Here is a 57,452-nt window from a genome sequence, read left to right as displayed (position 1 = left end):
TGATCTGCTGTCCAACAAGGGATTCGCAGGGGTAATCAACTTCCCGCCGGCGGTCGTTGCCGAGGGTTCTCCCGCGTCCACCAGCGCGGAGAACCCGATCGAGATCGAGCGGCTGAAATGGTTTGCCGATTCCGGCATGCGACTGGCATTCATGGCTACGTCTGCCGAGGAAGTCGCGAACGCTGAGGCGCGCCTTCCCGGTCGGTTGGATGCGATCGTCCATATGCCTGCCGAGAAGTGGGAGTATCCTGTTTCGGAGCGGATCGAATTGCGGCAGGTCGTATCGAAGGAGGTATCTTCGGCGCTGCCTGTCTGGACTGTAGCGTCCGTTGGCAGCCCAACGGCTACTCCAATATCCGCAGGCTCTTGATCTTGTTGTAGAGCGTCTTGCGGGACATGCCCAATGCGGCGGCTGCCTTGCCCCTGTGGAGCTTGTTGCGCCGGAGCGCGTCTATGATCCACTCCCTCTCGGAGAGGCTTGTCATTTGCTTATGGGCTGGTCGAGTTCCCAGCACCGGCTGGACAAGATCGGCCGTTATTGGCGTTCCTGGCGGCAAAGTTGCCAGCTGCTCGACGGCGTGCCTGAGCTCCCGGACATTGCCTGGCCAGCGGTGACTGGCAAGCGCCAGAAAGGCAGAGTTTTCAATCGGCAGGGGTTTTGCCTCGGCGTCGCCCTTCGTTTCGACTGTAAAGTGGTGGATGAGTGCGGGCAGGTCTTCCAGCCTGTCCCGCAGGGGCGGCAGCTCGATCTCGAGACCAGTGAAGGCGGCCCGCAGACGGGGGGAGATGGGCAGCGTCTCCAGGTCCGCCCCAGCGGCAACCGTACAGGTCGCGATGACCTTCGCATCGGATCGCACAGCAGCGACGCCATTGACGGCGTCGAAGGTTCCCGTCTCCAGGAAGTCGGCCAGCTGTTCCTGCCCGTCGTCGGACAGTTCGTTCAGGTGAAGGATGATGATCGCGGTGTCCGATGCCATTTCAAGCAGCGAAATCCGTCGCTTGGTATCCTTCCCCGCTTCGAGACCGAACAACGCGACCGAGTTCTGATCTCCCGGTACCCTTCTGCATGGGAATGTAACCGCCTTGCGGTGTCTTTTAGCCCCGAACGAGTGGACGAGGGACGCCACCCGCCGTTTGCCGGTGCCTGGCTCACCGACGATCAGCACCGGATTGGTGCCGGACGCCAGCCGCTTGGCGCTTTCCAGCGCGTGGTTCATGGCGGCGGAGCGCGCGATAATGCCGTGCCTGTAGCCGTTCAGCTGCAGCTGGCGTTCCAGCAGGTCGACCTTTTCCCTGAGAACGTGGATCGTCTTGAAGCCGGACGTCATCTCGAGGACCGACATCTCAAGGGGAACACGGTCGAGCGAGGAGCCGCCGATGAATCCTTGGGTCCCGGTCTCGCGGCAGACGTCCATGAGTTCTTCCGGCCTGGTGATCGGACCACCGCCCAGCAGGCACACGACGTTGCGGTTGATCGCATGGACGGCGTGCGCGATGTCTCCGGTCCGTGCGGCCAGTTCGGCGAGCCCAATTGACGACGAGGAGACGGCGGTTTCTGCCGGGTTGAGGTTGAAGTTCATGCAGACCGCCTCGACGCCCGCCTCCACCATGCGCCGGGCTTCCGACTGAGTCCGGGTGTAGGCTATCGTCATCAGGCCGCGTTCGGCCGCCTTTACAAGCAGCTCCGTCTCGCGGCCGTAGCCGAGGCCGCAGTTCTCCAGAATTGCGCGCCTCATTGCGTCGAGATGGATCACCGATGGGAAGTTGGTGACCCCGGCGAACCCCCAACGCTTGAGGCGATCCAGAAACTGATCGAGGTCCAGCCTTGGGTCGAAGGTGCAAGCGCCGAAGAAAACTGGCAGCTTTGTGCTTCTCAGGATTTCCGAGCGGCCGAATCCGGCGACGAACGCATTGCTGTCACGAATGGGAAGCACCGATGCGGGAGACGAACCGCCCATGGCCCGGAAGCGTCCAGCATTGAGCGCGAGCACGAAGTCGGCGCCCGCCCGCTCGGCGGCGCGAGCGGTCATGCCCGAGCCGATGGCGGCGCCCAGCATGAAGGAGCGGCTGTTGCTGAGGAATTGCTTCAGGCCTGTTATGTTCGCTGCCCCGTGAGATCTGGCTCACTGTAGCACATCGAGCTTCCGGACGCCTCAGTTCCAGTTCTCCGGCGTTTCCAGCCGGGGCAGGGCCTTCCCGTCCTTGGTGAACACGTGACAGTCGGACGGGGAAGCTGCGAGGGTAATCTTTCCGCTTTTCCCGGCATGGAAGTGATCCGTGGGGGAGAGAGCGACGATGTTTTCGCCGAGCGCCGAGCCGTAAAGGTAGGTAGCGCTTCCGAGATGTTCGACGAAGTCCACATCGATGTCGATGATGAGCTCGCCAGGCGCACCCGTGGGAGCGACGAAGTCGTCAGGCCGAATGCCCAATGTGAGCGGCTCGCCCGAAGCCAGGGAATTCCCTTGGACCGGAAGCCATCGGGTGAGCCTCTCGTTGAGGGCGATCTCCACGTGTGCCTGATCCATCGACTTGAGTGTGCAGGGAAGGAAGTTCATGCGGGGCGACCCGATGAAGCCAGCGACGAACCTGGTCGCTGGGCGGTGATAGAGGTCATGCGGGCTTCCGACCTGCTCGACGCGTCCGTCTTTCAGCACGACGATCTTGTCCGCCATGGTCATTGCTTCGACCTGGTCGTGCGTGACGTAAATCATCGTATTGCCGAGCTGCCTGTGAAGCTTGGCGATCTGCACCCGCATCTGGACGCGCAATTCGGTGTCGAGGTTCGAAAGCGGTTCGTCGAACAGGAAGACCTTCGGCTCCCGCACGATCGCGCGCCCGATGGCAACACGCTGGCGCTGGCCACCCGAAAGCTGCTTCGGCTTGCGGTCGAGCAGGTGTTCGATCTGCAGCAAAGCGGCGGCCGCCTGAACCTTTGCCGCGATCTGGTCCTTGCGCATTTTCGCCATCCGCAGCGGGAAGGCCAGGTTGTCGCGAACGGTCAGGTGCGGGTAAAGCGCGTAGGACTGGAACACCATGCCGAGATTGCGGTCGGCGGCGTCGATCCGGTTCACGACCTTGTCGTCAATCTTCAGCGTGCCGCCCGAAATCTTCTCCAGGCCTCCGATCATGCGCAGCAGCGTCGACTTGCCGGATCCGGACGGGCCGACAAAGACGACAAACTCGCCGTGCGCGATGTCGAGGTCTATGCCGTGAAGGATGTCGAGATTCCCGTAGGCCTTTCTGATACCCTCGAGACGGACTTCAGCCATTTTAACCTCCCGATCCCCTGTTCGCCGCGTCAGGGCCCCAAGGGGATCTGCTTCAAACTGGATATCGTGAAGTCAGGCGGCAGAAGCGTCGCATCGTTCACGGGCGGAACGCCTGTCGTGACCAGGACCGCGCAGAGGCCGGCGCGCTTGCCCGCCTGGATGTCGGTCGGGATCTGATCCCCGATCATCAGGGTCGAAGACCTCTTAGTCCCGATCCTGGACAGCGCAGCCTCGATCATGTGTGTCTCGGGCTTGCCGACGATGATCGGCTTCACGCGCGCCGCGGCCGCGACAGCGGTCAGCATCGCCCCTGCGCCCGGCTCGAAACCGGTCGGGGTCGGCAGCAGGAGATCGGGGTTGGTGCCTATGAGGACGGCGCCCTTCAGAACGGCGTCAACGGCGATGCGCAGCTTCTCGTGGGTGATCTCCCGGTCGAGCCCCATCACGACGATGGCGGGTTCCCTGTCGGTGATCTCAAGGTCGGCATCGGTGATCGCCTTCCTCAACGAAGCGGCGCCGATCACATAGGTCCGCGTTCCTGCCGAATAGGTGCGCCGTATCAGTTCGGCGGCCGTGACCGCTGAGGTGACAACATTGTCCTCGCTGACGTCGAGCCCGAAACCGACGAGCTTCGAGACCACGTCCTGCGCGGTATGCGTGGAGTTGTTGGTGACGAAACAGAACGGAATGCCTTCCTTCTGCCAGGTCTTGAAGGCCTCCACCGCATCCGGTATCGCGATCTTGCCCCGGTAGATGACGCCGTCGAGATCGGAGACGATGCCCTTCAACTTGGGCCAAACGAGCGTGTTCGCCTGTTCAGCCATTCATCAACATCCCGCCGTTCACGTGCACGATCTGCCCGGTGATGTAGGCAGCCGCGGGGCTCGCGAGGAACACGGCGAGCCCCGCGACGTCTTCCGGGGTTCCCACGCGGCCTAGAGGTATGCGGCCGGCGTGACGCGCCTCGGTTTCCTCGCGCGGCCGTCCGTGCATCGGCGTGTCGATGATGCCGGGAGCGACGCCGTTGACGTTGATGCCGAGTGGCGCGCATTCGTAGGCCAGCAGCTTTGTGAGGTCGTGCACCACGGCCTTGGAGAAGCAATAGTCAGCGCCTCCCGCCTGATAATTGAACACCGCACCCTGGGAGGACAGTGAAGACCCGATGTTGATGATGCGGCCGCCAGTGTCCCGCATAAAACGTTCGACCACCAGCTTGGAGCAGAGCAGCACGGCGTCGGAATTGATCTTCATGGTGCGGTCGATCTTGGCCTGGTCGCCTGAAAGCAGCCGTTCGCCGGACTTGATCCCGGCGTTATTCACCAAGGCATCGAGCTTGCCGAAGCGCTCCGCGACGACCTCCATGACGCGTCGGATATCACTCTCGCTGGTGACGTCCATCGAAAGCGTCACCGCACGGTCACCGCCTTCGACCCCTTCAAGCGCCTTGGCCAGGGCGTCGCTATTGGCGTCAGTTGCCAACACGTTTGCGCCGGTCGAGAGGAACGCGCCAGTTATGGCCGCGCCTATTCCGCCGCCGGCGCCAGTCACGAGGATCGTGCTCCCGGACATGGAAAACAAGGGAGAGGTCATCGTATCTCCAACAAGGTTCTGTGGTTCAGGAATTCATCGACGGCTTCAGCGGTCGGCATCGAAGGCTGGGCGCCCCGCTTCGTCACGCATAGGGCTGCCACGGCCATGGCCTGACGGACGGCTTCGCGGACTGTCAGGCCGCGCGCCAGACCTGCGGCGAAGCCTCCGTTGAAAGCGTCTCCCGCGGCCGTGGTGTCGACGACGACAACGGGGAAGGAGGGCACGAGGAAGGACTGCTCGGCATCGGCGTAGAACGCTCCCCGCTCCCCCATGGTGATGACGGCGGCTTTCGGACCGAGTTCCAGGAGGGCGCTTGCCGCATCTGCGGCGCTTTCCGGGCCGACAACCTCGACGCCGGTGAGTTCGAAGGTTTCAGACGCGTTCGGCGTCACGAAGTCCACCTTCGACCACGCGTCGCGTGACAGGCCAGGCCTCACCGGAGCTGGATTGAAGATCAGCCGGAAGCCGAGCGAATCCTTGAGCGAAAATAGGCGCTCCAGGGCGGGAACGGGTAGGCCCATTTCGGCAACGACGATCGATCCCCGCTCTATGCGGTCCGCGACTTCGTCGATCACCTTCGACGTGACGTTGGCGTTCGCGCCGGGATCGATGACGATCATGTTGCCGCCGTCGTCGCCGACCATCACAAGAGCAGAGCCGGAGGCTTCGCCCTTGGCGATCTGTACGGCGTCGGTGATCACGCCGGCGTCAGTGAGCGAACGCAGCAGGATGCCACCAGACTCGTCGTCGCCGAGGCGGGTAAAGAACCTGGGCTTCAGTCCCAGTCTTGCCGCGGCCACCGCCTGGTTGGCTCCCTTGCCACCGGGATGTCTGACGAGCGAGCCGATCAGGCTTTCGCCCGGGGTCGGCAGACGCTCGACGTTGAAGCACAGGTCGAGGTTGGTCGTGCCGAAGAAGATGAGCGGCGTGGTGCTCATTTGACTGCTCCGAACGTCAAGCCGCGCTCGAGGTGCCGCTGGCCAACGACGATCAGGATCACCGGCACGATCATCGTCACGACCAATCCGGCCGCCATAACCGGATAGAATTGAACCCCAGGATTGAGCAGCTTCAGAAGAGCCACGGTGACCGGAGCTTTCGTCGAGCTCAGCATCAGGCCAAGAGCGAAGTTGTGCCAGGCCAGCAGGAAGACGAGCAGGGATGCTCCGATCAGGCCGGGCTTCAAGAGCGGCAACACGATGTGAAGGACGACCCGGAAAGGTTTCGCTCCATCGATCGCGGCGGCCTCCTCGATGTCCTTCGGGATGTCCTCGACGTACGAGCGGGTGAGCCAGACGATCATCGGCAGCGTCACCACCTGATAGACCCAGATCATGCCGAGATAGGTGTCGTAGAGGCCGATCGCCTGGAACAGGCTGAAGAGCGGGATCACGACGAGGAGGACCGGAGCGAAACGGAAGCCCAGGATGAAGAAAGCGATGTCTTCCTTGAGGGGGATGTCGCGGCGGGCGAGAACATACCCTGCTGGGACGCCTGCGATCAGGGAGACGACGACGGATCCGAGCGCGATGACCACGCTGTTGAGGATCGGGCTGAGGAAGTCGACCTTGATCGTTCCGTAGCTGGTGGCGCCTGCCTGGGCGGCGTCAAACAGCACGCGGAAATTATCGAGGGTCGGCGCGAAGATGAAGGACGGCGGCCAGGCCATCACCTCGTTCTGCTGCTTGAGCGCCATCATGACGATCCAAACAAGCGGGAAGGCCAGCACGGCGACGCAAAGCGCGACCAGCGCGTTGAGGACGAGACGAGTGGCCGGGGAGCGGGTGTAATCCATCGGATCCGAGCCTCAGTTTACCCTGTGGCGAAGTGCCTGCCATGCCTTGACGGTCACGAACGCGCCGATCAGGACGATGAGCCAGTTGACCACCATCAGCGCGGCGCCGCGGCCGAAAGTCAGGTTCTGGAAAGCGGTGATGTAGGCCTGCACGGAAAGCGCGGACGTCGCGTCGCCAGGACCTCCCTGGGTGGTCCCGAAGATGATGTCGAACTGGTTGAATGACTCGATAAGGCGGAAGACCGCGGCGATCAGGATGTAGGGTGCAACAAGCGGCAGCTCGATGTTGACGAACATCGCCCAGGCCTTCGCGCCGTTGATCCGCGCGGCCTCCCTTATGTCGTCGGTGATGCCCTGGAGCCCCGCGAAGATGATCAGCGTGAAGAACGGGGTGTAGGTCCAGACGTCAATCAGGATCACTGAAAATAGTGCGGTTCTCGGATCGGATATCCATGCGAACGGACCGAGGCCGACGAGCGAGAAAAGGTAATTCAGGATGCCGCTCTGAGGATTCATCATGGTCGTCCACATGAGGGCGACACTCATCGGTGGCAGCACGAGCGGAAGCAGGATGACCGGCCTCAGCCAACGCGCCAGCATCACGCCGGAGGCGAAAAGCTTGGCAATCGCCAGACCGAGGAGAGCCTGCAGCATCACAGCGCAGATCGCATAAGCGAGGGTGACCCGGATATTGTTCCAGAAGTCGACGGTTTTACCCAGCGCGATGTAGTTGGCGAAGCCGACGAAGTTCACATTGGGACGACCGAGGCGCAGGTCGGTGAAGGACTGGTACACTCCATAGAAGAAGAGAAGCAGGAACCCGAGCAGGATCAGGATTGCTGGAAGGATGACGACGAGGCTCAGCCAGTCGATCGACCGCTCGGGCGTGCCGGCATCGGCCTTTCGCTTGCCGGCCGCCGATTTGCCAGTATCGACGGCAACGGCAGCTTTCATGACTTCACAGGTCAAGTCAGGACTCCACTAGGATGAAGCGGGCGGCACAAGCCTGCCGCCCGCTTCATCATTACATGCCAGCGCGGATCTCTTCGGCCAGATCGTGGAGGGTGGACTCGACGTCGTCGCCGTTGACCATCTTCTGCATCGCGACCGCCCAGGCGTTCATCGCTTCACCGAAGCCGACACGTGGCGTAAACGCCAGCGCGGCCCGCTCCTGGACGGTCTTGAATGTCTCGACGAAGTTGTTGAACTCCGGCTTGGCGGCGTAGTCGAGCCAGCCCTTGTCGTTCCACGTCGAGGTACGCGGAGAGTTGACGAGGTGGCCCGCCACGGCGCCGTTGAGATCGACCTGCTTCGAGGTCGCCCACTGAATGAACAACCAGGCAGCCCCCTTCTTTTGCGAAGCGGCGTTCATGGCCAGCGACCAGATCCATATGTTGGATTCGAAGTTCTGCGCGTTCGGCGCACGCAGAGGTGGCGCGAAGGCGATCTTGCCCGAGGCGGGCTTACCGGTCACATCGTTCCAGAAACCGAACATATTCGCGTCGACCGCCATTGCCGTGCGACCGGAAGAAATTCCATCGACCACCTGATACCAGTTGTCGTTGGCAAAGGAAGGGGCCGCGCATTTCTTGATCATGTCCACGTAGTCTTTGTGGAAAGCGATCGATTCAGGCGAGTCCAGACCCGTGTCGAGCTTGCCGTCCTTCATGAAAAAATCCTTCACGCCATAAGACCGGGCGATCGATACGGGTGCGGTGTGGATGCTGCTCCAGAAGCGGACACCGCGGACGCCGAGAGGGGTGATCGAAGGATCAGCCCCCCTCAGCGTCTCGCAGGCCGCGGCCATCTCGGGAGGAGTGGTCGGAACTGCAATCTTGTACTTGTCGAGAATATCCTTGCGGTAGAAGAGCTGGATGTTCTCGAAGGCGTGCGGGATCGCCCACACATGGCCGCCTTCGCCCGGCGCTATCTGGCCGTCTTCCAGCTTCCAGGTGAGCGCAGAGCGCAGGCTGGGGAAGAAGTCGTTGTAGTCGTAGTCGGCATCCGTGAGCTTCGGATCATTCAGGTACTTGTCCAGGGGCTCAAGCGAGCCGCCGGGCGCGAGGTCCCATGCAGGCTGGATCCCGATCCCGACAACGTCCCATGCAGGCGATTTGGTGGTCAACTGGATCGTCAGCTTGCTCCAGTATGAGTCATCCGGATAGAGCTCCGGCGTGACCTTGATGCCGGTAAGCTTCTCGAACTCAGGCAATTGCGCCGCAACTGCATCCGCATAAGGATGAATGTCGTACGCCCAGGTAATGCTGGTGCCCTCGAACTGCCGCCAGTTGATGGCTTCGGCACTTGCTGAATTGGTAAGTGATGTCGTTGCGACGAAGACCGCGGAAGTCAGCAGCATACGCTTCGCGACACGGCGAGCGTCGGTAAAAAAGACAGCCAATGCAATGCCCATGTTATCCTCCCCAGGTGGTTAGGCGATATGTTCCCGGCACACTTCTCCATCCCGGATGTGCCGACTGCAGCGATAGCCCAAGTCTGGCGGCATCGTCGCGGAAGGAGTGGCTGACATGAGTAAAGTTGGGTAAGAACCCGCCGAAAAGATTTCCGTCACAGTCTCAGACGATAGCCGTGCGAGCGGACTTGTGTTCCAAGCTCGACTTGGTGGCGCAGCGTTTGCTTCGCCCGGGGTTGCTGTAGGGAATGGCTGCATGCTCGTCGGGATCTGCCTGCTGCTCGTCTTTCAGCTGATCGGCGAAATCGCTGCCTACTTCCTCAACGGAATTGTTCCCGGCCCAGTCCTTGGAATGGCTCTTATCCCCACGGTCTTTTTAATCTCGAGACGGCTCCGGGTCCTGAACAATGTCCGTGGTCGGGTTTCTTCCGTCTCCACAGTGATCCTGGCAAACCTGGGCATTGTGTTCGTGCCGGCGGGCGTCGGAATCGTGCAGCACGTTGACCTGATCCGGTCCCAGGGTGCTGCAATACTCGGGGTCGTGCTTGTATCGACACTGCTTACGCTGACGGCGACCGTTTTGGCGTTCGTCGTAGCGAAGCGCCTCGTCGCAGGTGGCGCCGATGGGTGAGGGACTGTGGGTCTACCTTGCCGCGTCGCCCCTTCTGTGGCTTACGGCAACCTTGGCGGTCTGGATCGCCGCTGTTGGCCTGTCGAAGCTGTCTCTCGGCAATCCGTTGCTGAACCCGACCTTGGTGTCGGTCAGCGCGATCGCTCTCGTCCTGCTCATCGCAAAGGTAGACTACCGCAGGTATTTCGACGGAGCCCAGTTCATACACTTCCTGCTGGGCCCTGCCACGGTCGCGTTGGGAATTCCGCTCTACGAGAGGCTCTCCCCGGTGAAAGCAAACCTCTTTCCGATATCCGTCGCACTTGTTGTCGGAAGCGCAACTGCGGTCGGCTCGACGGTGTTGCTCTGCCGCGCCTTCCGGCTTGCTGAACCGGTCACCGCATCGCTTGCGCCGAAGTCCACTACCGCCGCCATTGCAATGGCAGTTTCCTCTGGCCTCGGAGGAAATCCGTCCCTGACCGCCACTGTCGTCGTCCTCACCGGAATCTGCGGCGCCGTCATGGTAACGCCGCTCATGAATGCGATGCGCGTGAAGGATTTCAGCGCCAGAGGGTTCGCAGTAGGGCTCGCTTCTCACGGAATCGATACGGCAAGAGCCTACGCAGTGCACCCTCTCGCGGGACTGTTCTCGGGAATCGCAATGAGCCTGAATGCGATCCTTACCTCCTTGATCGTGCACGCCTTCTTGTGAGATTTGCCGCATCGAGAACCACAATGCAGAAGCTCAATGGAATCCTGTCTCCTTTGGGTCTGGCGAGCGAGCACTAGCGATTCAGCTGTGCTGTCAAAAGTCCAATAGTCTTTGGCTTCTGTTCACGAGCAGGACCATGTCGGCTGCGGTATAGAGTTCCAGAGCGAAGTAGATGTGCCGTTACTGGTTCAATATACGGACCGCGGTCGGAGAAGACTGGGAAGAAGCCGCAGCCGGCAGCGGGCATCAAGGTCCTCGTAGCTGATCAACTCGCCGCTCCGGGTACACGGCCGCCCACTGGAGGACGCACAGAAAGAAAGGGTTGGTGATGCTAATCCCACCCCGGCCCAGCCAAGGTTTGGAACCGCATCCGGGATACGATCCGGACTAAGGGTTCAGCTCGCCCTTGCTCAGCCGGACCTGTTGCCGCGCGAGCGCGAGGTGAGCGATAGACCTAAAAGTTGAAGGGGAGGGACTGGTTTTGCCTCTCCCCCGCGCTGGACGACTGTTCGCGCTGTATCATGGACTGGAAGCTCCGCGCCACCATGGCCACCAGCGACGACGCCGGCGTTATGCTGCGAGCCGTTTCTACCGGCATGGATTGATCTCGCGTAGTAATGGATCGCTCACAACATTCAGTGCGTAGTGCGGCTTCCAGCTAGCACGTTATTTAGCACTCCCCCGGGTCGACGAGGCCATTGCTTCGCGAGACCACCTCGTATCTGCCACCCTTTGCTACACCGATGTACATATTCATCTTGCAATGACGCTTACCGGGCACCATTTCGGCCGGCCCGCCCGGACCTTCCGCAATCTTGGCATGGTCCAGGGCGGCGGCCACCGCCTCTCGCTCAACCGTCCCAGCCTCTGTTACGGCGGCTTCCCAAAGCTTCAGTCCCCGATAAACCCCGGTGGCGGCGCTGCCTGCCGAGAACCGAAACTTGCCAGGAAACTGCTTCTCGTAAGCAGCCTGGATCCTGGCGCTGACCGGATCCTCGTCTGCCAATGACCTGTAGTAATCGAGGCTACTAGCAAGTCCTTCGATCTCGTCAGCCTGGTTCATCTCGAGATTGATTTCGTCATAATATGTGCAGCCAAGCCGACCGCCATTCTTGGTAAAGCCCGCTTGGTGAAGTTGTTTGAAGAGGGAGCCCACACCGGGCGGAACGATCGTGTTGAATACGACATCGATCTTGTTGGAGATGATGCGGCTTACGGTCGATGAGAAATCAACCTGGTCCATCGGATAGTATTCTTCGAAAACAACCTCGCCCCCGTTCTTTTCGACCAGCTTCCGCGCATATGCGTTGATCGTTTGTGGCCACACGTAGTTGGAACCCGGCATCGCGAACCGCTTGCCGCCATTCTGGATCAGCCACGGAATGAACTGATCGCAATTCTGAGCCGGTACCGGGCCGGTACAGAACAGATAGGGCGTGCATTCTTTGCCCTCATAGCCCTCCGGATAGATGTAAAGCGTCTTGCCACGTGAGATGATCACATCCTTGATGGCGTTGCGCATCGAGCTCGAGATGCCTCCGAGCACAATGTCGACCTTGTCTCGCTGAATTAGCTTGCGAACGTTGCCGACCGCGACTGCTTCATCTGAGGCCGTGTCCTCGATCAACAGCTCGATCGGGCGACCCAATAGGCCGCCGGCATCGTTGATCTCTTTAACGACCATGCGAGCGACGTTGGCGTCAGTGTTGCCGAGAAACCCTAGCGAACCTGTAAGATCAGTAGCGATACCAAGCTTGATCGGTCCTTCAGCAGCGTTAGCCCAGCCGGGACGGATCACCCAGCTGCCTGGTCCCGTCGCAATGGCTGCAGAGGCGAAGGCGAAGTTATGAAGGAATCGGCGTCGATTCATTTGTCGGCTATCGGCTGACATCAGCGGGTCCCCTATTCGTTCGTTGACGTTGATCACTGCTCATTGGCGGCAGCGGGTGAAAGCTACCCGCCATTCTTTTTGGTCAAACAGCTTTTGAACGTCGAGTTGGGTAAAGTTGAGCAATTTCACAGACTTGGCCTTTGCGCATACAAATGTCCGTCAAGGACAGAGCTCGCCGCGCTGTCTCCGAGATACGACCGCCTCTCGACAGCCGACTATCGGCTAGAAGGCAATTCAGAGGCTCCGTTGGAAGGCTTTGACAATTGCCACGAAAGATCAGATGGCACAGATCGCGCGCGCGGGATCCACGAAGCAGGTCCCTCGGCGAATGAAGGAGGAACTCGGGCCTCGACCACCTCGGCGGTCCGTCATGGACCCGCTCATCGACATGCTTGGAAGACGGTGGTGGCCTACGCCCTACTCAAAATCCCGCGCTCGCCCAAAAGGCGGAAAAGCAGAATCCGCTGCCGCCCCCGCTTCAGATCATCTCGGCGAACCTGCCTAAATAGCGCTAGACCGCTCTCCCCGCCACCAAACCTTGGGGGCGGAACTTGACGAAGATAATTGCGAGGACGAACACCAAAACATCGGCGATCACAGGTGCCATGACCCAAGGCAGCGCCGCGCTGAGCGTGCCGATCACGCTAGCTCCGGCAACGGGGCCCGCAAAGGATCCAACGCCGCCCACCATGACCGCGACAAACCCCTGGATAAGAAAGCGAATGCCAAGATCGGCGAACAGCGAGAACACAGGCACGATCAGGGCGCCCGCGAGCCCGGCCAACGCAGCTCCGAATGCAAACGTAACGCTGTAGACCACGCTGCTCGAGATACCGGATGCACGCGCTAAAGACGGGTTCTCCAGCGATGCGCGGATACGTAGACCGAAGGACGTGCACGCAAGCAGAGCGTAACTGCCTGCCATGACAAGTGCTGTGACAATGATGATTAAGCAGCGCCAGGTCGCAAAATGCAACGTACCGATATCAATCGAACCACCGATCGGCTCGGGTACCGAAAGGTAGAGTCCGCCGATAAGACCGCGGACGACTTCCCTTATAATTAGACCCAGCGCATAAGTTCCGAGCATGGCAACTATAGGTGCCGCGTAGAAACGCCGGACTACCAGCTTCTCCAGCACCAGCCCCAGCGCGCCGACGATGAACGGCGCGACTAACATACCGACAATGACCGGCAAACCGGTGCTATGCACGAGATAGGTGACGTATGCGCCAAGCAGGACAAACTCGCCCTGCGCGAAATTGAAAATGCCCATCATGCTTGCAATGATCCCGAGCCCGAGCACCACCAATACGACGATGGCGCCAAAGCTCAGGATCTCGAACAGGGCGACAATCAGCGTATCCATGTTGCTAACCTCGGAGTTTCTGCAGAGTTCAGGTTTAGGCGCCGTCCACTAGAACGACTTGGTTTCGTGTGGGCTAAGGCGCCAATCACTGGGGCGCCCACACCACTCCTGCTACGAAGTCAATCCGAAAAATTCCGCCGCGTTTTCGGAGAGTACCCGTGTCGCCAAGCGCTCCGCATGGCGCAAGTGCCAGTAACCGTCCGCAATCTTCTCATGCAGCACATCGCCAATCAGGTTTCGCGCGCTTTCTATGGCGGCATACGATTCCTCGACGTGCACGCAGTCTCCTCCGATCATCATTCGCGAGTGATCAGGCAAGACTTCGATGGCTTCGTGGAATGCCAGCTTGAAATGGGATGGACTCAGTAGAAAAGACCAACACAAATCGAGCCAGACATTCCGGTATACGAACGCCATGCCCAGCAAATCGCGGCTCCAGGGATATGCCAAATGCATAAGGAGGAATCGCGTACGAGGGTGACGTTCGATTAATCCCGCCATCCGCAATGGATGCGACCCCTTTAAGATCGCAGTCCCCAAGTGAGTCTGGACAGGCAAATCCAACTCACCTGCTAGTTGGCAGAACAGGTCTACGACGAAATCGCCAAACGCCTTGCGCTCTGCAGCAGAGGGTGAGAGCTGTCCCCAGGCCCGGCGAGCAAGCTCTTCATTGGGCTCGTCGAAATTTACGTCCCGGTCGTAGGCGAGTGCGTTCTTAAGTGCAACTTGATTTCGTCCACGACACCCGGCGACAAGCTCGCGAATGGCCGTACAATAGTCGTCGAAAGTCCTCACTTCCATGCCAAGCCGCGCGAGCATTGAATGAGCGGAATTTCCGTTGTGATCAAGCGATTCCGGGTGCCATCCAAAGGCGAACGCATTGAAGCGGAGCACCGCGGTGTAGCGATCGCCCAGCTGTGGGCGCAGGTCCGAAATCGGGTCAAGGAAAGAGTCCGTCACTATCCTCTTTATGCCCGCGCGTCTGATTACTTCACTTGGCCATTTCACGTCCTTGTGGTGAGCGCGTACCGCGGCATCTACCGCTTCCCAGTTTTCACGAGTGATACCGTGGTCGCCAACCTCGTAAAGGTGGGAAACGCCGCGGACCAGGTTGCGTACGAACGCGTTTGAGTAGCTTCGTTCCAAGTAAGGGGATAGAGCTTCCCAGGTCGTGGGTTGGACGGTATTCGATATAATGTCGCCGGTGGCCTTCGGCTCCGATGGAAGCACGTCGCTCGTCCAGGCCGCATAGCTCTGCCGAAACAGCCTCAAGAGATTGACGTCGCGGTCAAGTGTGATCTGAGGCATATGATGCTCATGAACGTCGACCACGTCGCATGTTTTAACAAACTCCCGCATTGAACCTGGCATTGCTCGAACTCTCCGCTAGTCGACTGGGAACTGCATCTTGGCGCTTGTTGAGTTATGGCCTCTAAGGCGCCAAATACGCCAACAGGCGCGGGTCATCGCGCAGGCCATGTGAAGGGCCCGAAATCGCGACACGCCCGCGGTCAAGAACATAGGCTTGGCTGGCGACCCGAAGCGCAAGGTCCAGATGCTGCTCCACTACGATTACCGCGATGTCTTTGGCGAGATCGATCAGGCGTTCCGTGATCTCCTCGACTACACCGATCCAAACGCCTTCCGTCGGCTCATCGAGCAGCAATACTCGCGGATTGGCCAGCAGAGCCCGTGCGATTGCCAGCATCTTACGCTCACCGCCAGAAAGTGTGCCAGCAGCCTGACCCAAGCGGTGGCCGAGCTTTGGAAAGGTGGTAAGAACGCGGTCGAGGGCCTCTTGGTCTCGGGTCGAAAGCATACCTACAGCTAGATTGTCGCGCACGGAGAGGCGCGCGAATACCGCGTGCTCTTGCGGCACGTAGCCAAGGCCGAGTCGGACACGCTGTTCGGTGGGAAGTGGCCCTAGCTCACGACTGTCGAGGCTGACGGCGCCCCCGCGCAACGGCAACTCCCCAATGATTGCCTTCATTAGCGTGGTTTTTCCGGCACCGTTGCGACCAAGCACGGCGGTGCCACCCCGCCGGGGTATTTGCATTCCCACGCCAAACAGAACCTGGCTGCCGCCATATCCAGCATCGAGGTCGGTGATATCGAGCAGATTGTCTTCAAGCACGGCGCAGATACACCTCTTGAACACGAGGATCGGCCTGGACCTCTTGAACCGTGCCAGAGCAGATGACATTGCCCTGATCGAGTACGGTGAGTCGGTCGCAAACATCCCGAATAAAATCGAGGTCGTGTTCGACAATGATGAGGGAGCATTTTTGCTTAATAGGCCGCAGCAAATCGCCGGTGACCCGGCGCTCCTCAAGGCTCATGCCCCCCGTAGGTTCGTCGAGCAGCAAGAGCTTGGGCTCGGCCGCAAGTGCCATGGCGATCTCAAGCCACTGTTGCTGGCCATGAGAGAGTGCCGACGCGGGCTGGTAAGCACGCGCCGCGAGGCGAAACTGCTCCAGCATGCCCATCACACGGTCGTGCAGAACACCACGACTGCGCGAAAAGATCAGGCCCACGAGTGACGATTTCGCCTGTAGAGCGAGCAAAATGTTGTCGTAAAGCGTGAGGGCGGGCAGGATACTAGTGATCTGGAACTTCAGGCTGAGGCCGGCGCGCGCACGCGCTGCGGGAGACGCATCAGTAATGTCAATCCCAGAGAACTTCACTCGACCTTTGGAGGGCGTCTCGGCGCCGGCCACACACTTCATTAGCGTGCTCTTGCCGGATCCGTTCGGTCCAATCAGACCATGGAACTCGCTTTGACCGACTGTGAGCGCCGCGCCATCCAACGCGACGAGCTTTCCGAAACTTTTTTGGATAGCGGTTGTCTCAAGCAGCACCACGGTTGCCTCGCTTTTTCGGTCGACCGAAGGTTCCGACGCGCTCGCGTTCGCTCGCCACGAAACTGATCAACCCAGCAGGTCGGAACATGATTACGAGCAGCAAGAGCACGCCGAGAACAACTGGCCAGATATCTTGGAAAGCATTCGACAGCCAATAGCTCAACGCCTCAATGACGAGAGTGCCGATCACAGCTCCAACAAGCGTGCCGGATCCGCCAAACAAAACATAAAGAACAACCTGGGTCGACATCACGACGCCCAGCATGTTCGTCCATACAAACCCCTCGTGGAACGCGTATAGGCTGCCAGCAACACCAGCGATCGCACCGCTAACCGCAAAGATGATCGCCTTAAGGTGCTGTGCACGATACCCAAAAAAGGCAATCCGCTGCTCATTTTCGCGCAACCCCGCGAGTGCGAGCCCAAACTGCGAGCGCAACATGAAGCGGCACAGGAGATAGACGACGACCAAAATGCCGAGCGCAAGGTAGTAGAAAGTGGGTCCTTCGTTCAGTTCGTAGGGGCCGATCGTCATCAACTGAATCGAAGGTATCCCATTCTGCCCACCCAGGTATTGCGATCCTCGAGCAAATCTATCGGCAGCGTAGGCGCCTGTCATGGTACCTAGCGAGACGAAAACCACGCTTGTTGGGTGACGTCCGAGCAACAGGAAGCCTGCGAGCAACAATGCAGCAACGAGGCCAACAACGAATCCGACGGGGAGAACGACAAATATCGATGCTACGTTTGCATCACGTGCGATCAGCGCAACGGCATAGCCGCCCATGCCGAAGAACAGCGACTGGCCTAAGCTTAGTATGCCTGCATAACCCCAGACTAAATCAAATGAAATGGCGAACAAGCATAGTATAAGTACGCGTGTAGCGTAGATGGTGATGTAATCAGGCAGAAGGAATGGTACAATGGCGCCAGCGATAAGCAAGGACGCTTCTATTTTTAACAATGCCGGACGGAGTCTGTCAGGTTCATCTGTTTCTGTCGTAGGCATGGGTGGGGCGTCAACCAGTCGAAGCATTTTTCGTTATCCCTCGAAGATGCCTTTGTCATTCAGCATTCCTTCGGGTCAACAAGGCCGTCGCTCCTCGCCGCAATTTGGTACTGGCCGTTTTTCGCTACACCGATGTACATATTCATCTTGCAATGGCGCTTACCGGGCACCATTTCGGCCGGCCCGCCCGGACCTTCCGCAATCTTGGCATGGTCCAAGGCGGCGGCCACCGCCTCTCGCTCAACCGTCCCAGCCTCTGTTACGGCGGCTTCCCAAAGCTTCAATCCCCGATAAACCCCGGTGGCGGCGCTGCCTGCCGAGAACCGAAACTTGCCAGGAAACTGCTTCTCGTAAGCAGCCTGGATCTTGGCGCTCACCGGATCCTCGTCTGTCAACGACTTATAGTAATCAAGGCTGCTGGCAAGGCCTTCGATCTCTTCAAACTGGTTCATATCAAGCAGGTTCTCGTCGTAGTATACACAGCCTACGCGGCCGCCGTTTTGGGAAAATCCAGCCTGGTAGAGCTGCTTGAAGAATGAGCCAACGCCGGGAGGGATGATCGTGTTGAATACTACATCCACTTTGTTAGATATGACACGACTGACCGTGGCGGAGAATTCCACCTGATCCGTCGGATAATATTCTTCGAAAATCACCTCTCCGCCGTTATCTTCGATAACCTTTCTGGCATAGGCATTGATTGTTTGAGGCCAGATATAATTGGAACCTGGTAGAGCAAAACGCTTACCGCCATTTTTGATCAGCCAGGGGATGAATTTGTCGCAATTTTGTGCCGGCACCGGGCCGGTGCAAAATAGGTATGGCGTACATTCTTTGCCTTCATAGGCCTGTGGGTAGATGTAGAGCGTCTTGCCACGTGAAATGATGACGTCTTTGATGGCATTGCGCATTGAGCTGGCAATGCCACCGACCACCATGTCGACGTTGTCTCGCTGAATCAGCTTGCGGACGTTGCCGACCGCCACCGACTCGTTCGAAGCCGTGTCTTCGATCAGAAGTTCGACAGGGCGTCCCAACAAGCCACCGGCGTCATTGATCTCTTTTACGAGCATGCGCGCTACATTCGCATCGGTATTGCCATTGAATGCAAGCGAACCCGTAAGGTCTGTGGCGACGCCAATCTTGATAGAACCTTCCGCCGCATTTGCCCAATCAGGACGGATTACCCAGCTGCCCGGTCCCGTCGCAATGGCCGTGGAGGCGAAAGCGAGGTTGTGAAGGAATCGGCGGCGATTCATTTGTCGGCTATCGGTTGACATCAGCAGATTCCCCTTGTTCGTTGACGTTGATCACTGCTTCATTGGCGGCAGTGGGTGTAAGCTACCCGTCATTTTTTTGTCTCAAACAGGCCTTTTGGGCGTCGGGTTGGGTAAAGCTGAGTAAGGTTGGAACCTCACGCCCCACGGATAGGTATTTGAGACTCGACGGAGGAAGAGCGTTCGTCGCCGGCGGCAAAGGCGTCGGTGAAGCGGGTCGGCCATCGCCCGGAGAAGGCGGTCGTGTTGATCGATGGCCGCGGCCGCACCCACGGAGCATGTCGCGCACGGCCTCACAAAGCCGAAGCGCCTTTGGGACTCACATTTATATTGAGAGCGACCACTCGGGTCCACCGAGGCCTCGTAGGCAAGTTTGGAGGGGCAGAATGGGTGTAAAAGTTCCCGTCGAGTCGATGGCCAAACAAAATCAGCCTCTCGGTTGCAGTCAGAAGAGGTGACATGACTCGTCACGTGCTTGCCGAAACCTACGCTCCATTCAGCGAGAGTGTTGACACCGCCGATCTGAAAGCTGCTCAACGTCTGCTTGCTAAACGTCAGGCCGGAGTTGCTCGGCGGCAACTGGTGGTCGCTCGCATAAGAGCGGACCATCGAAAGACCAGAGCCTGGATCTGGCGCGAAGGAGCATAGCGATGGCCAGTTTTTGAGCGTGCAGCCGTCGCGGAACCATACGGGACAATACGGGAAGAATGTCTGACCTGTGGCCACGAAAAAGATAATTAAATCAAAGTCTTGAGGTTGCCTTCCGGGCCTACCAAAATCTAAATGACGAAGGTCGATTCTTGGACCGCGAGGAAAAACGTTGGTCAACCTGCTTCGATCTTCTGAAAGCTCCCGAAAACAAGCAGCTTGCCTTTGCGCACGCTGTCGTCAAGCGGGTAGCCCTTCGCCAGATGCGCCGCAATCGCGCTGGCCAGCATGCATCCCGTTCCACGCATCGACGCAGCAAGACGCGGCGCGTCGAAGCGGACAGGCTGTTGATCACGTCGTAGCAGAATATCGATCGACCGAGGTCCCGATGCGTGACCGCCTTTGATGAGCAGGGCCTGCGCACCCGCGGCCAGCAATTGCCGGCCCTGCCTGATTGCGCCAACATCGTCGACGGCGCGCTCCGCGCTGGCAAGAAGCGCCAACTCGATGAGATTGGGCGTGACCAGGCGGCAAAGCGGCATCAGATCATGCATGACGCCAACGGCATCGGCCTCCAGCAGCGCCCGGCCTGACGTGGAGGCGAGCACCGGATCGAGTATCGCCGGAACCTGCGGGTATTCCCGCAGCACGGCCGAAACGGCAACAATGGTCTCGGCGGAAGCCAGCATGCCGATCTTGATGGCAGCGACCTCGTTGGCCTGGAGCGCGGCGCGCATCTGGTCGGCCACCAGGCTTGGTGGCGCATGATGGATTTCCGACACCGCATCGTGTGTCTGCACCGTCAGCGCGGTGACGGCAAGGCAACTGCGCACGCCGATGGAAGTGATCGTCTCGATATCGCGCGCTATGCCGGCACCCCCGCTGGAATCCGAACCGCCGACGGCAAGCACATGCGGTTCTCGCCTCAGCGCCATCGCTCCGTCTGTTCGATCCATTCCCGCGTGCGTGCTTCGGGGTCGGCATTCAACGTGATGTCGGTGACGACTGCCGCGCTGTCCGCGCCGGCCGCGAAAACGCCGTCGAGCCGCTCTGGGTTGAGGCCGCCAATGGCAACCAACGGGATTGGAGCGACCCGGCGCTTCCACTCGCCGATCCGCTCCAGCCCTTGCGGCGCCCATTTCATCTTCTTCAGGATGGTGGGGTAGACGGGGCCGAGCGCGATATAGTCGGGCTTGGCGGCCAAAGCCGTTTGCAGTTCAAGATGATCATGGGTGCTGAGCCCGAGCCTGATACCGGCTGCCCGTATCCGGGCAAGTTCGGCGGCCTGCAAATCCTCCTGGCCGAGATGGACGAAGTCGCAGCCTTCCTCGATTGCCAGTCGCCAGTGGTCGTTGACGATGAGCTGGCAGTCGTGCTGGACGCACAAAGCCTTCGCCTTGCGGATTTCTGCGCGCAGCCGAGCCTCGTCCATGGTCTTGATGCGAAGCTGAACCAGTTTGACGCCGAGCGGCACCAGCCGCTCGATCCAGGCGGCGCTGTCGACGATCAGGTAGAAGGGATCGAGCTTCATGAGAAGACCGCCCTGCCGAAGGTCGGCGTTGACGGCACGGCGACCTCGCGCGGCTCGAGCATCCCCGAGCGGAAGGCCTCATGGCCGGCTTCGACCGCCCTGCCGAATGCTCGCGCCATGCCGACCGGATCGGCTGCCTTGGCGACCGCCGTGTTCAACAGCACGGCGTCAAAGCCGAGTTCCATGACTGTGGCCGCATGCGATGGTCGCCCGAGGCCTGCATCCACGATCAGCGGAACGCCGGGGAAATGGGCGCGCATCGAGCGCAGCGCCGTCATGTTGACCGGCCCCAGCGCCGAACCGATCGGCGCGCACCACGGCATCAGAACCTTGCAGCCTGCCTCCAGAAGCCGCTCGGCGACGACGAGGTCGTCGGTGGTATAGGGGAATACCGAAAAGCCGTTCTCGCACAGGATGCGGGCGGCCTCGACCAAGCCGAACACGTCCGGCTGCAGCGTGTCGTGGTTGCCGATCACCTCGAGTTTGATCCAGGTCGTGCCGAACAATTCACGCGCCATGTTCGCGGTGGTAACGGCTTCCTTGACGGAGTGGCAGCCGGCGGTGTTGGGCAGGACTTTCGTGCCGAGCGCGCGGATCAGCGACCAGAATTTTTCGCCGGCCCGGCCGCCCGCCATCTCCCGTCGCAAGGACACGGTCACCACCGAGGTGCCCGAAGCCTTGACCGCATCGGCAAGGATGGCTGGCGAAGGATATTGCGCCGTGCCGAGAAGCAGGCGTGAGGGAAGCGTCGTCCCGAAAAGCTCCAACATCGCTAGCCTCCCTGCATCGGCGAGAGAATTTCGATCCGATCGCCGTCGTTCAACCGGAATTCCGCCCGATGGGCTTTGTGCACGAGGTCGCTGTTGACGGCCGTCGCCAGCCAATCGCCTTCATAGTCGAGCGCGGCGACCAGTTCCGCCAGCGTGGCGGCAGCAACCTCATGCGCTTCGCCGTTCACGATCAGTTTCATGGGTAGACTCCAATGGTTCGTCGTAACCGAAGGCCATTTCGGCCGCCCGGCGCGCCGTGGCGGGCGCCAGGAGAAAGCCATGCCGATAGAGGCCGTTGATCGCGATGGTGTCGCCGCTCGCTTCGACGCGCGGCAGGTTGTCTGGAAAGGCCGGACGAACGCCGACACCGGTTTCGATGATGCCCGCCTCGCCAAAGGCCGGATGGAGCGCGCAGGCAGCGCTGAGCAATTCCATCATCGAACGGACTGTGATCGGCCCCCCGGACTGGCTTTCGATCATCGTCGCGCCGAGCATGAAATGGTGGTCGGCGCGCGGCACGATGTAGAGCGGGAAGCGCGGGTGAAGCAGCCGGACCGGGCGCGACAGCGAGACATCGGGCGCCCTTAGGACCAGCATCTCGCCGCGCACGCCGCGCAGCCTGTCGTCGCCCGCCGCCATTCCCGTGCAGTCGATCCGGCGATCAAAACCGGGAGCCTGCCCGGCGCCGGCGCCGAAGCGGAATTCGACACCCATGGCTGTGAGCTTTTCATGCAGTGCCGCCATGGCTTGGCGCGGGTCGAGGTGGGCCTCGCCTGGGAAGAAAAGTCCACGGCGGAAGCGGCCGCCGAGGTCGGGCTCCAGATGCGCGATTTCGTCTTCATCGACATGCCGGTGACCCGACGTGCGGCTGGCGAAGCGGTCGAGCTCGCCCGCATCGCGCGGTGCGGCCACGAGCAGCGTTCCGGCCCGTGTCACCTGGCCGGGCGTTGCCACGTCCCACCAATCGGCAGCGTCGCGTCCGAGGTCCAGCACCGGCTGTTCGGCACTTTCAAGCTCGCACCAGGGCGCCAGCATGCCGCCGGCGAACCAGGACGCATTGCCGCCGACACAAGCTCTTGTCTCCGCAACGGTCACGGTCGCGCCGAGGGTGGCGAGCTCGAAGGCAGCGGTGAGGCCGGCGACGCCGGCCCCTTTGACCAGAACCTTCATGATGGCTCACGCGCCTGTGGCGTCAGCGGTGCGCCGGTCTCGCCGGCCGGCATATAGAGGTCGCCGCCCTCGCGGTATTTTGCCGCCATCGCCGCCATGCCTTCTTTCTGGGCCTCGGCCCGGATGTCGTGGGAAATGCGCATGGAGCAGAATTTCGGCCCGCACATGGAGCAGAAATGCGCCAGCTTGTGCGCTTCCTTGGGCAGGGTCTCGTCGTGGAACGAACGCGCCGTTTCGGGATCGAGCGACAGGTTGAACTGGTCCTCCCAGCGGAACTCGAAGCGCGCGCGGGAAAGGGCATCATCCCTGACTTTTGCCGCTGGGTGCCCCTTCGCCAGATCAGCGGCATGGGCGGCGATCTTATAGGTGATCACGCCGATCTTGACGTCATTGCGGTCGGGCAGGCCGAGATGTTCCTTCGGCGTGACGTAGCAGAGCATGGCCGTGCCGAACCAGCCGATCATCGCCGCGCCGATGCCCGAGGTGATGTGGTCATAACCCGGCGCGATGTCGGTCGTCAGTGGTCCCAGCGTATAGAACGGCGCCTCGCCGCAGACGGCGAGCTGCTTGTCCATGTTCTGCTTGATCTTGTGCATGGGAACATGGCCCGGCCCCTCGATCATCACCTGGCAGTCCTTCGCCCAGGCGATCTGCGTCAGCTCTCCAAGCGTTTCCAGCTCGGCGAACTGCGCCGCGTCGTTGGCGTCGGCGATCGAGCCCGGACGAAGGCCGTCACCGAGCGAGAAGGACACGTCATAGGCGCGGCAGATGTCGCAGATCTCGGCGAAATGCTCGTAAAGGAAGCTCTCCCGGTGGTGGTGCAGGCACCATTTGGCCATGATCGAGCCGCCGCGCGAGACGATGCCCGTGACCCGGTCAACGGTCAGCGGGATGTAGTGCAGCCGCACGCCGGCGTGAATGGTGAAATAGTCAACGCCCTGTTCGGCCTGTTCGATCAGCGTGTCGCGATACACCTCCCAGGTCAGGTCCTCGGCGATGCCGCCGACCTTTTCCAGCGCCTGGTAAAGCGGCACCGTGCCGATTGGCACCGGCGCATTGCGCACGATCCATTCGCGGATGTTGTGAATGTTGCGGCCCGTTGAAAGATCCATCACCGTGTCGGCGCCCCAGCGGATCGCCCACACCATCTTCTCGACCTCTTCGGCCATCGACGAGGTGACCGCCGAATTGCCGATATTGGCGTTGATCTTGACCAGGAAGTTGCGGCCGATGATCATCGGCTCGCTCTCGGGATGATTGATGTTGGCGGGAATGATCGCCCGCCCGCGCGCCACTTCGTCACGCACGAATTCCGGCGTGACGAAATCGGGGATCGCCGCGCCGAAGGCCTCGCCGTCGCGCTGAAGCTTGCCGCGCAACATCTCGCGGCCGAGGTTCTCGCGGATGGCGACGAATTCCATTTCGGGCGTGATCATGCCGGCGCGCGCATAGGCAAGCTGGGTCACCGCCTTGCCGGCATTCGCCCGCAGCGGACGATTGCGGATAGGAAATTCCGGCGTCAGGCGCTCGCCCGTCGCGAACCCATTGTCCTCCGGCCGCACGTGACGGCCGTCATAGGCCTCGACATCTCCGCGGGCGATGATCCATTCGTGGCGGTGCCGGGCGAGGCCCTTTTCGATGCTGGTATCGACTGTCGGGTCGGTATAGGGACCGGACGGATCGTAGACGGTGACGGGCGGCTCGCCGGCCGTCGGATGCACGGAGATTTCGCGCATCGGCACCCTGACCTGCGGGTGGAGGGTGCCTTGCTTGTGTATCTTGCGTGAGGCGGGCAGCGGTCCCGTCGACACGGCAGGGGTGAGGGCATTCATCTTGAGGCTCCTTTGCTCATGCATTGGAGACCCAGTTCTGTGCCGGAAGGATGAAAAGACGCTTCTGTTGACCTGCCGAAACAGGACCTCGGGCGTTAACTCCCGCAAAGCGCTTGCACCGTCCCTACGCCAGTATGAACTGGATCAGGTTCAACGGGTCACTGCGCCGCGAAAGCCAGCAGTATCTCAGCCCCTTGCCGGGACTCCCCTGGTGAATGTCTCAGGTTGAACGGGCGGGTGCCGCTTTGTCAAGCCGTGTTTGCCCGGCCATCTCATATAGCCAGTCTGTCCCGTCAGCGACCACAACCCGGCTAGATCCCGACCACCAGGGCGCCGCCGCTGAGACCCGCACCCGCCGCCGCCAGAAGAACCTTTTCACCTGGCATGAACGGCTGCTTCCGATGGGCAAGCGATAGCGATAAAGGGATCGTCGCGGCGGAGGAATTGCCGTATTCGGCGATCGTCTTGACGACTGCGTGATCTGCAATGCCGAGGTTTCGTCCGACCGCATCAAAAATGCGGGCATTGGCCTGATGCGGCACGAACCGATCGATGTCTTGCGGTCGCGTGCGGGCCGCGCCCAATGCATCCCGCGAGCAGGCGGTCATCATCTCGACAGCCTTGCCGAACACTTCGCGGCCGTCGGTGATCGTCATCCGCGTTTCCCCGATGTCGAGGTCACCGTGGAACGGCTTGTTGCTTCCTCCGGCTGGGATCTGGATCAGTCCGTAGCGCGAGCCGTCCGAATCTACCGAAGCACCGAGAATGCCCCGGTCGGGTTCCTCGCAGGGGCCAATCACCACCGCGCCGGCGGCATCGGCAAACAGCACGGCGCTGGCGCGCTCGGCCGGATTGATGCGGCGGCTGAGGATGTTGGCGGCTATGACGAGGCTCGCTTTGCCGTGCAGGCGGGTGAACCCGTCGGCGAACATCAGCGCATAGATGAAGCCGGCGCAGGCGCCGGTCAGATCGACCGCGCCCGCACGCCCCAGCCCAAGCCGATGGGCGACCAGCGGCGCGCTGGGCGGCAGCAGGTGATCGGGTGTCGAGGTGGCAAGCAACAAAAGACCGATGTCGCTGCGGTCGATGCCGGCGTTCGCCAGCGCCATGTCGCCGGCATGAGCGGCAAGGCCCGACAGCGTGTCTTCGTCCGTGGCCCAGAAGCGCGACCGTACCCCGGTGCGCCGCTCGATCCAGCCGGGCTCGAGCCCGAGACGATCTTCGATTTCCGGGTTCTCGACCTTGCGCGCGGGCGCATGATGGCCGAACCCGAGAAGGCGCGACGATCGGCTCATGGCTTCGCGCCGAAGCGTTCGCCGGCCTCCTCGATGGCGTCATAGAGCCCGTCCAGCTCGTCGCCGGTGATGCAATAGGGTGGCAGAAGGTAGAGGACATTGCCGAGTGGGCGCACGAGCAGGCCGCGCTCGAGGAAAAAAGCGCGCAGTTTTGGCCCGATCTCGGCCAGATAGCCGGCGGAGCCGGTGCGCAGATCGAGCGCTGCGATCGTGCCGGTCGCCCGACTGTGGGCGAAGTAGGGATTGTCGCCAAAGCGCCGAAGCCCGGCGGTCTGTCTCGCGCTCAGGGCCGCGATACGCTCGGCCACCGGCTCGTCACGCCAGATCTCGACATTGGCGAGTGCCGCCGCGCAGGCAATCGGATTGGCGGTGTAGGAGCTCGAATGGAAGAAGGTCTTCTTCCGGTCTTCGGAATAGTGAGCCTGGAAGATGGCGTCGGTGGCAAGCGTGGCCGCCAGCGGGATGGCGCCACCGGTCAGGCCCTTCGAGGTGCACAAGATGTCCGGAGAGATCGACGCCTGTTCGCAGGCGAACATGGTTCCGGTTCGTCCCCAGCCGGTCATCACCTCGTCGGTGATCAGCAGCGTGCCGGAGGCCTCGGCGATCTTCTTCAACTCGGCCAGAACCCAGGCCGGATACATCAGCATGCCGCCGGCGCCAAGCACGAGCGGCTCGATGATCAGCGCGGCCGCGTGCCGGTCGCGGGAGACTGCCTCGAAGCGATCGAGCGTCTCCTGCTCGCGCCCGGCGGCCGGGAAGGGGATGGTGTCGACCTCGAACAGCAAGGGTTCGTATGTGGCGTTGAACACGCCGCGGGCGCCGACGCTCATCGTGCCTATCGTGTCGCCATGATAGCTGTGCTCCATGACGACGATCCGCGAGCGCGGCGCGCCAATGTTGCGGAAATGGCCGAGCGCCATCTTCAGCGCGACCTCGACGGAGGTCGAGCCGCTGTCGGAATAGAACACCCAGTCGAGGCCGGGCGGAGCGAGGCTGGCAAGTGCCCTGGCCAGGCTTTCGGCCGGCTCGTGGGTAAAGCCCGCGAAAATGATCTGGTCGAGGCTCGCCGCGGCCGTCTCGATGGCCTTCATGATGCGGGGATGACGGTGGCCATGGGTGACGACCCACCAGGATGAGATGGCATCCAGGATGCGCGTGCCGTCGGCCTTGCGGAGGTAGGCGCCTTCCGTCCGGACGATTACCGGGATCGCCGGCTCGAGCGCGTGCTGCGTGAACGGATGCCAGACCGAGGACCGCGCCATCATTCCTCTCCGGCTATTTGGCCGAGGTCGAAGTTGGCAACGATCGCCGCCCTCAGCGCATCGGTGGTCAGCGGATCGAGCCGCGGCAGCCGGCCAAGCTGCGCCACACCGCCGAATTCCACGATTGTCCTTTGCGTATCGGCTACCTCTTCGCCGATGAAGGCGACGCCGATCAGCGGGATGGAGTGCGCCCGCAGCGCCTCGATCGACAGCAGGGTGTGGTTGATTGTGCCGAGCGCAGTGCGGGCGCACAGAATGACCGGCAGTTGCCACTGCTCGAATATGTCGATGAACCTTGTCCGCCGGTTGAGCGGCACCATCAGCCCGCCCGCGCCTTCGATGACGAGCGGACCCGGCACGACCGGAAGCGAGAGGTCCGTCGCCTCGATCGAGACGCCGTCGATCTCGGCCGAACGGTGCGGCGAAAGTGGGCTCTTCAAGCGGTAGGCTTCCGGCAGCACGCGCTCTGGCGGCAGGCCGGCGAGCCGCTTAACGACTTCGCTGTCAGTCTCGCCGTCGAGACCTGACTGCACCGGCTTCCAGTAGAAGCCGTCGAGCAGGCCGGTCAGCCCGGCCGAAAATACCGTCTTGCCGATGCCGGTATCTGTTCCGGTGACGACGATGCGCTTGGTCATGCCGAGGCCAACACTTCGGCAAGCGCCTCGACCATGGCCGAAATGTCGGCCTCGCCGATGTTGAGCGTCAGCGCAATGCGCAGCCGCGATGTGCCCTCGGGCACCGTCGGCGGACGAATGCCGCGAATGTCGAAACCGCGCGCCTGCAGCGCCTCAGCCACCGCCATGGTGCGCCTGTTATCGCCGATGATAAAGGGCTGGATCTGCGAGCCGCTGGGCTTCACGCCGCACCGATCGGCCAGGTGGCGGCCCGCGAAGGCGACGCGCTCCTGCAACTGGACACGGCGCATCGGCTCATCGGACAGCATGGCAATCGCCTCGCGCACTGCCACCGCTATCAGCGGCGATGGCGCGGTGGAGTAGATGAATGGCCGGCAGCGGTTGACGAGATAGTCGCACAGCAGTCCCGGCCCGGTGACCAGCGCGCCGGACGCACCGAGCGCCTTGCCGCAGGTGTGGAGCGCGACGATGTTGTCGCGGCCCTCGAAGGTGGCGGCAAGGCCGCGGCCGTCCGGCCCCCAAACGCCGGTGGCATGCGCCTCGTCTACGACGATGAAGGCCTCGTGCCGATCGGCAAGCGCGACCAGGCCCTCCATCGGCGCGCGGTCGCCATCCATGCTGTAGAGGCTTTCGACCACGATCCAGACGCGCCCGGTGCCGCCCTCGGCGCGCCAGCGCGTGATAGCATCCTCGACAGCATCGACGTCGTTATGCGCGGCGAGTTTGAACTCGGCGCGTCCTGCCCGCGCCCCCTCATGCATGCTGGCATGGGCGAGTTCGTCGAGGATCAAAAGGTCGCCCTTCTGCGGCAGGGCGGTCAGCAGCGCGAAGTTGGCGATATAGCCGCTGCCGAAGAACAGCGCCCGTTCGGCTCCGAAAAACACCGCCGCGTCCGCCTCCAGGGCCTCGTGCTCCGGTGCATTGCCGCGCAACAGCCGCGACCCGGTCGCGCCGACCGGCGTGCCCTGTGCGATCGCCGCCGCAACCGCGTCGCCTAGTCTTCTTGAAGCGGCGAGCCCGAGATAGTCGTTGGACGAGAAGTCGAGCCCGTGACGCGGCGCCAGCATCCGCAGCCGGTCCTTGCGCGCCAGGCCGCGCAAGGTCGCGTCATAGCGGGCAAGCGGCGCTTCGATCATTGCGTGTCGAGTTCCATCGGCTCGATGCCGAGGCGCCGGAACAGCAGAGTGTCCTTGTCCTCGCCCGGATTGTCCGCCGTCAGCAGCGTGTCGCCGACGAAGATCGAATTGGCGCCGGCAAAAAAGCACAGCGCCTGCATCTCGTCGGTCATCGCGGTGCGGCCGGCCGAAAGTCGGACATGCGATTGCGGCATCATGATTCGCGCCAGCGCGATCACGCGCACGAACTCGATCGGCCCGATCGGCCTGGCGTCGGCAAGCGGGGTGCCGGCGATCGGGATCAGCATGTTGATCGGAACGCTTTCCGGATGCTCCGGCAGATTGGCCAGCGTCACCAGCATGTCGATCCGGTCCACCGGCTCTTCGCCCATGCCGACAATGCCGCCGCAGCAGACCTTGATACCGGATTGGCGTACATGCTCGAGCGTGTCGAGCCGGTCGGCAAAGCTGCGCGTGCTGATGATCTCGCTGTAGTAGCGTTCGGACGTATCGATGTTGTGGTTGTAGTAGTCGAGGCCAGCCCGTTTCAGACGAGCGGCCTGCTCGAGATCGAGCATGCCAAGCGTCATGCAGGTTTCCATGCCCAGCGCCTTGACGGCCTCGACCATGGCGACGACCGCATCCATGTCGCGCGCCTTGGGGCTTCGCCAGGCCGCGCCCATACAATAGCGGGTGGCGCCGGCGTCACGCGCCTTGGTCGCTTCGGCTATGACGCGCCTGACCTCCATCAGCTTTGACGCCTTCAGGCCTGACTGGTGATGCGCCGACTGGCTGCAATAGCCGCAATCCTCCGGGCATCCGCCGGTCTTGATGCTGAGAAGCCGGCTGAGCTGGACCTTGTTGGGATCAAAATTCTGACGGTGAACGGTTTGCGCCTGAAACAGCAGGTCGTTGAAAGGCGCATCATGCAGCGTGCGGGCCTCTTCCAGGGTCCACATCCGCCCGCTGTCGAAGGATTGATCCTCAGGCATGGTCTTTTCCGAAATCGCTGCGTGCATTTCCATGCTGTTCCCCTTGCGTTGTGGCGACGTAGGCCGCTTGAGCCTGACGGACCGCGCCGAGAAGAGCCGGGTCGACGGTCAGTCCGACGATCAAAGCTCCCGGTAGTCCAGACCGATATCGAGGATCGGCGCACTGTGAGTTAACCAGCCGATGGAGATCAGATCGACACCGGTCGTGGCGATGGCTGGCGCCGTCGCGGGCGTGATCCTGCCTGACGCCTCGGTGATTGCCCGGCCGGCAACGACAGCGACCGCGTGGCGCAACTCGTCAACCGGCATATTGTCGAGCAGGACAGCGTCAGGCGCGAAGGCCAGGGCCTCTTCCAACTGGGCCAGCGTATCGACCTCGACTTCGATCTTGACGAGATGGCCGACGCTGCTTCGCGCCCGCTCGATGGCAGGGCGAATGCCACCGGCTATGGCGATGTGGTTGTCCTTGATCAGAATAGCGTCGTCCAAGCCGAAGCGGTGATTAGAGCCGCCACCGGCGCGCACGGCGTATTTTTCGATAGCCCGCAAGCCGGGTGTCGTCTTGCGCGTGCAGACGACCTTTGCTTTGTGCCCGCGGATCGCATCGACAATCGAAGCCGTCGCCGTGGCGATGCCGCTCAGATGGCTGAGAAAATTGAGCGCGGTCCGCTCCGCGGTGAGAATGGCCCGGGCCGGGCCAGTCACCGAGGCGATGCTCTCTCCTTGCGCGACCTGACTGCCGTCCGCACGATGCACGTTCATATCGACGTTCTGGTCGATGAGCCGGAAGGCAAGCATTGCCAGGTCGAGCCCTGCGACCGTTCCAGCTTGGCGCGCTGAAAGCACGGTTGTCGCATGACGGTCCTTCGGCACGATGGCGTCCGAGGTCAGGTCTCCAGCCCTGCCAAGATCTTCGATAAGAGCTGCCCGTACCAGAGGCTCGAGCATGATTGTGGGAAGTGGTGACAGGTTCGTCACGAGACGCTTTCCAGCGCTGGGGAGGATGTGAATTCCCGCGCTGCGGCCATGGCCCCGTCGAGCGTGATCTGGGAGCGGCAGGCGACGGCAGCGCGATGCGGAAAGTCGGTCCGAAAGTGAGAACCGCAGCTTTCCCGGCGCAGCAAGGCGGCAACCGCGATCATCAGCCCGACGGCGGCGGGATCGGACGCCATGTCGTGCCGCTGCAACAGCAGCAACAAGGCCCGAACAGCCTGTTTCAAGTTTTCGCCATCCCGCAGGACGCCCAGCGCACGCGACAGGAGAGACTGCACAGGTTTTGGATCGGGGAATGGCAGATCAGCCGCTGCCGCCTGCTTTCCACTGCCGCCAGACCAGCCAGCCACGCTTTCGGCAACCCAGCGGGCGCAGACGACGGCTTCGGTCAGCGAGTTGCTGGCAAGCCGGTTGGCGCCGTGCAGCCCGGTTGAGGCGACTTCGCCGCAAGCCCAAAGTCCCCGAACCGAGCTGCACCCGGCAAGGTCCACGGCGACACCACCCATGTGGTAGTGCTGCGCCGGGCGGATTGGAATGAGGTCACGCGCCGGATCGATGCCGACGTTGCTGCAGGCTGATGCGATCGTGGGAAAATGCTGCTGGAATGTCGCGCCCGGCCTTTCGCGTACGTCGAGGAAAACGCGATGGCCGTCGGCAAGATGTCTCCAGACGGCGCGGGCGACGATGTCGCGCGGTGCGAGTTCCTCCCCTCGCACGCCGTCGAGAAAACGTCGGCCCGTCTCGTCGACGATCGTTGCGCCTTCACCGCGAACGGCCTCGCTGATGAGCAGCATCGGACGGCCAGGCCCGTCAAGCGCGGTCGGGTGGAACTGGATGAACTCGAGGTCGGCAAAAACTGCACCAGCGCGTGCGGCTAGTGCCAGGCCCTGTCCGCAACTGCCGAGCGGGTTTGTGGTATCATGGAACAGGCCGCCGATGCCTCCAGTGGCGAGAACGACCCGTCCCGTGGCGAGGAATACCGGCCCTGTCGGGCAGTTCGCGAGAACACCGGTGACCCTGCCATCTTCCACGCCCAAGCGGCGCGCTTCGATGCCCTCGACGACCGCTATCGTCGGCGTGGACCGCGCGGCGGCGACAAGCCCGCGCATGACCTCCCGTCCGCTGCCGTCACCCCCGGCATGAACGATGCGCCGGCGACCATGCGCGGCTTCCAGCCCGAGACGCAGAGCTCCTTCGGGTGTCCGATCGAAGCGAACACCAAGGCGCGCCAAATCCTCGATGGCTGTGGGCGCCGCGTATACGATGCGCGTTGCTGCTTCCGCGCAGCAAAGGCCGTCGCCTGCAGCAAGCGTGTCGGCAAGATGGAGCGCCGGTTCATCATCGTCGCCCAGGCTCGCTGCAAGCCCGCCCTGCGCCCAGGCACTCGACGCGTCCGCACCAAGCGGTGATTTCGACAGGAGAAGCACCGGCTCCGGTGCCAGATGCAGCGCAGTCATCAGCCCGGCTATGCCGCCGCCGATGATCACCGGTCGGCCAGCGAGATCGCGGACGTCAATGCTCATACGGCCAGCATCCGCTCGACGGCCAGCCGCGCGCGATCGGCGATTTTGGGTGAGACGGTCACGACATGACGGTTCTGCTCGAGCGCGGCACGAATATTGGCGAGCGTTATCCGCTTCATGTGCGGGCAGAGGTTGCAGGGTCGGATGAACTCGACCTCGGGATGCTCCACCGCGACGTTGTCGCTCATCGAGCACTCCGTCATCAGCACGACGCGAGGTGGCTTCCGCTTGCCTACATAATCGGACATGGCGGCGGTCGAACCAGAAAAGTCAGCTTCCGCGACTACTTCCGGTGGGCACTCGGGATGCGCCAGCACCGTCACACCGGGATGATCTTCGCGCAACTGGCGGATGTCGGCGGGCGTGAAGCGCTCATGCACCTCGCAATGCCCCTTCCAGGCGATGATCTCGACCTCGGTCTGGGCGGCGATGTTCTGTGCCAGATACTCGTCCGGCAGCATGATTACCCGCGGCACACCGAGCGATTCGACCACGGCAAGCGCATTGCCTGAGGTGCAGCAGATGTCGGATTCGGCCTTCACTGCAGCGGACGTGTTGACATAGGCGACAACAGGCACGCCGGGGTAGCGCTGCCGCAGCAGCCGAATATCTTCCCCAGTGATTGACTCTGCCAGCGAGCAGCCGGCCCGCATGTCGGGAATGAGTACGGTTTTGCCCGGATTGAGGAGCTTGACGGTCTCGGCCATGAAATGCACGCCGGCAAGCACGATGACATCCGCTTCGACCGTCATCGCCTTGCGGGCAAGCGCCAGGCTGTCCCCGACGATGTCGGCGACACAGTGGAATATCTCCGGCGTTTGATAATTGTGCGCCAGGACGACGGCGTTTCGCTGTCGCTTCAGGTCGAGAATAGCGTCGATATCGTCTGCGAAGGCCGGCCATTCGATGGGCGGGATCACTCGTTGTACCCGATCGTAGAGCGCGGTCGCACGTGCGGAGGTAACTAGCATGGTCAGCCCCAATTATGCTCAAGTTGAGTATAATCCGGGCATATGCTTAACTTGAGCATAAGGAATGTCAAGCGCGTGAAAGTGGCAATTTGGTCCCTGCGACAGTTCGTTCCGCTAGAACCGTCTGGCGAAAGCGGAAGCGCTTGGCTGGACGCCCGCCGGTACCGGACATCGTCTCGCCCGTCTCTTCGACCAGATCCTGCTGTTCGATGAGACGCCGGAAATTCTGCTTGTGAACGAGCCTGCCCGCCAGCGCCTCTACGGTGCGCTGCAGCTGCAGCAGCGTAAATACCGGCGACATCAACTCGAAGACAACGGGTCGATATTTGATCTTTGTGCGAAGCCTTGCGATTCCAGTCGCCAGAATGCGGCGATGATCGCCAATCATCGTCCGGCCGGGAATCGACGGCGCGCTGCCTGCATTCCAGCTGGGTCTGGCTTCCGCGACCAGAGCGGCTTCATAGAGCAGTTCGTACCGCTGCAGGACAAGTTCCTCGTTCCAGTCGCGCTCACCGAAGCCAAACGCGATTGCCACGCGCTGCCGGCGATCGTGACGCATGTCGGGGTCATCGGCTTCATCAGCCCAGGCCTGCAGTCGGGGCACAAGGATGTCAGGCAGTATCGACGGCACTCCCGCACGGTGATCTTCCCATGGAAAATAGTCGTACCATCTGTGCCATCCATGCGTTGGCGACCTCTCCGTCTGCTCTTCCCGCGTCAGGCCGAGATAGCTGATCGAGATCACTCGCTGCACACGCTCGTCTCTGGTCCGGTCGCGATCGGCGAAAGTGTAGAGCTGCTCGATATAGCCCAGCGGATGACTGGTCTGCCGCTCTACCCAAGCTCTTAGCCCCGACTGCAAGGAGCGATGGTCGAGCTCAAAGGGGCCGGACGGCAACGCATTCGTCTGGCCGATGGTCAGGACGCGTGGCTCACCATTCGTCACGGCGATCACAACGGCGATCAGATCCGCGCTGACGGCCTGGCTGCGGTCACTTCCTGCGGTTTTCTTCGCCAGTGTTGTCTTGTCTTGCATTGGGGTTTGAAGGAATTCCGATTATCAGCGGGGGCCATCGTGAGCGAAGGGTGGACTGCCGCCCGCTGCCCGTCAACGTTCCGCACGGAACGGCGCGTGCACCGGCCGCAGGTCTTTGTCCTTCGCATCTGCACAAATCTATGCCAAATGCGACCGCCGGGTGGCTAATGTGTCAGGGAAGGATGCCATGAGCGCGACGCACCATGTCAGGGCGGTGACGTGTGTTTCGGCGTGCAAAATTGACCCCCTAGGCGGGGTTATCGGCGTCCAATTTTGACCCCCCTCGTTGTTCCGTTCTGCAACCATCCGCTTGGTGTTTCGAGCGGATGGAGAGGGGATGAAGTCGGTGGATACGATCGCCCGTGTTCGGCGCGCCTTCCATGTCCAGGGATGGTCGCTGAAGCGGATCAGCCGTGAACTGCACGTATCGCGGAACACGATCCGCAAGATCCTGAGGTCCGATGAGACGTCGTTCTCCTACGCGCGCGAGCGGCAGCCGAAGCCGAAGATCGGCCCGTGGCAGGATCAGCTCGATGCCCTGCTGAACGGCAACCATGGCAAGCCCGAGCGTGAGCGGCTGACGCTGATCCGTATCTACGAGGAGCTTCACGCGCTGGGCTATGAAGGTGGCTACGACGCGATCCGTCGCTACGCGAAGACTTGGGTGAAGACGCGGGGGTCGGCGACCGCTGAGGCCTTTGTGCCGCTGTTCTACCCTCCGGGCGAGGCCTACCAGTTCGACTGGAGCCACGAGATCGTGCTGATCGATGGCGTTACGGTGACCGTGAAGGTTGCCCACGTCCGGCTTTGCCACAGCCGCATGATGTTCGTCAGGGCCTATCCGCGCGAGTCGCAGGAGATGGTGTTCGACGCGCACGACAAGGCGTTTGCCTTCTTTGGCGGTGCCTGCACGCGCGGCATCTACGACAACATGAAGACGGCGGTGGAGACGGTGTTTGTCGGCAAGGACCGGCAATACAATCGTCGCTTCCTGCAGATGTGCAGCCACTATCTGATCCAGCCGGTGGCGTGCACGCCGGCGTCGGGCTGGGAGAAGGGCCAAGTCGAGAACCAGGTCGGCCTGGTGCGCGAACGCTTCTTCACGCCGCGGCTGCGCTTCAAATCCTATCAGGAACTCAATGCCTGGCTGCACGACAAATGCATCGCCTACACCAAGGCGCACCGCCATATCGAGCAGCCCGAGCGCACGATCTGGGAGATGTTTGAGGAGGAGCGCGGCAGCCTGGTCGAGTATCGCGGCCCCTTCGATGGCTTCCACGCCATGACGGCCTCCGTGTCGAAGACCTGCACCGTGCGCTTCGACAACAACAAATACTCCGTGCTCTCGACCGCTGTCGGCAGGCCCGTCGAGGTCCAGGCCTATGCCGATCGGATCGTCATCCGCCAGGATGGCGTGAACGTCGCCGAGCATTCACGCTGCTTCGGCCGCAACGAGACGGTCTACGATCCCTGGCACTACGTTCCGGTGCTGGCCCGCAAGCCCGGCGCGCTGCGCAACGGTGCTCCCTTTCAGGACTGGCAGTTGCCCTCGGCGATGGAGCGGATACGGCGCAAACTGAAGCCGGCCCATGACGGCGATCGGCAGATGGTGGCGATCCTGACCGCCGTTCTCAGCGACGGCCTCGACGTGGTGGAGGCGGCCTGCCAGGAAGCGCTCGACCAGAACGTCTGCTCGGCCGCCGTCATCCTCAACATTCTGGCCCGTCGGCGCGATCCGGCGCCGGCCGTCACCATCCTCACCCCGGACGCACTCCGCCTGCAGCACGAGCCGCAGGCCGACTGCGCCCGCTACGACAGCCTAAGGAGGGCAAGCTGATGGAACGCACCCAGGTTCTCGACCTGATGGGAACGCTGAAGCTCTATGGCATGCGCAGCGCCTATGACGAGGTCATGGCGACCGCCATCAAACGCCAGCACGAACCGCCCCGGATCGTCGGCGACCTGCTCTCGGCCGAGATATCCGAGAAGCAGGCCCGCTCGATCAAATACCAGCTCACCGTCGCCAAGCTGCCGCTGGCCAAGGATATCGAGGAGTTCGACTTTGACGGCACGCCCGTCAACGAGGCGCTGATCCGGGATCTCGCGAATGGCACCTTCGTTGCCGACCAGCGCAACGCCGTCCTCATCGGCGGCACAGGAACCGGCAAGTCGCATCTCGCCATCGGCATCGCCCGTGCTCTTATCCGCAACGGTTCTCGGGGCCGCTACTTCAACGTTGTTGATCTGGTCAACCGGCTCGAGACCGAACACCGTGGCGGCAAGCAGGGCCGCATCGCCGACTATCTCACCCGGCTCAACTTCGTCGTGCTCGATGACCTCGGCTATCTGCCCTTCGCCCAGGCTGGAGGCCAACTGCTCTTCCACCTGATCAGCCGGCTCTACGAACGGACGTCAATCATCGTCACGACCAACCTGGCCTTCGGCGAATGGCCATCCGTCTTCGGCGACGCCAAGATGACCACCGCGCTGCTCGATCGGCTCACCCATCACTGCGAGATCATCGAGACCGGCAACGAGTCCTGGCGCTTCAAGAACCGCGCCTGATCAACCAACTCTCGCCAAACTGACCCGCGCTCGCCCCGGGCTGCGCAACCCCGACCAGCTTCGCCCGGCGAGCGCTACTCGTCGCGCGCTACACGAAGGGGGTCAATTTTGGACGCCGATCCAGGGTCAGTTTTGCAAGCCGTTTGACACCAGAATCCCGTCGGCGAACCTGCGGCAGCCGTAGCACTGAACTTTGGGACGCCACGACGGCGCAGTTCCTTGTAGCGGTTGTGCCCGTTCCCCCACTGCCGCCAAAGGTACGAGCGTAGCCTTCGGCGGATCCACGCTTCCAAGTTCGCAAGCACTCGTGGGGTCTGGCAGAAGCCGAAGTAGCCGCGTCATCCGATGAGGTATGGCTTCAGCTCTTTGATCAACTGCGGCAGACTGATCCCCCCCTGTCCGGCGTGTCATGTCCCGGATCAACGTCTTGAATTCGTCGAGGGCCTTTGGCGCGATGCGCCGCTCGCTCCCGTCATTCGCGATGCTGAATCCAAGGAACTTCCGCTCCTCCGGCCGCGCCACCCCGCTCTTCGCCTCGTTGACCTTCAGCTGCATCTTCTTGGTCAGGAACCGGCTGACGGAGGCTATGACCCGTTCGCCGGCGCGGCGGCTGCGAACATAGATGTTGCAGTCGTCCGTGTAGCGGCAAAAGCGGTGACCACGCCGGGCCAGTTCCTTGTCGAGGTCGTCGAGCAGGAGGTTACTTAGGAGGGGCGAGAGCGGACCGCCTTGCGGGGTCCCTTCGTCCACCGGACGGACCAAGCCGTCCTCCACACCCCTGCATTCAGGAATGCTCGGATGAGTTTGAGCACGCGCTTATCGGACACCCTCGCCGCGACGCGCGCCATCAGGCTGTCGTGATTAACACGGTCGAAAAATCTTTCGAGTGGCCTGCTGCCGGTTTTTCGGACACGAGATTAAGCTAAGATAGCTTGTTCCTCAAGCTCGGCGGGGCTCAGATAGCCCAGCAGGCCATTCTTCTTCATTCAGCGGCTCATTCACACGTCGCTGCTCTACAAGTGGATTCCGAAGCGGGCCAAAGGCTGGTTCGTTCGCCCCAGAAAGACTGCGTCGCTCTTATCCCGATCCGTCACGAGACGGGCCAGCGACGTTGCGATCGTTGGTCATACCCGACGCATCGAATGTGTGGCCTCAAGGGCGCAACGGCCGACTTACGTTGCTAATCGTGGAATGCTCCGTTCGACTAATCGCAAGAATCGGTGTTGCGCCTCCCCGGAACCAGCGCCTTCGACGCTCGAATTTCTGCGCATTGGCGCACCGGGGCTGTTCACCGACTACTAGATTCCTATTGACACATCAAAAATCTTATATGAAGAATTCAATTATGAATTTATCATGAAGGCGAAATAGCGGCAGTGGACGCGACGATTGCCGGCGATCTGGAGGACCAAGCATGACGGGACAATGGATTGAACTGTCCGCAGCCGACGGCGGCTTCAAGGGTTATTTGTCGGTTCCTGCATCCGGTTCTGGACCAGGTATCGTATTGTTGCAGGAGATATTCGGCGTCAATGCCTCGATGCGTAGTGTAGCTGACTACTTCGCGGAAGAGGGTTATGTCGTTCTTGTGCCTGATTTGTTCTGGCGGCTTGAGGCTGGCGTGGACTTGTCATACGCGGACGCGGACGTTGCTAGGGCAATGGAGTTCAATCAACGATTTGACATAGAATTGGGGGTGAAGGACGCGGCCTCCGCCCTGGCGGCGCTGCGTGGGCGCCCTGAATGCACGAGCAAAGTAGGCGCGCTCGGTTTTTGCCTGGGTGGCAGGCTCGCTTATCTGCTGGCGGCTCGAACGGACATCGATTGCGCTGTCAGCTATTATGGTGTCGGCATCGATGCTCATCTTGCCGAAGCTCCGGCGGTGAAGTGTCCGATCGTGTTCCATTTCGCCGAACTCGACCGCTTTGTGCCGCAGGAGGCGCGCGCGCGCATTCAAGAGGCGTTTGCGCAGCGTCCCGACATCGAGTTCTATTCATATGCTGATTGCGATCATGCTTTTGCATCCTCGGAGCGGGCAAGCTTCAATAAGTCCGCGAGCCTAATGGCGCATTCGCGCACGATCGCCTTGTTTCGCAAGGCGATGGGTCCGCATTACGATCTCGACAGCCTATGGCAACGCCACAGCGACTTGGAGTTCATCGAGCGCGATGTCGATGCGACGATGGCGACGATGGTGCCCCAGCCTTACGTAAATCATATTCCCACTCTGACGGGTGGTGTTGGATATCGCGACCTCCACCGGTTCTACAAGAACCACTTCATCCCCAAGAATCCAGACAACGCCAAGGTGGTTCCGATTTCGCGTACCATTGGCGCGGATCGGATCGTCGACGAGTGTCTGCTGTGCTTCACGCACGATATTGAGATCGACTGGATGCTGCCGGGTGTTCCGCCAACGGGCAAGTATGTCGAGGTCCCCTTGGTCGCGATCGTCCGTTTCCGCGGCGACAAACTCTATAACGAGCACATCTATTGGGATCAGGCGTCGGTTCTCGTTCAGATTGGCTTGCTGGAGCCTGACAATCTGCCGGTGGTCGGAGTCGAATCAGCAAAGAAACTTCTTGACGAGGCGCTTCCATCGAACGCGCTGATGGCCCGTTGGGCGGAAAGCGCACCGGAAGCTACCGGCTAGAATCGGAATCATCGAAGCTTTGGTGCGAGGATAAAGTTCCGCCGAAGAATAGACGGTTGGCAGCTCCTTTGGCCACCCGATCTGGCAGCGTCTAACCCAAAGCAAAGACGATGACCCCAGTCATTTAGGGCGTGCCCGTGCATCGATACGTTTCTCTTCGGCACGACTCCAGGAGGAGGTGTTGGCGCCGTTGTCTCTAATCAACGAACACAATCTGGTTGGGTGAAAGGGAGCAGGGGGATGAAAATAGACGGGAGGATGGAGGATCATGCGCTCGAGCCAGTGCCGCAGCATCTGCGGCAGGGATGGCTAAAGCTATCCTGGAATACGGCGGGTATCGTGACCACGCTGGTTCAGCTCTTTTTGGGGGCGTTATCGACCTTTGTCGCTGGCTTTAAGATTGCGATGGCGGCGGGCGTCTTCGTGGCAATCATCGGCTCGCTCATCGGATGGGCATGTGGGCATGTTGCCTTTAAAACAGGGCTGTCCAGTACGGTAATGGCGCGCCATTACGGTTTTGGTAAGCGCGGAAGCCTGATCGGTTCACTCATATTCGGCTTTATGATCATCGGATTCTTGGCTCTCGAGAATGCACTGCTCTATGCGGGCTTCCGTTTTGCGCTTGGATTCCAGGATACATTGGCGAACAAGATTGTTGTCTATGGGCTTTTGACCGTCGCCTGGATTTTCTTGACGGCCTACGGATTCGAGGCCGTTTCGAAGGTATCGACCTATACGCTGGTCGCCTTCGTTGGGCTGTTGCTGTTCATCACCTGGAGAGTCGTGAGCTCGTACGCGGACGGTCACATTTTTGACTTTCCTGCACTGTTTCCGCCGGACGTCCTCGCCAGCCTTGGCGCTAGCGACGATCTCGGAAAGTTCATTTTCTGCGTAAATGTGCTCGTCGGTGCTGCTGGGGCGCTCGCATTGGTAGATGCGGACCTGGGCCGGTATGCGAGAAGTTCCTTCGATATTGGTGCGGCGGCTGCGGTAGGTAACCTCTCGGCACAGATTTGCATGGTGTTTGTCGGCGGGGTGTTCATGTACGCTGCCATGGGCGAACTGGTGACGCACTACACGACCGTGATGCAGATGGCTCCGGACGCGGCGCAAAAACTGGCGATGAGTCCGGAGGGTGTGACCGCTGCCTTCCTGCTGTTCGGTGGTGGAATCGGCGTCGCGCTCATGGTTCTGGCGCAGGGCAAGGCACAAGTGCTGAACACCTATAGTGGCTCGCTTGCGCTTTCCAATCTTTTTGACGCCGTGGGGCTTCGAATGAACAGGGTCGTGATGGTCGTCATCGCCAACCTGATTGGCCTCTTGATGGTGGCGCTCGGAATATTGGACCAGTTTAACGCCTGGATTGAGATCCTGGGAGTGATCACGACCGCGTTCGCGGGAATCATGATCGTCGACTACTTCTTCATAAGCCGCAAAGTAGGAAGCCGCGGTTTGTCCAGCATGGAGTTGGTCAATTGGGCTGGCGTGGTTACAACGATCGTTGCTACGATTTTGGCTCATTTTGTTCTGAACAAGATCGTGACAATTCAGTTCTTCACCTCACTTGGCGTCAGTGTGATACTCTATCCCGCCTTGCGACTGAGCTTGTTCAGACCTAGTCCTGCTAGCGGCGCCGATAGCTCCACTACACCGGAGCCCATTTCGTGACTTTCGCTGGCGTGCCGCGAGACAACGAACGCACGAATTCGAGATGCCTTTTCCAGCAACCTGCAATTGGCCGACATTAGGAGCACCCTATGACTGAAAGCCTAGCCGCAGTCATCACGAAGTTTAAGGCGCCCGCCGAGCTGTGGCGCGTTCCTCTGCCGGAAATCGAGCCGTCGTCCGCCCTGATCAGGGTCGATGCGGCGACCTTGTGTGGGACAGATGCCCATCGCTGGATGGGGCATTTCACTGAAGGGGGCGGCGACCAGCCGTTTCTACAGCCTCTGACTCTGCCCTACATTCCAGGGCATGAGACATGCGGTACGATTGTCGATACCGGAGGGGCCATTGTCGATGTGCTCAACGTGCCGCTTAAGCCCGGCGATCGCATAATTTCAGCCTATGCGCATTGTGGCCATTGCTACTACTGTCGCGTGTCGACGCAAACGTCGTTGTGCCACGAAGTCAAGAGCTATGGGCATTCCCATCCCAGTCGGCTGGTGGGAGGATGCAGCGAATATCATTATTTCCCACCAGGAGCACAGTTCATTCGAGTGCCAGATAACGTGGCGCCCGAAATTGCGGCCTCCGCCGCCTGCGCACTGCGGACCGTCATGCATAGCTTTGAACAATTGGGGCCTATATCGAGCCACGAGACCGTTTTGATTCAGGGATGCGGACCGCTTGGACTTTACGCCCTGGCGGTCGCCAAGGATCGCGGCGCCAAGAAGGTGCTGGTCATCGGAGCGCCGGCGGCGAGGCTGGAGGTTGCGAAACAGTGGGGTGCGGACCACGTACTTGACCTGACCGAAGCGGCCGACCCTGAAGAGCGTGTCCGATGGGTTCGTGATCTAACACTCGGGCGTGGAGCGGATATCGTGTTGAATTGCGCGAATTCGCACGCGGTGGCCGAGGGTCTGCGAATGTCCAGGCCTGGGGGCCGCCTCGTTCAGGTTGGAATCTCGGGCGAGGGGGATGTGCGGATATCGCCCCGGCTTCTGTTTCGCGGTGTTCAGATCTTTTCCACGGTGATGGCGAGCGCCAGGCACTTCTATGAAGCCATCGAATTCGTCGCGACGCGGCAAAAGCACTTTGATTTCAACAAATTGATCTCAAACAGATATTCGCTTGACCGAGCGTCTGACGCGCTGCTGGCGATGAGCGAGTTTAGGGAAGTAAAGCCGGTCATCATCCCGCAAGTCGCTGCGGACGCACCGACGCTGGCGCAATGAACTCCGGTCGACGCTAATCTGACCGGCGATCTTGCTGGCGCTTGTTCCATGGCCTTAAGCCCGCCAGATCAAAAGATCTGCAAGCGATTGAAATGGCTTGGCTTTTCGCCGGGGCGCCTTTCGTCGCCGTATCCAATTATATGGTGCGCCCTGCGAAAACCTTTCGGAAAATTGGCTGTCTTCGCTTGCTAATCGGCCAATTTATCGATAGTAAGTGATTTAAACGGTAAAATGATTTTGTTGCTTTTGGAGGGTAGTCGTCGATGCCATTGAAGCTAAATTTTGCGTGCGGCGAGTATGATCGTACCCTTCCTTTCCGGACGGGCGATGTCCGCGCTGAAGGCATCGAACTGAACTATACGCCGCAGGCTCCGGAGTTGACCTTCTACGAGCAGATGAAGGATTTGCGGTGGGACGTTTCCGAAATGTCCACGTCGGCTTATGTGCAGATGCGCGCGAAGGGGCGAAACGATCTGATCGCGCTTCCCGTGTTTCCATCCCGCGTTTTTAGGCATTCTGCACTCTACGTGCGCACGGATTCCGACATTCGGCGCCCTGAGCAGTTGCGAGGGAAGAGAGTCGGAATTGGCTGGTATCAAATGAGCGGTGCCGTGTGGTGTCGTGGAGCGTTGATGGATGACTACGGTGTCATGCCGCACGAGATCGAGTGGGTATCCGGGACCGATGTCAAAGCTGCGGCCAATGCCGATCAGGTTCATCAGGCTGGCGATATGGTGGCGGGGACCAAGCACGACAAGCCACGTTTGGAGGTCATGCTTGAGAATGGCGAGATTGATGCGTTGTTGTCTGTGCACAGCCCCAGGGCGATGGAGCGCAACGAAGGGACGGTGCGATACCTGTTCGAGAACTGCCGCGAAGTCGAGGAGGATTACTTTCGCAGAACCGGCATTTTCCCGATCATGCACACGATCGTTATGAAGCAAGAGATCTACGACCAGCATCAGTGGGCCGCGCAGAGTCTATTCGATGCGTTCGAAGAGGCAAAAAATCGCGCCGTCGCGAAGCTCTACGACTTAAACGCCCTGTCCGTGGCCGTTCCATTCATCGTGCATGAAATTGAACATACGCGTCGATTGATGGGCCCGGACTACTGGCCTTTCGGCCTTGCGGCGAACAGCCATTGTATTTCTACCTTCGTCCGCCATCTGCACGACCAGGAAATCATCGCGAGCAAGCCGGACATATCCGAACTCTTCCTCAATATTAATTCGAAGAGAGCCGCGGCTTAGGAGGGGAAGAGAAGATGAGGGAGGTATCTCAAGAGCGCCTAAACGAGATTCTGCCCAAGAAGCGGGATCTCTATTATGGCGGCGCATGGCATGTGCCGCTGGGCGGCTACATCGAAACGTTCAATCCGGGTACGGGTGAAAGCCTTGGACATTGCGCGGATGCCAATGCTGAAGACGTGAAAGCGGCGGTTTCGGCGGCCAGAAAGGCGTTCGAGACCTGGCGCTACAGCAAGCCACTGGATCGAGCGGCGATGCTCAGGAAGGCCGCCGCAATCTTGCGTGAGAATGCCGAGGAATTGGCCCTGATCGATGCGCAGAACTGCGGCAACCCGGTAACCGAAATGGCCGGTGACGCGCTGCACGCCGCGGCGCAGATCGAATTCTTTGCGGGCCTGGTCACGGAAATCAAGGGTGAGACCATTCCCATGGGGGGTGGCGTGACCAACATGACCGTGCGGGAACCTATGGGCGTGTGTGCCCGGATCGTCGCCTTCAACCATCCGCTGATGTTCTGCGCTGGGAAATTCGCCGCACCGATCGCCGCCGGAAATACCGTGGTCATGAAGGCGCCGCCCCAGGCGCCGTTGTCGGCGGTCCGTATGATGGAACTGCTGGATGGGCTCTTTCCCCCCGGCGTACTCAATGTAATCACCGGAGGTACGCCCTCGGGCGAAGCGCTCGTTTCGCATCCAGAAGTTCCGATGGTGACGCTTATCGGCAGTGTGCCCACCGGCCGCGCCATTGCAAGACAGGCGGCGAACCAACTCAAGCAAGTAATCCTTGAACTCGGTGGCAAGAACGCCCTGATCGTTTACCCAGATGCCGATCTTGAGCAGGCGATTGATGGAGCAATCCGCGGCATGAATTTTGCGTGGTGCGGGCAGTCCTGCGGCTCAACCTCGCGAGTGTTTGTGCATGCCTCCGTATACGATCAGGTCCTGGCCGGGATCCTTGAAAGGGTCAAGAGATACAGGCCTGGAATTCCCACCGATCCGGCAACCACAATGGGGGCGCTCATCTCGCGATCTCATCGCGACAAAGTGCTCGGCTACATCGACATCGCCAAGAACGAAGGGGCTGAGCTGATGGTCGGCGGAAGCGTTCCGCAGACACCAGAGCTGCAAAACGGGTCTTATGTCGAGCCCACCGTGTTCGCTAACGTTACGAGCGAAATGCGCATCGCCCGGGAGGAAGTATTTGGCCCCGTCTTGTCAGTTCTGAAGTGGCATGACGAGGAAAAGCTTTTTGCGGACGTCAACAATGTTGAATATGGGCTGACGGGAGCGATCTTTACTAAGGATCTTGCCACTGCTCATCGCGCAGCTTCTCGAATAGAGGCGGGATTCGTTTGGATCAACCGCGCAGGGCCGCATTTCCTTGGCGCGCCTTATGGCGGCTACAAGCAATCGGGCATCGGCCGAGAAGAAAACATCGATGAGCTGATGGCGTTTACCCAGATCAAGAACATCAATATTGCATTCTAGAATTTCGGACGCTCGCATCCAGGCGAGCTACTAAAGACCTAGTCGATTTTGTGAGGAGCGTCGGCGATTTCTCGCCGCGCGCAGGTCGGCACGTGGCTTATCGATACTACCAAAACGGGAGAGAACACGAAGATGATCGCGCAGAGACTTCTTGGCGAATTCGCCGACCTGCTTGTAGGAGGTGAAATCGAAGTAGTCGATTTGACTGCGGTGCTTGGGCCGAAGACGCCGGTGGTCAAGCTGCCGCCGGATCTGGCGGTGAGCACACCCAAGGTCGAGATCCATACGATCTCGGCCTATGACAAGAACGGGCCGTGGTGGGCCTGGAACTGGCTGAAGCTTGGCGAACATTCCGGTACCCATTTCGATGCTCCGATTCACTGGATCTCCGGCAAGGAGTATGCCGACGGTGCAACCGACACGATTCCGGTGAGTAAGTTTGTTGGGCCGGTGAACGTCATCGATTGCTCGAAGGAGGCAACGGCGGATGCCGACTTCCTGCTTACCGTCGACCACATCAAAGCTTGGGAGAAGGTGAACGGCGAAATCAATAGCGGCGACTGGGTGCTGCTGCGTACTGACTGGTATAAGCGCAACGGCTCGGAGGCCGATTTCCTGAATTCTGACGAAAGCGGCCCGCACTCGCCCGGACCAACTGTCGAGGCCATTCAGTACCTGATTGACAAAGGAATCTGCGGTTGGGGTTCGGAGACAATTAGTACCGATGCCGGCCAGGGTGGTGGCATGGAACCGCCCTATCCCGCGCATACCTTGATCCACAAGGCTAACAAATATGGCCTCGCCTGCCTCTGCAATCTCGACAGGCTGCCGGCGCGCGGCGCCATCCTGATCGTGGCGCCACTGAAGATCCAGAACGGCACCGGCAGTCCGATCCGCGCCATCGCTCTGACGGCAAGACAAGCCTAGCACGATCCGGAGGACGGTCATGCGAATGCTCGGCGGCCCATCGGTTGGTCGCCGAGCAGCAACTCATTGCGACGGCATTAGTGCCAAATCGCGGCACTTGACCCAGGGAGGAACCTATGGATCAAACACTCAAACGCAAGTTGAATTATCGAATTCTGTCGTTGATATCGGCCGGGTTATTCCTGGCTCACCTCGACCGTATCAACGTCGGCTTCGCCGCACCCTACATGAGCGCAGACCTGGGCTTTTCGCCGGCCGTCTACGGTGCTGGCGCCAGTCTGTTTTTCCTCGGCTATATTCTGTTCGAGCTTCCGAGCAACTATGCCCTACACCGGATGGGAGCGCCAGTCTGGCTCGGGCGGATCATGATCACCTGGGGTATCGTCGCCTGCTGCATGGCCTTTGTCGTGGGCGAACACTCGTTCTACATAACGCGAGTCATCCTCGGCGCTGCAGAAGCAGGTTACGTTCCCGGCGCCCTCTATTTTCTCTCCCATTGGTATCCGGCTGAGAACCGGACGTCGGCTGTCAGTGGAACCATTGTCGCTGCCCTGTGCGCCGGCATTTTCGCGGGTCCGCTTGCGGGACTTTTGATCCCAATTGACTTTCTCGGCTTGCATGGATGGCAGTGGATGTTCCTGATCGAGGGTATTCCGCCGATCCTGCTCGGCATCGTCTTCATCATTTACCTGCCACGTGACCCGGCGCAGGCGCACTGGCTGACCCAGAAGGAACGCTCGTTCCTCGTGGATACTATTACGTCGCAGAAGCTGGATCTCTCCAGTCACATGACGAGTCATGGCTTCTCTGACATCTTTCGCTCACCGCGCGTTTGGCTCTACGGCATTATGTTTTTCTTCTTGAACTTGGGGTTGTGGAGCCTAGTGTTTTGGATGCCTCAGCTCATCAAAGAGCGTTTCGTTGGCTACTCGGCTTTCGCGACCAGTTTGCTTTCGACGGCCCCCTACGTACTCGGCGTCGTAATCTGCTTATTGGTGGGGCGATCCGCTGACCGTACGGGAGACCGTCGCTGGCACCTCTTTGTTCTGGGGACGTTGGCAGGGGCGGCAGCGTTGTGTTCCTTGTATCTCAACACGCCTGTGGCAAGCTGGGCGCTGTTGTCCGTCGGTCTCGCCTGCTCCTACTCCTTTGTTACGGTGGCTCAGCCGGTGCCCGCAACGGCCTTCCGGGATGGGGCACTGGCGGCGGGTCTCGCAATCTTCAATTCCTGCGGTCAAGTCGGTGGCTTAGTGGGGCCGTATGTCGTTGGGCTCATTCGTCAGTTCACCGGTTCCTTCACGATGGCCGTCGCTCTCCTCGCGTGCTCCTTGATCATCGCCGGTATCCTGCCGATGATCTTTTACCGGGCATTTCCTCGAATCGCGCGTGGCTCGGAAGAGGCGGTCGTTCGAGTGCCTCAAGTCACTGCCGCGTGACTGATCATGAGCCTGACCGATTGAGCCAGAGTTGGATCATATTGCATCGCGTCCTGCCGCGGCGAAGTAGTTCCGGCAATCGGGGATTGTAAAGAGGTCGATGTAGCGGTCGATTGCTTCCTTGAGGACCTCAACGGTTCGCTCCGCGGCCTCGAGCAGATGTCATCCAGGGAAGGGGTTGTCTAATCGCGGCATTGCGGTCAAGGCTGCGTCGATGGCGACCTGCTTACCCTCGATCCGCATGGTCGAGGCCTGCGGGCCGCCGAAAGTCGCCGAGGATGACCGAGATGAAGGAGCGATTCATCGCCTTGCACATTATGTAGGACAGAATCTCGCCCGAGGAGCCGGCCAGCGCGCCGGTGACGATAAGCAGGTAGTTGCCCAGCGTGAAGCCGATGGCCGCCGCCGCCCAGCCCGAGTAGCTGTTCAGCATGGACACTACCACCGGCATGGCGGCGCCGCCGATGCCCATGATCAGGTGCCAGCCGATGAAGCCGGCGAACAGCGCGATCAGCATCAGCGTCCAGGTGCCGGCGCCCATACAATAGGCGATGCCGAGCACGAGACAGATCAGCGCCGCGCTCGCGTTGAGGACAAGGCCACCGGGATACCTTTTCGCCTTGCCGTCGATCTTGCCGAACGCGACAATCGAGCCGGTAAAGGTGACGGCGCCGATGAAGACCTCCACCTTCAGCATGGCGATCTCGGCGGGCATCTTGTTCGCGAGCAAGGCGGCGAAGCCCGTGAAGGCCTCGGCGGCCGCGCCGGAGGTGCGCGCCGCCACCAAATACAAGAGCGCGATTTCGGCATTGATTCCGATGAAGATTGCGACGAGGCCGACGAAGGAATGCAGTGCCGCGGCGCGGCGTAGCCGCCCGAGGAAGTCCCATCTTGCTGGCCGGAAAGTCGAGCAACAGGAATTCGCCGCCCATCGACTCGATCTGTTCAGCGACCTCGGCCCGCACGGCGAACGCGCGCACGATGGCGCCGAGGCCTTGTGCGGCGCCGATCGCGGCAAGGCCGGCAACGCCCGCGTCGATGACCAGCACCTTGGCCTGCGGCATCTTGCCAGCGGCCGTCACCTTGGCCGGCGAAGAAGCGGCCTAAATTGTTCGCCGCCTCAATGACCGCGGTAACCGGCGATATTGGCCATGGATGACGGCGCGTCCGTCTTCTGGCAGCACCATATCCGTGGCGACAGCGGTGACGCCCTTCTCGTTGGCGAGCTTCAAGGGATCCCGGTTCTGGCCGGGATGGAAGAAGGAGATCAGTGTCTGGTCTCGTTTCAGGCGCTTGAGCTCAGCCTCGGTCGGTTGGCGGACCTTGACCACGACATCGACGGCCTCCAACCAGGTCTGCGGCGGATTTTGCGACGGTCACGCCGGCGTTCTCGTAGTCGGCGTCGCTGAAGCCCGAGGCGATCCCCGCACCGACCTCCACGAAGACCTAATGGCCGAGTTTGGCCAAATGCGCCGCAGACGACGGGGTCACCGCCACCCGCGTCTCTCCCGCGACCGTTTCCTTCAGCGCACCGATCTTCATTGTCTTCTTTCCGGACGCCCTGCTTACGATCAACTAGAGCGTCGGGCGATTAATATGCAACGTATCCTGTTTGCTTGAGATAGTTCCAACATTCATCGGGGCTGAAGAGGTCGCATACGTTGCCGATAGCGCGCCAGAGATCGTCGTAGGTTCGGGCCGCGGCCTTGCGCAGCCAGTGTTTGAGCTTGGCGAAGGCCATCTCGATCGGATTGAGATCGGGAGAGTATTTGGGCAGGAACAGGAACCATGAACCGCGTGCAGCGAGGGTCTTTGCGGCGCGTGGGCTCTTGTGGACGTTGAGGTTGTCGAGAAGCACTGCCTCGCCGGGTCTCAGGCAGGGCGCCAACTGGGTCTCGACATAGGCATCGAAAGCAGCGCCATCCATTGCCCCTTCGATGACCCAGGGGGCGATGAGTTCATCGCATCGCAGGCCCGCTATGAAGGTCTGGGTTTGCCATTTGCCGAACGGGGCGTGGGCCGGCAGCCGTTCGCCACAAGGGCTGCGCCCTCGCAGCGGCGTCATGTTGGTCTTGACGCCGTTCGGCGGGAAATCGCGGGTCCATCCACGATTTCTTTCCCGCCTCACCATCGATGAACACCAGCCGCGCCGGCTGGGCGCGCATGAAGGGCTGGCGGCGGTCCAGCCATTCGCGGCGTGCCGCCTTCACATCACTGCGTTCTTGCTCCGAGGCCAGCAACTGTTTTTTTATATGTGAAGCCCTCCCGGCACAGGAACTTGGACAGGTTCGACGGATCGACGCTCACCCCGTGCTCAGCCTCGAGCCAGATGGCGAGGTCCGGCATGGTGATGTCGGGCTTGTCCCTCACCTTGCCGATGACGGCCTCGCGGTAAGGACCAAGTTTGCCAGAGCCCTTGGGGCGGCCCTGCCTGGCCGGCGCGACCGACCCGGTCGCCGCGTAGCGCGCCTGAAGCCGCACCGCCGTCGAGGGCGCGACCTCGAACCGAGCCGCCATGGCGCGGCGTGATTGGCCAGCTTCCACCCCGCGCACGATACGTTCCCGCAAGTCCGACGAGATCGGCTTTCCCATGACAACTACCTCCTGCCGCCATGGAATCAGACTTTCAACGACTGCGAAACCCGCGATTCACTCTTCCCGCCCGACGCTCTAGTGGTCCGATTCTGACATTTGGAATCCCACTGATACAGGCCGCTCAGGCAAATGTCAGAATCAAATGACCACTAACCAAGTATATGATTCTATTGGAACGGTGAATTTAACATTCGCATGTTTCCGCGGGATGTCAAATGGGATGCGAATGTCAAATTTGTTCCACCAGCGACATGACGGTTCCAACCGGCGCGGCACAGCATGATCGGCCGATAAGCCCTCTGATTATCCCTCTAGAGATAAAGGCCGAGGTGTAGATAGCCGGGGCGAACTGGCGCGACGGATTGTGGAGTTTGGCCGCTTTCTGTGGCTACGCGGCATCGCGCTGGGCGTCGCCAATACTCAGCAGTACAGGCTCGCCGAGCTCCTCCGCTGGAACTGGTCGCATCAAACCGGCAGTCGCAAGGCCGCCTGACCGAAGGGATACATTGCGACATCAGTGTGATCACCGTTTCTTGTCGGTTTTTGCGTGACGCTCCAATACGCCGACCAGCCGCACCATCGGCCACAGGAAAATCACATAGACAATCGCGGCGCCGATCAAAGGCGACGGATTGGCGTAGAGCGACTGGGCGTCGTTGGCTTCTTTCAACAGTTCTGGCAGGGCGACGGTGGAAGCTAGGGACGTGTCTTTGAACATCGAGACACAGTAGCTGGTGATCGTGGGGATTACGGCTCGCACTGCCTGCGGCAAGATCACTTTGCGTAGCGTCAGCAGAAATGGCATGCCGAGCGACCGTGCTGCCTCAAACTGCCCCTTGTGAATGCTCTCAATGCCCGTCCGAAAGACTTCCGCCGAATAGGCGGCGAATACGACTGAGAAGGTTAGCACTGCGGAGACCCAGGAGGACAGCCGGATGCCGACAAACGGCAGGGCATAATAGACAAGTATAAGAAGAACCAAGACCGGCATTGCACGGAAGATGTCGATATAAATGATAGCGAGATAGCGAAGTGGCGCTGGCGCGTAGAGCCGGACGACACTGACCAAGAGGCCGGCCGGCAAGCCGATGCCTATGCTCAGCAGGCCAAGCAACAAAGTGCTGATGAAGCCACGCACCAGCGATGGCAAAGCGGAATACAGGATTCCGGCATTGAAGAATGTGTCCAGCAGGTGCATTGCCGATGCCAACTGTCGCGGCTCCTCAATCGGAGCCTCGATCTCTAAGAGTCATTGGGCAGGTTTAGTAGAAGTTAATGCTCAAAGTCTAGGAATTTCCAACTCAGTTATAGTCGAAGAACCTTCAATTGGTTTTGATCCAAACCATTTCTCATGCAGTTTTTCCATTGTTCCGTCCCGCTTCATTGCGCCAATCGCGTCATTGACCCTGACAAAGAGCGGGCTATCTTTTGTCATCATGAGTCCATACTGATCCCCGGACTTTATATGTTCGCGAACTTCAAGGTCTTTCATCTTGATGAAGGCGTATTCCATTCCGGGGACGTCGCTAACCATTGCATCGACGCGGCCAGACAGCAGATCGAGAAGAAGTTGCTGCTGCTCATTATAGCCTTTTACATCGGCAATTTCATTTGATGCCTGATTTTGTCTGACCCAGGTTTCGCCGGTCGAACCGGATTGCACGCCGACAACCTTGCCTTTCAGATCCTTGACGCCTCTGATCTGGCTGTCTTTTCTGGTCGCAACGCCCATGTCTGCATCATAGTAGGGCTGCGTGAAGGAGTGAGACTCCAGCCGGTCCTTTGTTATGGTGATCGAAGCGATTGCGATATCGATGCGGCCGGAACTCGTTGCCGAAAACAACGGCGGGAAATCGTATTCGGCGACATTGAGATCTACGCCAATTCGCTTGGCTGCCTCGGTGACGATATCGACATCGAAACCTTCGAAATGGCCGTCTTTGTTCTTGAACTCAAAAGGGGGGTTGTTGGGATATGCCCCCGCATTCAAGACCGCCTGGGCGTGGGCCGTAGGCTGAATGACTACAAAACCGATGGCTGCGGCAAGCGGCAGCAGCTTGCGACGCGTCAAGTTCATGTTCGTTTCCTCCCTTGGTGAAAGCATGCGCACCGCTCTGATCGGTCCGGTCGCGCCGACCGTTTTGGATGCTCGTCGTTGCGGCAATGTCACTAGCTTAAGATCATACCCGCGCACCCGTCAACATTTTATCGAGAAAATAATTGACAAGCGGTAAAATGCTGTATTATCGATTGATTGCTGCAACGTGGCTGGGAAGAGGATGATGAACTCGATGCTTAAGAACGACTCCCTGAACCATCTGCACGAGGATCTGGCGCGCGCCAATATGGCGCCGACGTGGAAGTATGTGTCGGAGTTCGTCGCGCGCGAGCCGAGGGTCAACTATCGGCCTTGGCTGTGGCGTTGGGACGATATCATTCCGCTTCTGATGCGCGCGGGCGATCTCATCACCCCAGAGCGCGGTGCGGAGCGCCGCTCGATGGAGCATGTGAATCCTGATCTGACGCCCTATTACAGTACCAGCCATACGATCGCGACGGCGTTTCAACTGGTTCGTGCCGGCGAGCGAGCCCCGGCGCATCGCCATATGGCCGGGGCGATCCGGTTTGCTGCGCGCAGCCAGGGCGGTGCGGTCTACACAAAGGTCCAAGGCGAGCGGCTTATGATGGAGGAGAACGATCTTCTCCTTACTCCGGCGCACGCCTGGCACGAGCACGCTAATGAGACGCAGGACGACATCATCTGGCTGGACGCTCTGGATTTTCCTCTGGTGAATCTCTTGCAGGCAAGCGTTTTTGAGCCGGGCGAGGGTGAGGTCTGTCCAGACAGGCCTGACAATTTCTCGCGCCAGCAGCTGGGCATGTATCGGCCAACGGGTTGGGGAAGGTATCCGGAATCGCAGCCGACGCTTCGATATCCGTGGGTTGAGATGCATGAGGCGCTGCAAAACGCCAGGAGCGCTGAGGCCGGCCCCTTTGATGGGGTGATCCTTGAATACGTAAACCCGATCAACTCGGGCCCGACCTTGCCAACGTTGTCTTGTCGCGCGCAGCTCCTGAACGCTGGAACCAAGACGAAGGCGCATCGGTCGACCTCAAGCACGGTCTATTTTGTGATCGGAGGTGAAGGCGTTTGCGTCATCAATGGAGTCGAATTCCACTGGGGACGTGGCGATGTCTTCGTCGTGCCGACATGGGCGTGGCACGAGCACCACTGCAAAGGCAACGATGCCTTCCTGTTCTCGATTACTGACCAGCCTGTGCTGGAGGTGCTGGGCATGTTCCGGGAACAGCCCTTCGAGCCGAATGATGGCCACCAGCAGATAACCTCGAAATTCAACCCGTAAGCCAAGCAATCCGGGCGCTAGGATCTTCGTACATGTCATTGCCAAAATTAAAAGTCGTCTTTAACTACCGCAGCCCGTTCTGCGCCTTGGTCGTCGATGATCTGTTCGCGCTGAAGAGACTCTACCGGGTCGAAATCGATTGGTGCCTGGTCAAAGAGGTGCCTCGGCCATCCAGTTTGCCGATCACACAGCAGAACCCGCGGTTTCCTTACAATCGCCAGGATTGCGAGCGGCGCGCCCGTTGGCGTGGGCTGGATTGGGCTCCGCCGGAGTGGCGGCTGACCGACGTGTCGGCGGCTACCCACCTTGGCTTGTGGCTGCTGCGAAACAGGCCGGAGCTATTCGAGGCCTACACGGTTCGCGTCAGCCGCGCGTACTGGTCGCACGGCAAGAACATCAGCGACGCAGCCACTGTGGACGCTCTGGCTCGCGACGTGGGCGTCACCGATGACGACATCTACGCCGCAAAAGCGGACGCTGCTGCCATTGAACGAGAGTTGGCTGACAACGCCGCTTGGTGTGACGAAAGTGGTGTCCTCGGCGTTCCGTTCTTCGTGGTCGATGGCGAGAAGTTTTGGGGATCCGACCGCGTCAGCGCCCTCAAACGCTACCTCAACGAAGCGGGTTATGGCAGTGCCTTGGCGGCGGCCGATGGCGACGTTCTGTTCGCTACCGGCGTCGCGGTCACGGTGCCCGTGGCCGGCCGCGAAGCAAGCGTCGCAGTGAACCGCATCTTCTGTGTTGGTCGGAACTACTCCGAGCATGCCCGCGAGATGGGCGTGGATCCAACACGCGAAGCCCCATTCTTCTTCATGAAGCCGCTTGATGCGTTGGTGCGTAGTGGCGCGCGCATTCCCTATCCTTTGGGAACAACCAAATATGAGTACGAGATGGAGCTGGTCGTCGTCTTAGGCGAACCGATCTCGTCGCCTGTAACCCCCGAAGAGGCCTCGCGCGCGATCTTCGGCTACGCCGCTGGCCTCGACATGACCCGCCGCGACCTTCAGCTTGCGGCTCGCGACAAGGGGCGGCCGTGGGAGCTCGGAAAGGCTTTCGAGAGGTCTGCCGTGCTCGGGCCGATCAAGGCGGCCGAGGATCTGGACGGCGACCCGGCCGGGCAAATTGTCCTGCGCGTCAATGGTGACATCAAGCAGAACGCGCAGGTCGCCGACATGATCTGGTCGGTTCAGGAAATCGTCTCCAACCTTTCGCAGTATTATTATCTGCGCCCAGGTGATGTGATCTTCACCGGAACGCCTGCTGGAGTCGGACCGGTTGTGGTTGGCGACAAGCTTCAAGGCGAGATCGCAGATGTCGGCAGAGTAGAAGCCGTGATCGCTCCCCGCATCGAGGCGAGGGCCGAGGTTGCGGAACGAGCAAGCGCGTCAGCGTGATCAGAATGGTTTGATATTCGAAGCCGCACGAACAGCCTCCGCTCGCCTGTTTGCGGGGGCGCAACAAGGAACAATACGGAGCAGCCGTCCGGCGGGAGGAGAGACACACGATTGCCGCGGTCGTTTCATGAAGCAGGATCTAGGTCCAGACCCTCTTGGCCGGCGCGCGCGTCCCCGAATGGGTGGGCCTCGATCGCGGGATGATCTGCGGTCCCGTCAGACCCCCACCGCTTGCTGGCGCAAGCGCCGCTACGAGGTGGGCGAAACCGAGGCGAGCGGCCGTCCTTTGAGCGCTAAACAGCAGTTGGGCATTTGCATTGCGGCATTTGCGGCGGACTAGTCGGACCGAGTTAGCGGCCGTTCGAACTTTCTATCGCATTCTAACAGGAGAGAAATCATGGCGATCGAGCGCATCATCAGCGACAAGGTAAAGGAGGCTCCGCCAAAAACCTGGTCAAATTGCCTTGTGGTGGGAGATCAGTTTTTCGTTTCCGGTATGACGGCACATGACCTGGAAGGTAATGTGGCCGGCGGCAAGGATATGTATTCGCAGTCTCGCCAGGCATTCCAGAAAATTCAGGCCCTGGTCGAGGCGGCCGGCGCGACGATGAACGATATCGTCAAGTTGACGATCTTCGTGACCGACATCATCGAGCGCAAGGAAGTCTGGCGTGCGCGGGAGGAATTCTTTACCGGCAATTTTCCGGCCTGCTCATTGATCGGGATCAGCGCGCTTGCGACGCCGGAGCTCAAGGTTGAGATCGAGGCAACCGGCTTCATCAACGGCTCCAAGACCGGCTGATTTCAGATGACCCGAGAGAATTACCCGACAATGTTGGGTGAACACGACTAGCCGTGAAGGGCCGATCCGTACGGTGTCAATCGTCAAAAATAGATGCACGGATCGGTGCGCCGCAACGCCACGAGTCGTCGCCGTAGGATGCAGTTGTGGAGTGCTAACACGATGGGTAAGGGAGGCGACATGGCTCGCGACGTAGGTAAATCCCGGAAGGTTCTGATGGTGGGTGGAGGCATCGGCGGACTGGCCGCTGCCGCTGGACTCGCAAGTCTCGGGTTCCAGGTTCAAGTGCTCGAACAAGCGGAGGATTTCCGCGAAGTGGGCGCGGGTATCCAGATCGCCCCCAATGGCTCACGGGCTCTTCAACAGCTGGGATTGCTGAAAGAATTCGACAAGTGGTCGTGGAAGCCCCCTGCACTTGTCATGCGCGACGGCTTCGATGGCACGGACATTGTTACGATTGGGCTTGGTGATGATTTCGTTGGGCGGTTCGAACATCCCTATGCCGTAATTCATCGCGCCGACCTTCTGGGACTCTTGCTGGAGGCGTGCCGGAGAAATTCGAATATCGATCTTGCGACCAACTCGCGCGTCGAAGGGATAGAGGAGCCCGGTCAAGGCGTACGCATTAGGCTCGCCGACGGCCGGCGTTTCGACGGGGATGCGCTCATTGGGGCTGATGGCTTGCGTTCAGCGGTGCGCCGCCACATCATGAATGACGGGCTGCCTCCCGCGCCGAAATATATCGTCTATCGGGGCGTCGTTCCACGTGAACAAATTCCCGATGACATTTGGGCGCCGGAGGTCGTCATGTGGACCGGGCCGAACGCCGACTTTGTGCATTACCCATTGCGGTCAGGAGAACTGTTCAATCTCGTGGTCACGTTCAAAGCTGATCGAGACCTGGATCCTATGGACATCGTCGGAAGTCGTGGAGAGATGTTGGCTCCCTATGCGGGCTTTCATCCAACGGTTCATCGCCTTCTTGAGCTGCTCACGGCCGATCGCAAATGGATGGTTACGGATCGGACCCCGACCCGCGGCTGGTCGCGCGGCGCAATAGCAGTCCTTGGCGATGCCGCACACCCAATGTTGCAGTATATGGCCCAGGGCGCCTGCCAGGCCCTCGAAGACGTTGCACAACTTATTGAAGAGGTTCGTGCGACGTCGGGAGAGTTGCCGTCCGCATTCGAGCAATACGCTGAGAAACGGTATCTGCGGACCGCGCGAGTCCAATTCTCGGCTCGACAGATGATCGAACTTTGCCAGGTAAGTGGGCTTCTGGCCGATCTTCGCGCGAGACACTTCGGCTCCCGCACGCAACAGCAACTCCATGACGGACTTGCCTGGCTATATTCCCCCCATCCCGGTGAACGGTTCAGTTGATCAAGTGTAAGACCGTATGTCCGCCTCTGTAGGTGAGGTGGCTCGCCCTACACTGCGCGTCCGAGGGTTGCTCGGACGGGCCGAGCCGATCCTCATCACAGGAGGACGAGCCGTGGCAGATTATAGTGAGGC

At 60.5% G+C, this 57,452-nt stretch carries 48 protein-coding genes, 5 pseudogenes and 1 riboswitch (1 of these 54 running past the window's edge); of the genes and pseudogenes, 16 read left to right on the top strand and 37 right to left on the bottom strand.

Annotated features, from left to right (window positions below; all coding sequences use genetic code 11):
• On the top strand, positions 1–370 hold the 3' portion of the coding sequence (locus tag ACH196_RS21280; protein WP_396648927.1) for a hypothetical protein. It extends 239 nt beyond the left edge of the window; the window shows 370 of its 609 coding nt (coding positions 240–609); its start codon lies off the left edge, out of view; it ends in the stop codon at positions 368–370.
• Here the strand turns inward: ACH196_RS21280 and ACH196_RS21275 are convergent.
• From ACH196_RS21275 to ACH196_RS21240, 8 genes are all read right to left on the bottom strand, one after another.
• Positions 345–2,090 (bottom strand): phosphoenolpyruvate hydrolase family protein, encoded by a 1,746-nt coding sequence (locus tag ACH196_RS21275; protein WP_396648971.1) that lies wholly within the window; start codon positions 2,088–2,090, stop codon positions 345–347. The two genes, ACH196_RS21280 and ACH196_RS21275, sit on opposite strands and share 26 nt — an antisense overlap.
• Before the next feature lie 63 nt (positions 2,091–2,153).
• Positions 2,154–3,269 carry an ABC transporter ATP-binding protein gene (locus ACH196_RS21270; RefSeq protein ID WP_396648926.1) on the bottom strand — a complete coding sequence of 372 codons (1,116 nt, stop codon included), beginning with the start codon at positions 3,267–3,269 and terminating at the stop codon, positions 2,154–2,156.
• Between the two features lie 29 nt (positions 3,270–3,298).
• Complete coding sequence (locus ACH196_RS21265; protein WP_396648925.1) at positions 3,299–4,093, bottom strand: HAD-IIA family hydrolase; 795 nt, start codon at positions 4,091–4,093, stop codon at positions 3,299–3,301.
• Entirely contained in the window at positions 4,086–4,838 is a 753-nt protein-coding gene (locus tag ACH196_RS21260; RefSeq protein ID WP_396648970.1) for an SDR family NAD(P)-dependent oxidoreductase, read from the bottom strand. The genes ACH196_RS21265 and ACH196_RS21260 overlap by 8 nt, the downstream gene beginning before the upstream one ends.
• Positions 4,839–4,855: 17 nt before the next feature.
• Positions 4,856–5,797 (bottom strand): ribokinase, encoded by a 942-nt coding sequence (locus ACH196_RS21255; protein ID WP_396648924.1) that lies wholly within the window; start codon positions 5,795–5,797, stop codon positions 4,856–4,858.
• Complete coding sequence (locus ACH196_RS21250) at positions 5,794–6,654, bottom strand: carbohydrate ABC transporter permease (RefSeq protein WP_396648923.1); 861 nt, start codon at positions 6,652–6,654, stop codon at positions 5,794–5,796. Before ACH196_RS21250 ends, ACH196_RS21255 begins: the two co-directional genes overlap by 4 nt.
• A gap of 12 nt (positions 6,655–6,666) precedes the next feature.
• Positions 6,667–7,623: a carbohydrate ABC transporter permease gene (locus tag ACH196_RS21245; RefSeq protein WP_396648922.1), complete on the bottom strand. Its 957-nt coding sequence runs from the start codon at positions 7,621–7,623 to the stop codon at positions 6,667–6,669.
• Positions 7,624–7,678: 55 nt separating this feature from the next.
• Positions 7,679–9,067, bottom strand: coding sequence for an ABC transporter substrate-binding protein (locus tag ACH196_RS21240; RefSeq protein ID WP_396648921.1), 1,389 nt, complete (start codon positions 9,065–9,067; stop codon positions 7,679–7,681).
• A 256-nt stretch (positions 9,068–9,323) separates the two neighbouring features.
• Between ACH196_RS21240 and ACH196_RS21235 the strand changes: the two genes are divergently transcribed.
• Positions 9,324–9,698 carry a CidA/LrgA family protein gene (locus tag ACH196_RS21235; RefSeq protein WP_396648920.1) on the top strand — a complete coding sequence of 125 codons (375 nt, stop codon included), beginning with the start codon at positions 9,324–9,326 and terminating at the stop codon, positions 9,696–9,698.
• Complete coding sequence (locus ACH196_RS21230) at positions 9,691–10,389, top strand: LrgB family protein (RefSeq protein WP_396648919.1); 699 nt, start codon at positions 9,691–9,693, stop codon at positions 10,387–10,389. Before ACH196_RS21235 ends, ACH196_RS21230 begins: the two co-directional genes overlap by 8 nt.
• 670 nt (positions 10,390–11,059) lie before the next feature.
• Here the strand turns inward: ACH196_RS21230 and ACH196_RS21225 are convergent.
• From ACH196_RS21225 to ACH196_RS21120, 22 genes are all read right to left on the bottom strand, one after another.
• Positions 11,060–12,280: a substrate-binding protein gene (locus ACH196_RS21225; protein ID WP_396648918.1), complete on the bottom strand. Its 1,221-nt coding sequence runs from the start codon at positions 12,278–12,280 to the stop codon at positions 11,060–11,062.
• Positions 12,281–12,791: 511 nt separating this feature from the next.
• The gene (locus ACH196_RS21220; RefSeq protein WP_396648917.1) at positions 12,792–13,649 is read right to left on the bottom strand and encodes a branched-chain amino acid ABC transporter permease; all 858 of its coding nucleotides are present in this window, start codon (positions 13,647–13,649) and stop codon (positions 12,792–12,794) included.
• 111 nt (positions 13,650–13,760) lie between these two features.
• Positions 13,761–15,020, bottom strand: coding sequence for an amidohydrolase family protein (locus tag ACH196_RS21215; protein ID WP_396648916.1), 1,260 nt, complete (start codon positions 15,018–15,020; stop codon positions 13,761–13,763).
• Between the two features lie 61 nt (positions 15,021–15,081).
• Positions 15,082–15,783: an ABC transporter ATP-binding protein gene (locus ACH196_RS21210; RefSeq protein ID WP_396648915.1), complete on the bottom strand. Its 702-nt coding sequence runs from the start codon at positions 15,781–15,783 to the stop codon at positions 15,082–15,084.
• Positions 15,776–16,510: an ABC transporter ATP-binding protein gene (locus ACH196_RS21205; RefSeq protein ID WP_396648914.1), complete on the bottom strand. Its 735-nt coding sequence runs from the start codon at positions 16,508–16,510 to the stop codon at positions 15,776–15,778. The genes ACH196_RS21210 and ACH196_RS21205 overlap by 8 nt, the downstream gene beginning before the upstream one ends.
• Positions 16,497–17,519, bottom strand: a complete 1,023-nt coding sequence (locus ACH196_RS21200; protein ID WP_396648969.1) for a branched-chain amino acid ABC transporter permease — start codon at positions 17,517–17,519, stop codon at positions 16,497–16,499. The genes ACH196_RS21205 and ACH196_RS21200 overlap by 14 nt, the downstream gene beginning before the upstream one ends.
• A gap of 59 nt (positions 17,520–17,578) precedes the next feature.
• Positions 17,579–18,799, bottom strand: a complete 1,221-nt coding sequence (locus ACH196_RS21195) for a substrate-binding protein (protein ID WP_396648913.1) — start codon at positions 18,797–18,799, stop codon at positions 17,579–17,581.
• 821 nt (positions 18,800–19,620) lie between these two features.
• Positions 19,621–20,379: a hydroxymethylpyrimidine/phosphomethylpyrimidine kinase gene (locus tag ACH196_RS21190; protein WP_396648968.1), complete on the bottom strand. Its 759-nt coding sequence runs from the start codon at positions 20,377–20,379 to the stop codon at positions 19,621–19,623.
• The gene (locus tag ACH196_RS21185; RefSeq protein ID WP_396648912.1) at positions 20,370–20,975 is read right to left on the bottom strand and encodes a thiamine phosphate synthase; all 606 of its coding nucleotides are present in this window, start codon (positions 20,973–20,975) and stop codon (positions 20,370–20,372) included. The genes ACH196_RS21190 and ACH196_RS21185 overlap by 10 nt, the downstream gene beginning before the upstream one ends.
• Complete coding sequence (locus ACH196_RS21180; protein WP_396648911.1) at positions 20,972–21,745, bottom strand: thiazole synthase; 774 nt, start codon at positions 21,743–21,745, stop codon at positions 20,972–20,974. Before ACH196_RS21180 ends, ACH196_RS21185 begins: the two co-directional genes overlap by 4 nt.
• Positions 21,746–21,747: 2 nt before the next feature.
• Complete coding sequence (thiS, locus tag ACH196_RS21175; protein WP_396648910.1) at positions 21,748–21,945, bottom strand: sulfur carrier protein ThiS; 198 nt, start codon at positions 21,943–21,945, stop codon at positions 21,748–21,750.
• Entirely contained in the window at positions 21,914–22,915 is a 1,002-nt protein-coding gene (thiO, locus tag ACH196_RS21170; RefSeq protein WP_396648909.1) for a glycine oxidase ThiO, read from the bottom strand. The genes thiS and thiO overlap by 32 nt, the downstream gene beginning before the upstream one ends.
• A complete protein-coding gene (thiC, locus tag ACH196_RS21165; RefSeq protein ID WP_396648908.1) occupies positions 22,912–24,747 on the bottom strand; it encodes a phosphomethylpyrimidine synthase ThiC in 1,836 nt (611 codons plus the stop codon). The genes thiO and thiC overlap by 4 nt, the downstream gene beginning before the upstream one ends.
• Positions 24,748–24,850: 103 nt before the next feature.
• Positions 24,851–24,967: riboswitch (TPP riboswitch) on the bottom strand.
• Positions 24,968–25,058: 91 nt separating this feature from the next.
• Positions 25,059–26,042: a beta-ketoacyl-ACP synthase III gene (locus ACH196_RS21160; protein WP_396648907.1), complete on the bottom strand. Its 984-nt coding sequence runs from the start codon at positions 26,040–26,042 to the stop codon at positions 25,059–25,061.
• Complete coding sequence (locus ACH196_RS21155; protein WP_396648906.1) at positions 26,039–27,304, bottom strand: adenosylmethionine--8-amino-7-oxononanoate transaminase; 1,266 nt, start codon at positions 27,302–27,304, stop codon at positions 26,039–26,041. The genes ACH196_RS21160 and ACH196_RS21155 overlap by 4 nt, the downstream gene beginning before the upstream one ends.
• On the bottom strand, positions 27,304–27,939 hold the full coding sequence (gene bioD / locus ACH196_RS21150; protein WP_396648905.1) for a dethiobiotin synthase: 636 nt from the start codon (positions 27,937–27,939) through the stop codon (positions 27,304–27,306). Before bioD ends, ACH196_RS21155 begins: the two co-directional genes overlap by 1 nt.
• Complete coding sequence (locus ACH196_RS21145; protein WP_396648904.1) at positions 27,936–29,075, bottom strand: 8-amino-7-oxononanoate synthase; 1,140 nt, start codon at positions 29,073–29,075, stop codon at positions 27,936–27,938. Before ACH196_RS21145 ends, bioD begins: the two co-directional genes overlap by 4 nt.
• Entirely contained in the window at positions 29,072–30,079 is a 1,008-nt protein-coding gene (gene bioB, locus ACH196_RS21140; RefSeq protein ID WP_396648903.1) for a biotin synthase BioB, read from the bottom strand. The genes ACH196_RS21145 and bioB overlap by 4 nt, the downstream gene beginning before the upstream one ends.
• Positions 30,080–30,166: 87 nt before the next feature.
• Complete coding sequence (gene nadC / locus ACH196_RS21135; protein ID WP_396648967.1) at positions 30,167–30,994, bottom strand: carboxylating nicotinate-nucleotide diphosphorylase; 828 nt, start codon at positions 30,992–30,994, stop codon at positions 30,167–30,169.
• Between the two features lie 26 nt (positions 30,995–31,020).
• The gene (locus ACH196_RS21130) at positions 31,021–32,562 is read right to left on the bottom strand and encodes an L-aspartate oxidase (protein WP_396648902.1); all 1,542 of its coding nucleotides are present in this window, start codon (positions 32,560–32,562) and stop codon (positions 31,021–31,023) included.
• The gene (gene nadA / locus ACH196_RS21125; RefSeq protein ID WP_396648901.1) at positions 32,559–33,533 is read right to left on the bottom strand and encodes a quinolinate synthase NadA; all 975 of its coding nucleotides are present in this window, start codon (positions 33,531–33,533) and stop codon (positions 32,559–32,561) included. Before nadA ends, ACH196_RS21130 begins: the two co-directional genes overlap by 4 nt.
• A gap of 67 nt (positions 33,534–33,600) precedes the next feature.
• Positions 33,601–34,569: an NrtR DNA-binding winged helix domain-containing protein gene (locus ACH196_RS21120; RefSeq protein ID WP_396648900.1), complete on the bottom strand. Its 969-nt coding sequence runs from the start codon at positions 34,567–34,569 to the stop codon at positions 33,601–33,603.
• Positions 34,570–34,906: 337 nt separating this feature from the next.
• Here ACH196_RS21120 and istA point away from each other — a divergent pair.
• Positions 34,907–36,473, top strand: a pseudogene (gene istA, locus ACH196_RS21115) (IS21 family transposase).
• Positions 36,406–37,134: an IS21-like element helper ATPase IstB gene (istB, locus tag ACH196_RS21110; protein WP_396648899.1), complete on the top strand. Its 729-nt coding sequence runs from the start codon at positions 36,406–36,408 to the stop codon at positions 37,132–37,134. Before istA ends, istB begins: the two are co-directional and overlap by 68 nt.
• A gap of 74 nt (positions 37,135–37,208) precedes the next feature.
• On the opposite strand, the gene ACH196_RS21105 is transcribed toward istB, so the two are convergent.
• Positions 37,209–37,439, bottom strand: a complete 231-nt coding sequence (locus ACH196_RS21105) for a hypothetical protein (protein WP_396648898.1) — start codon at positions 37,437–37,439, stop codon at positions 37,209–37,211.
• Positions 37,440–37,674: 235 nt separating this feature from the next.
• Positions 37,675–37,884 (bottom strand): annotated as a pseudogene (locus tag ACH196_RS21100) (reverse transcriptase domain-containing protein); the annotation flags it as partial.
• 664 nt (positions 37,885–38,548) lie between these two features.
• Between ACH196_RS21100 and ACH196_RS21095 the strand changes: the two are divergent.
• The 7 genes from ACH196_RS21095 (at position 38,549) to ACH196_RS21065 (ending at position 47,781) form a co-directional block, all read left to right on the top strand.
• Positions 38,549–39,787 (top strand): dienelactone hydrolase family protein, encoded by a 1,239-nt coding sequence (locus ACH196_RS21095; protein WP_396648897.1) that lies wholly within the window; start codon positions 38,549–38,551, stop codon positions 39,785–39,787.
• A gap of 240 nt (positions 39,788–40,027) precedes the next feature.
• Complete coding sequence (locus tag ACH196_RS21090) at positions 40,028–41,455, top strand: purine-cytosine permease family protein (protein WP_396648896.1); 1,428 nt, start codon at positions 40,028–40,030, stop codon at positions 41,453–41,455.
• Positions 41,456–41,544: 89 nt separating this feature from the next.
• On the top strand, positions 41,545–42,684 hold the full coding sequence (locus tag ACH196_RS21085; protein ID WP_396648895.1) for a zinc-binding dehydrogenase: 1,140 nt from the start codon (positions 41,545–41,547) through the stop codon (positions 42,682–42,684).
• A gap of 263 nt (positions 42,685–42,947) precedes the next feature.
• On the top strand, positions 42,948–43,934 hold the full coding sequence (locus tag ACH196_RS21080) for a PhnD/SsuA/transferrin family substrate-binding protein (protein WP_396648894.1): 987 nt from the start codon (positions 42,948–42,950) through the stop codon (positions 43,932–43,934).
• A 14-nt stretch (positions 43,935–43,948) separates the two neighbouring features.
• Positions 43,949–45,418, top strand: coding sequence for an aldehyde dehydrogenase family protein (locus ACH196_RS21075; RefSeq protein WP_396648893.1), 1,470 nt, complete (start codon positions 43,949–43,951; stop codon positions 45,416–45,418).
• A gap of 132 nt (positions 45,419–45,550) precedes the next feature.
• Positions 45,551–46,345, top strand: a complete 795-nt coding sequence (locus ACH196_RS21070) for a cyclase family protein (RefSeq protein WP_396648892.1) — start codon at positions 45,551–45,553, stop codon at positions 46,343–46,345.
• Positions 46,346–46,461: 116 nt separating this feature from the next.
• Positions 46,462–47,781, top strand: a complete 1,320-nt coding sequence (locus tag ACH196_RS21065; RefSeq protein ID WP_396648891.1) for an MFS transporter — start codon at positions 46,462–46,464, stop codon at positions 47,779–47,781.
• 207 nt (positions 47,782–47,988) lie between these two features.
• Here the strand turns inward: ACH196_RS21065 and ACH196_RS21060 are convergent.
• The 5 genes and pseudogenes from ACH196_RS21060 to ACH196_RS21040 form a co-directional block, all read right to left on the bottom strand.
• Positions 47,989–48,640: pseudogene (locus ACH196_RS21060) on the bottom strand (NAD(P)(+) transhydrogenase (Re/Si-specific) subunit beta); the annotation flags it as partial.
• Positions 48,640–49,221 (bottom strand): annotated as a pseudogene (locus ACH196_RS21055) (NAD(P)(+) transhydrogenase (Re/Si-specific) subunit alpha); the annotation flags it as partial. The pseudogenes ACH196_RS21055 and ACH196_RS21060, both read right to left, overlap by 1 nt.
• Before the next feature lie 151 nt (positions 49,222–49,372).
• A pseudogene (locus ACH196_RS21050) lies at positions 49,373–50,373 on the bottom strand (IS630 family transposase).
• Between the two features lie 526 nt (positions 50,374–50,899).
• Complete coding sequence (locus ACH196_RS21045) at positions 50,900–51,574, bottom strand: amino acid ABC transporter permease (protein WP_396648966.1); 675 nt, start codon at positions 51,572–51,574, stop codon at positions 50,900–50,902.
• A gap of 81 nt (positions 51,575–51,655) precedes the next feature.
• A complete protein-coding gene (locus tag ACH196_RS21040; RefSeq protein ID WP_396648890.1) occupies positions 51,656–52,453 on the bottom strand; it encodes an ABC transporter substrate-binding protein in 798 nt (265 codons plus the stop codon).
• Between the two features lie 205 nt (positions 52,454–52,658).
• Between ACH196_RS21040 and ACH196_RS21035 the strand changes: the two genes are divergently transcribed.
• From ACH196_RS21035 to ACH196_RS21020, 4 genes are all read left to right on the top strand, one after another.
• On the top strand, positions 52,659–53,741 hold the full coding sequence (locus ACH196_RS21035; protein ID WP_396648889.1) for a cupin domain-containing protein: 1,083 nt from the start codon (positions 52,659–52,661) through the stop codon (positions 53,739–53,741).
• Positions 53,742–53,773: 32 nt separating this feature from the next.
• Complete coding sequence (locus ACH196_RS21030) at positions 53,774–55,135, top strand: fumarylacetoacetate hydrolase family protein (RefSeq protein WP_396648888.1); 1,362 nt, start codon at positions 53,774–53,776, stop codon at positions 55,133–55,135.
• Between the two features lie 397 nt (positions 55,136–55,532).
• Positions 55,533–55,937, top strand: coding sequence for a RidA family protein (locus ACH196_RS21025; protein ID WP_396648887.1), 405 nt, complete (start codon positions 55,533–55,535; stop codon positions 55,935–55,937).
• Positions 55,938–56,117: 180 nt separating this feature from the next.
• A complete protein-coding gene (locus ACH196_RS21020; RefSeq protein WP_396648886.1) occupies positions 56,118–57,320 on the top strand; it encodes an FAD-dependent monooxygenase in 1,203 nt (400 codons plus the stop codon).
• Positions 57,321–57,452 lie beyond the last annotated feature (132 nt).

Origin of the sequence: Mesorhizobium sp. IMUNJ 23232 (assembly GCF_044326205.1) — a bacterium.
In the GTDB taxonomy this organism is placed as follows: domain Bacteria; phylum Pseudomonadota; class Alphaproteobacteria; order Rhizobiales; family Rhizobiaceae; genus Kumtagia.
The sequence above is the reverse complement of the archived record's forward strand: the minus strand, read 5'-3'. Positions and strand labels throughout refer to the sequence as shown.

What these genes read in the sequence shown, in the direction of transcription:
- ACH196_RS21270 (WP_396648926.1), bottom strand. Translation starts at nt 3,269, where the DNA reads ATGGCTGAAGTCCGTCTCGAGGGTATCAGAAAGGCCTACGGGAATCTC.
- ACH196_RS21265 (WP_396648925.1), bottom strand. Translation starts at nt 4,093, where the DNA reads ATGGCTGAACAGGCGAACACGCTCGTTTGGCCCAAGTTGAAGGGCATC.
- ACH196_RS21260 (WP_396648970.1), bottom strand. Translation starts at nt 4,838, where the DNA reads ATGTCCGGGAGCACGATCCTCGTGACTGGCGCCGGCGGCGGAATAGGC.
- ACH196_RS21255 (WP_396648924.1), bottom strand. Translation starts at nt 5,797, where the DNA reads ATGAGCACCACGCCGCTCATCTTCTTCGGCACGACCAACCTCGACCTG.
- ACH196_RS21250 (WP_396648923.1), bottom strand. Translation starts at nt 6,654, where the DNA reads ATGGATTACACCCGCTCCCCGGCCACTCGTCTCGTCCTCAACGCGCTG.
- ACH196_RS21240 (WP_396648921.1), bottom strand. Translation starts at nt 9,067, where the DNA reads ATGGGCATTGCATTGGCTGTCTTTTTTACCGACGCTCGCCGTGTCGCG.
- ACH196_RS21235 (WP_396648920.1), top strand. Translation starts at nt 9,324, where the DNA reads ATGCTCGTCGGGATCTGCCTGCTGCTCGTCTTTCAGCTGATCGGCGAA.
- ACH196_RS21230 (WP_396648919.1), top strand. Translation starts at nt 9,691, where the DNA reads ATGGGTGAGGGACTGTGGGTCTACCTTGCCGCGTCGCCCCTTCTGTGG.
- ACH196_RS21225 (WP_396648918.1), bottom strand. Translation starts at nt 12,280, where the DNA reads ATGTCAGCCGATAGCCGACAAATGAATCGACGCCGATTCCTTCATAAC.
- ACH196_RS21220 (WP_396648917.1), bottom strand. Translation starts at nt 13,649, where the DNA reads ATGGATACGCTGATTGTCGCCCTGTTCGAGATCCTGAGCTTTGGCGCC.
- ACH196_RS21215 (WP_396648916.1), bottom strand. Translation starts at nt 15,020, where the DNA reads ATGCCAGGTTCAATGCGGGAGTTTGTTAAAACATGCGACGTGGTCGAC.
- ACH196_RS21200 (WP_396648969.1), bottom strand. Translation starts at nt 17,519, where the DNA reads ATGCCTACGACAGAAACAGATGAACCTGACAGACTCCGTCCGGCATTG.
- ACH196_RS21195 (WP_396648913.1), bottom strand. Translation starts at nt 18,799, where the DNA reads ATGTCAACCGATAGCCGACAAATGAATCGCCGCCGATTCCTTCACAAC.
- ACH196_RS21190 (WP_396648968.1), bottom strand. Translation starts at nt 20,379, where the DNA reads ATGGCGCTGAGGCGAGAACCGCATGTGCTTGCCGTCGGCGGTTCGGAT.
- ACH196_RS21185 (WP_396648912.1), bottom strand. Translation starts at nt 20,975, where the DNA reads ATGAAGCTCGATCCCTTCTACCTGATCGTCGACAGCGCCGCCTGGATC.
- ACH196_RS21180 (WP_396648911.1), bottom strand. Translation starts at nt 21,745, where the DNA reads ATGTTGGAGCTTTTCGGGACGACGCTTCCCTCACGCCTGCTTCTCGGC.
- thiS (WP_396648910.1), bottom strand. Translation starts at nt 21,945, where the DNA reads ATGAAACTGATCGTGAACGGCGAAGCGCATGAGGTTGCTGCCGCCACG.
- thiO (WP_396648909.1), bottom strand. Translation starts at nt 22,915, where the DNA reads ATGAAGGTTCTGGTCAAAGGGGCCGGCGTCGCCGGCCTCACCGCTGCC.
- thiC (WP_396648908.1), bottom strand. Translation starts at nt 24,747, where the DNA reads ATGAATGCCCTCACCCCTGCCGTGTCGACGGGACCGCTGCCCGCCTCA.
- ACH196_RS21160 (WP_396648907.1), bottom strand. Translation starts at nt 26,042, where the DNA reads ATGAGCCGATCGTCGCGCCTTCTCGGGTTCGGCCATCATGCGCCCGCG.
- ACH196_RS21155 (WP_396648906.1), bottom strand. Translation starts at nt 27,304, where the DNA reads ATGGCGCGGTCCTCGGTCTGGCATCCGTTCACGCAGCACGCGCTCGAG.
- bioD (WP_396648905.1), bottom strand. Translation starts at nt 27,939, where the DNA reads ATGACCAAGCGCATCGTCGTCACCGGAACAGATACCGGCATCGGCAAG.
- ACH196_RS21145 (WP_396648904.1), bottom strand. Translation starts at nt 29,075, where the DNA reads ATGATCGAAGCGCCGCTTGCCCGCTATGACGCGACCTTGCGCGGCCTG.
- bioB (WP_396648903.1), bottom strand. Translation starts at nt 30,079, where the DNA reads ATGGAAATGCACGCAGCGATTTCGGAAAAGACCATGCCTGAGGATCAA.
- nadC (WP_396648967.1), bottom strand. Translation starts at nt 30,994, where the DNA reads ATGCTCGAGCCTCTGGTACGGGCAGCTCTTATCGAAGATCTTGGCAGG.
- ACH196_RS21130 (WP_396648902.1), bottom strand. Translation starts at nt 32,562, where the DNA reads ATGAGCATTGACGTCCGCGATCTCGCTGGCCGACCGGTGATCATCGGC.
- nadA (WP_396648901.1), bottom strand. Translation starts at nt 33,533, where the DNA reads ATGCTAGTTACCTCCGCACGTGCGACCGCGCTCTACGATCGGGTACAA.
- ACH196_RS21120 (WP_396648900.1), bottom strand. Translation starts at nt 34,569, where the DNA reads ATGCAAGACAAGACAACACTGGCGAAGAAAACCGCAGGAAGTGACCGC.
- istB (WP_396648899.1), top strand. Translation starts at nt 36,406, where the DNA reads ATGGAACGCACCCAGGTTCTCGACCTGATGGGAACGCTGAAGCTCTAT.
- ACH196_RS21095 (WP_396648897.1), top strand. Translation starts at nt 38,549, where the DNA reads ATGACGGGACAATGGATTGAACTGTCCGCAGCCGACGGCGGCTTCAAG.
- ACH196_RS21090 (WP_396648896.1), top strand. Translation starts at nt 40,028, where the DNA reads ATGAAAATAGACGGGAGGATGGAGGATCATGCGCTCGAGCCAGTGCCG.
- ACH196_RS21085 (WP_396648895.1), top strand. Translation starts at nt 41,545, where the DNA reads ATGACTGAAAGCCTAGCCGCAGTCATCACGAAGTTTAAGGCGCCCGCC.
- ACH196_RS21080 (WP_396648894.1), top strand. Translation starts at nt 42,948, where the DNA reads ATGCCATTGAAGCTAAATTTTGCGTGCGGCGAGTATGATCGTACCCTT.
- ACH196_RS21075 (WP_396648893.1), top strand. Translation starts at nt 43,949, where the DNA reads ATGAGGGAGGTATCTCAAGAGCGCCTAAACGAGATTCTGCCCAAGAAG.
- ACH196_RS21070 (WP_396648892.1), top strand. Translation starts at nt 45,551, where the DNA reads ATGATCGCGCAGAGACTTCTTGGCGAATTCGCCGACCTGCTTGTAGGA.
- ACH196_RS21065 (WP_396648891.1), top strand. Translation starts at nt 46,462, where the DNA reads ATGGATCAAACACTCAAACGCAAGTTGAATTATCGAATTCTGTCGTTG.
- ACH196_RS21045 (WP_396648966.1), bottom strand. Translation starts at nt 51,574, where the DNA reads ATGCACCTGCTGGACACATTCTTCAATGCCGGAATCCTGTATTCCGCT.
- ACH196_RS21040 (WP_396648890.1), bottom strand. Translation starts at nt 52,453, where the DNA reads ATGAACTTGACGCGTCGCAAGCTGCTGCCGCTTGCCGCAGCCATCGGT.
- ACH196_RS21035 (WP_396648889.1), top strand. Translation starts at nt 52,659, where the DNA reads ATGAACTCGATGCTTAAGAACGACTCCCTGAACCATCTGCACGAGGAT.
- ACH196_RS21030 (WP_396648888.1), top strand. Translation starts at nt 53,774, where the DNA reads ATGTCATTGCCAAAATTAAAAGTCGTCTTTAACTACCGCAGCCCGTTC.
- ACH196_RS21025 (WP_396648887.1), top strand. Translation starts at nt 55,533, where the DNA reads ATGGCGATCGAGCGCATCATCAGCGACAAGGTAAAGGAGGCTCCGCCA.
- ACH196_RS21020 (WP_396648886.1), top strand. Translation starts at nt 56,118, where the DNA reads ATGGCTCGCGACGTAGGTAAATCCCGGAAGGTTCTGATGGTGGGTGGA.